54 protein-coding genes and 2 pseudogenes are annotated in these 56754 nt (G+C 62.9%); 30 read left to right on the top strand and 26 right to left on the bottom strand.

The genetic code is table 11. The features are described from left to right. Positions 1-226 precede the first annotated feature (226 nt). Positions 227-850, top strand: a complete 624-nt coding sequence (gene hxlA / locus D6T63_RS16820; protein WP_120150236.1) for a 3-hexulose-6-phosphate synthase — start codon at positions 227-229, stop codon at positions 848-850. A gap of 385 nt (positions 851-1235) precedes the next feature. On the opposite strand, the gene D6T63_RS20270 is transcribed toward hxlA, so the two are convergent. The 8 genes and pseudogenes from D6T63_RS20270 to D6T63_RS16860 form a co-directional block, all read right to left on the bottom strand. After that, a complete protein-coding gene (locus tag D6T63_RS20270) occupies positions 1236-1376 on the bottom strand; it encodes a zinc-binding dehydrogenase (protein ID WP_120150238.1) in 141 nt (46 codons plus the stop codon). A gap of 149 nt (positions 1377-1525) precedes the next feature. Continuing rightward, positions 1526-1897 (bottom strand): annotated as a pseudogene (locus tag D6T63_RS20275) (zinc-binding dehydrogenase); the annotation flags it as partial. A 179-nt stretch (positions 1898-2076) separates the two neighbouring features. Further along, a complete protein-coding gene (locus tag D6T63_RS16835; protein ID WP_120150239.1) occupies positions 2077-3084 on the bottom strand; it encodes a LacI family DNA-binding transcriptional regulator in 1008 nt (335 codons plus the stop codon). Between the two features lie 132 nt (positions 3085-3216). Next, on the bottom strand, positions 3217-5805 hold the full coding sequence (locus D6T63_RS16840) for a glycoside hydrolase family 78 protein (protein ID WP_120150241.1): 2589 nt from the start codon (positions 5803-5805) through the stop codon (positions 3217-3219). Between the two features lie 76 nt (positions 5806-5881). Continuing rightward, entirely contained in the window at positions 5882-6790 is a 909-nt protein-coding gene (locus tag D6T63_RS16845) for a carbohydrate ABC transporter permease (RefSeq protein WP_220725962.1), read from the bottom strand. Between the two features lie 4 nt (positions 6791-6794). Beyond that, a complete protein-coding gene (locus tag D6T63_RS16850; protein WP_120150243.1) occupies positions 6795-7679 on the bottom strand; it encodes a carbohydrate ABC transporter permease in 885 nt (294 codons plus the stop codon). A gap of 105 nt (positions 7680-7784) precedes the next feature. After that, on the bottom strand, positions 7785-9089 hold the full coding sequence (locus D6T63_RS16855; protein ID WP_235830827.1) for an ABC transporter substrate-binding protein: 1305 nt from the start codon (positions 9087-9089) through the stop codon (positions 7785-7787). Between the two features lie 229 nt (positions 9090-9318). Then, positions 9319-11487 carry a beta-glucosidase gene (locus tag D6T63_RS16860; protein ID WP_220725963.1) on the bottom strand — a complete coding sequence of 723 codons (2169 nt, stop codon included), beginning with the start codon at positions 11485-11487 and terminating at the stop codon, positions 9319-9321. A 475-nt stretch (positions 11488-11962) separates the two neighbouring features. Here D6T63_RS16860 and D6T63_RS16865 point away from each other — a divergent pair, with 475 nt between their 5' ends. Next, positions 11963-12145, top strand: a complete 183-nt coding sequence (locus tag D6T63_RS16865) for a hypothetical protein (RefSeq protein WP_182977077.1) — start codon at positions 11963-11965, stop codon at positions 12143-12145. Positions 12146-12314: 169 nt separating this feature from the next. Here the strand turns inward: D6T63_RS16865 and D6T63_RS19875 are convergent, their stop codons facing one another. Further along, positions 12315-12470, bottom strand: a complete 156-nt coding sequence (locus tag D6T63_RS19875) for a PDDEXK nuclease domain-containing protein (protein ID WP_235830828.1) — start codon at positions 12468-12470, stop codon at positions 12315-12317. A 487-nt stretch (positions 12471-12957) separates the two neighbouring features. Between D6T63_RS19875 and D6T63_RS16875 the strand changes: the two genes are divergently transcribed. After that, positions 12958-13260, top strand: coding sequence for a DUF4193 domain-containing protein (locus tag D6T63_RS16875; RefSeq protein WP_120150248.1), 303 nt, complete (start codon positions 12958-12960; stop codon positions 13258-13260). A 215-nt stretch (positions 13261-13475) separates the two neighbouring features. Here the strand turns inward: D6T63_RS16875 and D6T63_RS16880 are convergent, their stop codons facing one another. From D6T63_RS16880 to D6T63_RS16895, 4 genes are all read right to left on the bottom strand, one after another. After that, positions 13476-15149, bottom strand: coding sequence for an amidohydrolase (locus tag D6T63_RS16880; protein ID WP_120150250.1), 1674 nt, complete (start codon positions 15147-15149; stop codon positions 13476-13478). Positions 15150-15166: 17 nt separating this feature from the next. Then, positions 15167-16408 carry an MFS transporter gene (locus tag D6T63_RS16885; RefSeq protein WP_182977078.1) on the bottom strand — a complete coding sequence of 414 codons (1242 nt, stop codon included), beginning with the start codon at positions 16406-16408 and terminating at the stop codon, positions 15167-15169. A gap of 105 nt (positions 16409-16513) precedes the next feature. Further along, on the bottom strand, positions 16514-17131 hold the full coding sequence (locus tag D6T63_RS16890; RefSeq protein ID WP_120150260.1) for a TetR/AcrR family transcriptional regulator: 618 nt from the start codon (positions 17129-17131) through the stop codon (positions 16514-16516). Between the two features lie 75 nt (positions 17132-17206). Beyond that, positions 17207-17572, bottom strand: a complete 366-nt coding sequence (locus D6T63_RS16895) for a TetR/AcrR family transcriptional regulator C-terminal domain-containing protein (RefSeq protein WP_120150262.1) — start codon at positions 17570-17572, stop codon at positions 17207-17209. 214 nt (positions 17573-17786) lie between these two features. On the opposite strand from D6T63_RS16895, the gene D6T63_RS16900 reads away from it, so the two are divergent. The 4 genes from D6T63_RS16900 (at position 17787) to D6T63_RS16915 (ending at position 23973) form a co-directional block, all read left to right on the top strand. Beyond that, positions 17787-19181, top strand: a complete 1395-nt coding sequence (locus tag D6T63_RS16900) for a flavin monoamine oxidase family protein (protein WP_120150345.1) — start codon at positions 17787-17789, stop codon at positions 19179-19181. A 114-nt stretch (positions 19182-19295) separates the two neighbouring features. Then, complete coding sequence (locus tag D6T63_RS16905; RefSeq protein WP_120150264.1) at positions 19296-20846, top strand: APC family permease; 1551 nt, start codon at positions 19296-19298, stop codon at positions 20844-20846. A 263-nt stretch (positions 20847-21109) separates the two neighbouring features. Then, positions 21110-22219, top strand: a complete 1110-nt coding sequence (locus tag D6T63_RS16910) for an agmatine deiminase family protein (RefSeq protein ID WP_235830830.1) — start codon at positions 21110-21112, stop codon at positions 22217-22219. Continuing rightward, a complete protein-coding gene (locus tag D6T63_RS16915) occupies positions 22219-23973 on the top strand; it encodes an amidase (protein ID WP_182977079.1) in 1755 nt (584 codons plus the stop codon). Before D6T63_RS16910 ends, D6T63_RS16915 begins: the two co-directional genes overlap by 1 nt. Before the next feature lie 82 nt (positions 23974-24055). Here the strand turns inward: D6T63_RS16915 and D6T63_RS20055 are convergent, their stop codons facing one another. After that, the gene (locus D6T63_RS20055; protein WP_268878032.1) at positions 24056-24178 is read right to left on the bottom strand and encodes a hypothetical protein; all 123 of its coding nucleotides are present in this window, start codon (positions 24176-24178) and stop codon (positions 24056-24058) included. A gap of 249 nt (positions 24179-24427) precedes the next feature. Between D6T63_RS20055 and D6T63_RS16925 the strand changes: the two genes are divergently transcribed. After that, positions 24428-24841, top strand: coding sequence for a VOC family protein (locus tag D6T63_RS16925; RefSeq protein WP_120150269.1), 414 nt, complete (start codon positions 24428-24430; stop codon positions 24839-24841). A gap of 164 nt (positions 24842-25005) precedes the next feature. After that, a complete protein-coding gene (locus tag D6T63_RS16930) occupies positions 25006-25695 on the top strand; it encodes a Type 1 glutamine amidotransferase-like domain-containing protein (protein WP_120150271.1) in 690 nt (229 codons plus the stop codon). 92 nt (positions 25696-25787) lie between these two features. Here D6T63_RS16930 and D6T63_RS16935 read toward each other — a convergent pair whose 3' ends face one another. The 3 genes from D6T63_RS16935 to D6T63_RS20135 form a co-directional block, all read right to left on the bottom strand. After that, entirely contained in the window at positions 25788-26207 is a 420-nt protein-coding gene (locus tag D6T63_RS16935) for a toxin-antitoxin system YwqK family antitoxin (protein WP_120150273.1), read from the bottom strand. A gap of 448 nt (positions 26208-26655) precedes the next feature. Further along, on the bottom strand, positions 26656-27216 hold the full coding sequence (locus tag D6T63_RS16940; protein ID WP_120150274.1) for a dihydrofolate reductase family protein: 561 nt from the start codon (positions 27214-27216) through the stop codon (positions 26656-26658). Between the two features lie 116 nt (positions 27217-27332). After that, on the bottom strand, positions 27333-27551 hold the full coding sequence (locus D6T63_RS20135) for a DUF1349 domain-containing protein (protein ID WP_328588686.1): 219 nt from the start codon (positions 27549-27551) through the stop codon (positions 27333-27335). A gap of 390 nt (positions 27552-27941) precedes the next feature. On the opposite strand from D6T63_RS20135, the gene D6T63_RS19575 reads away from it, so the two are divergent. Then, a complete protein-coding gene (locus D6T63_RS19575) occupies positions 27942-28142 on the top strand; it encodes a hypothetical protein (protein WP_220725964.1) in 201 nt (66 codons plus the stop codon). Between the two features lie 48 nt (positions 28143-28190). Continuing rightward, complete coding sequence (locus D6T63_RS16955; protein WP_120150279.1) at positions 28191-29099, top strand: DNA/RNA non-specific endonuclease; 909 nt, start codon at positions 28191-28193, stop codon at positions 29097-29099. 157 nt (positions 29100-29256) lie between these two features. On the opposite strand, the gene D6T63_RS16960 is transcribed toward D6T63_RS16955, so the two are convergent. The 3 genes from D6T63_RS16960 to D6T63_RS16970 all read right to left on the bottom strand — a co-directional run bounded on the left by D6T63_RS16960 (position 29257) and on the right by D6T63_RS16970 (position 31453). Beyond that, positions 29257-29544: a winged helix-turn-helix transcriptional regulator gene (locus D6T63_RS16960; RefSeq protein WP_120150281.1), complete on the bottom strand. Its 288-nt coding sequence runs from the start codon at positions 29542-29544 to the stop codon at positions 29257-29259. After that, positions 29541-29945, bottom strand: coding sequence for a VOC family protein (locus tag D6T63_RS16965; protein ID WP_120150283.1), 405 nt, complete (start codon positions 29943-29945; stop codon positions 29541-29543). The genes D6T63_RS16960 and D6T63_RS16965 overlap by 4 nt, the downstream gene beginning before the upstream one ends. Positions 29946-30490: 545 nt before the next feature. Continuing rightward, the gene (locus D6T63_RS16970; RefSeq protein WP_220725965.1) at positions 30491-31453 is read right to left on the bottom strand and encodes a 1-phosphofructokinase family hexose kinase; all 963 of its coding nucleotides are present in this window, start codon (positions 31451-31453) and stop codon (positions 30491-30493) included. 191 nt (positions 31454-31644) lie between these two features. On the opposite strand from D6T63_RS16970, the gene D6T63_RS16975 reads away from it, so the two are divergent. The 6 genes from D6T63_RS16975 (at position 31645) to D6T63_RS17000 (ending at position 40731) form a co-directional block, all read left to right on the top strand. After that, positions 31645-34365, top strand: a complete 2721-nt coding sequence (locus D6T63_RS16975) for a cation-translocating P-type ATPase (RefSeq protein WP_120150285.1) — start codon at positions 31645-31647, stop codon at positions 34363-34365. A gap of 451 nt (positions 34366-34816) precedes the next feature. Then, complete coding sequence (locus D6T63_RS16980) at positions 34817-35872, top strand: zinc-dependent alcohol dehydrogenase family protein (RefSeq protein WP_120150286.1); 1056 nt, start codon at positions 34817-34819, stop codon at positions 35870-35872. A 506-nt stretch (positions 35873-36378) separates the two neighbouring features. Continuing rightward, on the top strand, positions 36379-37320 hold the full coding sequence (locus tag D6T63_RS16985) for an ABC transporter ATP-binding protein (RefSeq protein ID WP_120150288.1): 942 nt from the start codon (positions 36379-36381) through the stop codon (positions 37318-37320). A gap of 6 nt (positions 37321-37326) precedes the next feature. Then, positions 37327-38574, top strand: coding sequence for an ABC transporter permease (locus tag D6T63_RS16990; protein ID WP_120150290.1), 1248 nt, complete (start codon positions 37327-37329; stop codon positions 38572-38574). 349 nt (positions 38575-38923) lie between these two features. Further along, positions 38924-40438, top strand: coding sequence for an alpha/beta fold hydrolase (locus tag D6T63_RS16995; protein ID WP_182977080.1), 1515 nt, complete (start codon positions 38924-38926; stop codon positions 40436-40438). A 77-nt stretch (positions 40439-40515) separates the two neighbouring features. Next, positions 40516-40731 (top strand): hypothetical protein, encoded by a 216-nt coding sequence (locus tag D6T63_RS17000; protein ID WP_120150294.1) that lies wholly within the window; start codon positions 40516-40518, stop codon positions 40729-40731. Positions 40732-40894: 163 nt separating this feature from the next. Here the strand turns inward: D6T63_RS17000 and D6T63_RS17005 are convergent, their stop codons facing one another. The 4 genes from D6T63_RS17005 to D6T63_RS17025 form a co-directional block, all read right to left on the bottom strand. Continuing rightward, complete coding sequence (locus D6T63_RS17005; RefSeq protein WP_182977081.1) at positions 40895-41893, bottom strand: bactofilin family protein; 999 nt, start codon at positions 41891-41893, stop codon at positions 40895-40897. Positions 41894-42444: 551 nt separating this feature from the next. Next, a complete protein-coding gene (locus D6T63_RS17015; protein ID WP_182977082.1) occupies positions 42445-43581 on the bottom strand; it encodes a lycopene cyclase family protein in 1137 nt (378 codons plus the stop codon). A 460-nt stretch (positions 43582-44041) separates the two neighbouring features. Then, positions 44042-44836 (bottom strand): GAF domain-containing protein, encoded by a 795-nt coding sequence (locus tag D6T63_RS17020; protein ID WP_147394418.1) that lies wholly within the window; start codon positions 44834-44836, stop codon positions 44042-44044. Between the two features lie 207 nt (positions 44837-45043). Next, on the bottom strand, positions 45044-45442 hold the full coding sequence (locus tag D6T63_RS17025) for a DUF7793 family protein (protein ID WP_182977083.1): 399 nt from the start codon (positions 45440-45442) through the stop codon (positions 45044-45046). Between the two features lie 242 nt (positions 45443-45684). Between D6T63_RS17025 and D6T63_RS17030 the strand changes: the two genes are divergently transcribed. The 5 genes and pseudogenes from D6T63_RS17030 to D6T63_RS19885 form a co-directional block, all read left to right on the top strand. Beyond that, the gene (locus D6T63_RS17030; protein WP_182977084.1) at positions 45685-46284 is read left to right on the top strand and encodes a TetR/AcrR family transcriptional regulator; all 600 of its coding nucleotides are present in this window, start codon (positions 45685-45687) and stop codon (positions 46282-46284) included. Positions 46285-46525: 241 nt separating this feature from the next. Further along, positions 46526-46753, top strand: a complete 228-nt coding sequence (locus D6T63_RS17035; RefSeq protein ID WP_268878033.1) for an ANTAR domain-containing protein — start codon at positions 46526-46528, stop codon at positions 46751-46753. A 36-nt stretch (positions 46754-46789) separates the two neighbouring features. Continuing rightward, on the top strand, positions 46790-47146 hold the full coding sequence (locus D6T63_RS17040; protein WP_120150308.1) for a hypothetical protein: 357 nt from the start codon (positions 46790-46792) through the stop codon (positions 47144-47146). A gap of 590 nt (positions 47147-47736) precedes the next feature. Next, positions 47737-48108: a VOC family protein gene (locus tag D6T63_RS17045; protein ID WP_120150310.1), complete on the top strand. Its 372-nt coding sequence runs from the start codon at positions 47737-47739 to the stop codon at positions 48106-48108. A gap of 132 nt (positions 48109-48240) precedes the next feature. Further along, positions 48241-48426 (top strand): annotated as a pseudogene (locus D6T63_RS19885) (VOC family protein); the annotation flags it as partial. A 139-nt stretch (positions 48427-48565) separates the two neighbouring features. Here D6T63_RS19885 and D6T63_RS17055 read toward each other — a convergent pair. Continuing rightward, a complete protein-coding gene (locus tag D6T63_RS17055) occupies positions 48566-49135 on the bottom strand; it encodes a recombinase family protein (RefSeq protein ID WP_120150351.1) in 570 nt (189 codons plus the stop codon). A 299-nt stretch (positions 49136-49434) separates the two neighbouring features. Next, on the bottom strand, positions 49435-50289 hold the full coding sequence (locus tag D6T63_RS17060) for a hypothetical protein (protein ID WP_147394419.1): 855 nt from the start codon (positions 50287-50289) through the stop codon (positions 49435-49437). Positions 50290-50645: 356 nt separating this feature from the next. Here D6T63_RS17060 and D6T63_RS17065 point away from each other — a divergent pair, with 356 nt between their 5' ends. The 8 genes from D6T63_RS17065 to D6T63_RS17100 all read left to right on the top strand — a co-directional run bounded on the left by D6T63_RS17065 (position 50646) and on the right by D6T63_RS17100 (position 56618). Beyond that, entirely contained in the window at positions 50646-51077 is a 432-nt protein-coding gene (locus D6T63_RS17065; protein ID WP_120150314.1) for an SRPBCC domain-containing protein, read from the top strand. A gap of 262 nt (positions 51078-51339) precedes the next feature. Beyond that, positions 51340-51513: a hypothetical protein gene (locus D6T63_RS19385; protein ID WP_182977085.1), complete on the top strand. Its 174-nt coding sequence runs from the start codon at positions 51340-51342 to the stop codon at positions 51511-51513. Positions 51514-51655: 142 nt separating this feature from the next. Beyond that, on the top strand, positions 51656-52225 hold the full coding sequence (locus D6T63_RS17070; RefSeq protein WP_120150316.1) for a mycothiol transferase: 570 nt from the start codon (positions 51656-51658) through the stop codon (positions 52223-52225). A gap of 373 nt (positions 52226-52598) precedes the next feature. Then, positions 52599-52778, top strand: a complete 180-nt coding sequence (locus D6T63_RS17080; RefSeq protein ID WP_120150318.1) for a hypothetical protein — start codon at positions 52599-52601, stop codon at positions 52776-52778. A 347-nt stretch (positions 52779-53125) separates the two neighbouring features. Then, positions 53126-54385 carry a LamG domain-containing protein gene (locus D6T63_RS17085; protein WP_182977086.1) on the top strand — a complete coding sequence of 420 codons (1260 nt, stop codon included), beginning with the start codon at positions 53126-53128 and terminating at the stop codon, positions 54383-54385. 218 nt (positions 54386-54603) lie between these two features. After that, complete coding sequence (locus D6T63_RS17090) at positions 54604-55065, top strand: MerR family transcriptional regulator (RefSeq protein WP_120150322.1); 462 nt, start codon at positions 54604-54606, stop codon at positions 55063-55065. A gap of 70 nt (positions 55066-55135) precedes the next feature. Further along, positions 55136-55549: a (R)-mandelonitrile lyase gene (locus tag D6T63_RS17095; protein WP_120150324.1), complete on the top strand. Its 414-nt coding sequence runs from the start codon at positions 55136-55138 to the stop codon at positions 55547-55549. Between the two features lie 22 nt (positions 55550-55571). After that, entirely contained in the window at positions 55572-56618 is a 1047-nt protein-coding gene (locus D6T63_RS17100) for an NAD(P)-dependent alcohol dehydrogenase (RefSeq protein ID WP_120150326.1), read from the top strand. The last annotated feature ends 136 nt before the right edge of the window (positions 56619-56754 follow it).

Consider the following 56754-nt stretch of genomic DNA (forward strand, 5'->3'; position numbering starts at 1 on the left):
TTTCCGGGCCGTCCCGAGCTCCGGTTTTCCATGAACTGTTGACTAAGACGCTTGTTCCTGTAACAGTTGGCATCGCTGTGACCCGCATCACAACCACGCGATCCTCTGCTGACAAGAGGCAGCGTTCTGCCCTCGGTCTCCGCACCGGGTGCATTTCGAACTGTCTCAGAGGACCTCGGACTACTTTCATCCCCACCGCAGTTTCCAGCAGAAAGAGAACAACACCATGAAGCTCCAAGTAGCCATCGATCTGCTCACCACCGAAGACGCCCTCGAACTGGCAGGCAAAGTCGCCGAGTACGTCGACATCATCGAACTCGGCACCCCCCTGATCAAGGCCGCCGGACTCTCCGTCGTCACTGCCATCAAGGAAGCCCACCCGGACAAGATCGTCTTCGCTGACATGAAGACCATGGACGCCGGAGAGCTCGAAGCAGACATCGCGTTCAAGGCCGGTGCTGACCTGATGACCGTCCTCGGAACCGCCGATGACTCCACCATCGCTGGTGCCGTCAAGGCCGCCAAGGCCCACAACAAGGGCGTCGTCGTCGACCTCATCGGCGTAGCGGACAAGGTCACGCGCGCCAAGGAAGTTCGCGCCCTGGGCGCGACGTTCGTCGAGATGCACGCTGGTCTGGACGAGCAGGCCAAACCCGGCTTCGACCTCAAGGGACTCCTCAGCGCCGGCGCCGAGGCCCGTGTTCCGTTCTCCGTAGCGGGCGGCGTGAAGGTTGCCACCATCAAAGACGTCCAAAAGGCCGGCGCCGAGGTAGCTGTTGCCGGAGGCGCGATCTACAGCGCCGCCGACCCAGCCCTGGCAGCCAAGGAACTCCGCGACGCCATCGCCTAACCCTTCGAATGATGGTGGCGTCCCGCACCCCAGAATCCACGGGACGCCACCCAGGGGCTCAGACCACAGATTTCAGATCCTCCAGAACGGCGCAGAGCAACGTAAGCGGGGCGGCGAGGTTTCGCGGCACACCCACTTGCTATTGGAATGTGCGGCGGTCAGATCATGCGTTGGGTGTGCAGCGGCGCAGATGGTGGGCAGGAAAGTGACTGAGGTACTTAGAGCTGAACGGCGTGTGCGCGACAACAGGGAACGTGTCCTGCAAGCGGCATTATCGCTGGCCGAGGTGTCGCGGCAGCCCTGCAGGTAGGCGGGGGAGAGGCTGCTTTCCCGGGCGAGTGGTCCTGTTCAGAGGTCGATGACAGCAGGGGCATCGAGCGCGGCTTCAGGGAGAACCTAGGGAGATGACGACGCTGCTCTTCTTGTGTCCCGATTCGACGTGGGCGTGCGCGGAGACTGCTTCGTCCAGGAGGTAGGTCCTGTCGATGACTGGGACGTAGTGTCCGGATGCTGCCAGGTCCCCCATGAACTGCACGTCCGCTGCGATGGCGGGAGCTTCCGAAGTCCGGTGAACACGATCCTCGCCCGGGTCCTACCGAACAGTGGGGTCAGAAGTGTCCAGAGGAGGACAGGGAGGGTGGGAACGGTGGTGAGGTAGATCCCGCCTGGCTTCAGGACCTTCCGGCATCGGGTGTAGGAGCTCTTTCCGACGGCGTCGAAGACCACATCGTAGGACTCGGCGGTCTCCGTGAAGTCCTCGGCTTTGTAATCGATGGTTTCGTCGGCCCCTAGGGACTTCACCAGATCAAGGTTTGCGGTGCTGCAGACGGCGGTGACATCTGCTCCGAAGTGTTTGGCGAATTGGACAGCAGCGGTGCCTACGGCGCCGGAGGCACCGTTGATCAGGATGCTCTGCCCGGCCTTCAGACCTGCGGCGTCTCTCAGGAACGGCAGGGCAGTGAGGGCGCCGTCGAGGATTGCCACGTACACCGGTCGGATACTCAAAGCAGACCTCGAGCGCCCGGCTAAAGCCAATGGTGAAGGCACTCCTCCGCCCAATTTTGACCGCCGATAACCTATCTTCTGTCAATCGCGTCCATGTCTGGTTGGTTAGTCGACTGGTTCTCAGTGTTCGCCATCGTCGGCCTGCAGCTACTGAACCTGCTCTCCTACAGACCACACGTGGGGCTCGAAGTCGAATCGCATGTAACCCACAGGTGGGTGTTTTATGTCCGCAAGGGGCTCGGCATTGTCGTGCTCCGCCGCACGATCAGGGTTGGTTGTAGTGTGACGCGCTGGTGTTCGTGGGTGCGCGGGTTGTCTATTTCGTCGACGAGGAGGCGGAGTGCTTCCCTCCCCATGTCGTGGCCGGGCTGGCTGACCGTCGACATGGGGATTGCTGCCTCGGAGGCGAACTGGTTGTTGTCGTATCCGATGACGGCGACGTCCGTCGGTACGGAGATTCCGGCGTCTGTGAGTTCGTGGATGAGGCCGGCTGCCAGCTGATCCGCTGGTGCCAGGATGCCGTCGGGAAGCGCGCCGGACGTGATCAGGTCTTGGGCGATGGACCGGCCGCTCGAACTCTTGAGGTTTCGACTGTGCACCACGTCGAGGCTGACACTGCCTCCGCGCTCTCGGACAGCGCGTCGAGCGCCCTCGCGTCTGGCGTTGACCGCGTGCAGATCCTGAGGCCCGCCCGCGAACAAGAGGCGGGTGCGCCCGATGTCCATGAGGTGTGTGGCGGCGAGGTAGCCGCCGTGCTCCTCGTCGACGACCACGCTGCAGCAGTCGGTCCGGTCACCGGCGTAGTTGACGAGCACGATGTTGCGGCCGTGCCGGCGCACACGGTCGACGCCATCGAGTCCCGCGTCGAGGGGCGCGAGGATGATGCCTGCGACGCGTGCTTCGTTGAAGATGTCGAGGTAGGACTCCTGCTTCGTGAAGGTGACATCGCTGTTGGCCAGCAGGAGTGATCGCCCGGCTGAGCTGGCTGCATCTTCGGCACCGCGGGCGATGTCGACGAAGAGCGAGTTGCCGACGTCGGTGAGGATCATGCCAATGGTGTTGCTCCGTCCGGCAGCCAGCGATCGTGCGGCGTCGTTCCGGACGAATCCGAGCTGATCGATCGCGGCGGTCACCCGGGCCATCGTTTTGGCCGATACGATCTCCGGTTTGTTGAGCACGTGAGACACGGTGCCCAGTGAGACTCCAGCAACCCGGGCGACGTCGTTCATGCTGGGAGAGACGGCTGGTTCGTCACTCGTTGGGTGGACGGCGGTCACGGTACCTCGATCGGGGTTCGACGTTGAACGCTTCCCCGGTGGGGGCGGCTGATTCGGGAGGGCATCCCTCATGCTAAGGGACCGTCAGGAGTTGACGGCCACGTTGGAGAAGGCGTGTGTGCCGGACTGGACAGTAACTGGGCTCTGCCCCGGGAGATCGACGACAGCCGTGCAGCCGGTGGGCACGGTGACTTCAGCTGACAGTGCTCCAGCATCGACTGTCCAGGAGATCGACGCCAGTCCGTACGGTGTTTCGTGGCTGGCCTGAGCGGAGGTGATTCCGCCGCCTGGACGGGGCCGGAAGAGGATCGAGCGGTAGCCGGGCTCCGCCGGAGCCAGACCGGCGACCACCCGGTGCATCCAGTCGGCGACCGCTCCGAGCGCATAGTGGTTGAACGACGTCATCTCCCCGGGGTTGATCGACCCGTCGGGCAGCATACTGTCCCACCGTTCCCAGATGGTGGTGGCACCCTGACCTACGGCGTAGAGCCACGAGGGGCACTGCCTCTCCATCAGGAGGGCGTACGCGGTGTCGATCTCACCGACGCTCGTAAGAGCGTCGGTGACCAGGGGTGTTCCTGCAAATCCTGTGGCAATCCGGTTCCCCGCCTGCCTCACGAGTTCAGCCAGTCGCTCACCGCTCCGCTGTTCCTGCTCTTCCGTGGATGCCAGACCGAAGGCGAGCACCAGTGCATAGGCGGTCTGGGCGTCGCTGACGACCCGGCCGGAGGGAGAGATGTACTCGCGGGCGAAGGCATCCCGGACCTTACGCGCCAACTCCCGATAGTGGAGTTCATCGGTCGTGTTCCCCAGGACGCTGGCCATCTGGGCAAGGTGCTGTGTGGACCACGCGAAGTATGCGGTCGAGACGAGGTAGCGATCCGTCGTGGCATCGGCGGGATCGTGGGGAGGGGCCGCGGGATCGAGCCAGTCACCGAGTTGCATGCCCGTGTTCCACAAGTAGGACTCGCCGGAACGTTCGGCCATGAGGTCCACCCACGCCTTGGCGCTGGAGTACTGGGTTGCGAGGACGCCCGTATCCCCGAAGCGCTGATACAGGGTCCATGGGGTCAGCACGGCGACGTCACCCCACACGGCTCCCGGCTGGATGGGTGTCCATTCCTCGCCCCCCGGTATCACGGGGACGTACCAGGGCACCGTGCCATCCTCAAGTTGCTCGACGGCGACGTCCTTGAGCCAGGAGCCGAGCATCCCGGAGCAGTCGTAGAGGAAGGTCGCGGTCGGGGCGAAGACCTGCAGGTCACCTGTCCAGCCGAGCCGTTCGTCGCGCTGAGGACAGTCGGTGGGGATGTCGACGAAGTTCCCGCGCATGCTCCAGCGCACGTTTTCGTGCAGCCTATTGACGTCTGCGTCGGAGCATTCGAACCACCCGGTCCGCTCCATGTCCGTGTGGTAGACGCGGGCCGTGACGGCTGCTGCCGGGTCATCGCCTGACCAGCCCGTGAGCTCGGCGTAACGGAACCCGTGGATGGTGAATCGGGGCTCCCACTCGACGTCGCTGTCGTCGCCGGCGATGTAGGTGTCGGTGGAGGCCGCCCCGCGCAGCGGACGTGTGCAGAGTTCGCCGTCTTCCAGGACTTCTGCGTGGCGCAGCCGGATTTCCTGGCCTCGCTCGAGCCCGGACAGGCTCACCCTGAGTCGGCCGACCAGGTTCTGCCCGAAGTCGAGGATCGTCGTGCCCGACGGAGATGTCGTGATGGCAACAGGTGCGAGTTCTTCCGTGCAGCGGACGGGCGGGCCCTCGGGCGCAACCAACGTCGAAGGATCACGTCGGACAACCCGAACCGGGGACCAAGCGGTGTCGTCAAACCCGGGGGAGGACCATCCGCGAGCTTCTTCGCGGGCGTCGTACGCCTCACCCTCGTACAGCCCGGTGGTCAGGATCGGCCCGAAGGAGGCACGCCATGATTCGTCGGAGGCAATGACGGTGATGCTTCCGTCGTCGTGGGTGATGTGTAGTTGAGCCAGGAGGGCGATGTCTGTCCCGTAGAGGTTCTGGTGACCTCCGTGGAAGCCGAGGCGGCCGCGGTACCAGCCATCAGCGAGCCAGCTGCCGATGGCGTTCGGGCCGGCGACGAGATTTTCGGTCACGTCGTACGTCGCGTAGCGCAGTCGTTCGCCGTAGACGGTCCAGCCCGGCGCAAGGGCCTCCTTGCCGATGCGACGTCCGTTGATCTCCACCTCGTAGAGGCCGTGGGCTGTGACGTAGAGGCGCGCGGAGTGGACGGGTCGGGGGAGTGTGAAGTCGCGTCGCATCAGCGGGGGGCGGCGGAGGGTATCGGCGTCTTCAGCCCAGGCGGGAGAAATGGCGTGGGCTGTCCAGCCGGAGGCCTCGAGGATTCCGGTTTCCGCGGTTGTGGCCGGGCTCCATTCGCTGGGTATCTCCGTGCCGGCTCCCCAGACCCGGACCCGTACGGAGACGGCAGTCTGTGAGGTGAGGTCTCTTCCCGGCCAGGGGACGAGCACCGAGTCGGGGGAGAAGACCACGCGTGAAAATCCTGCACCGGATGCGTCCGTCACCTCGATCTCGTACCGTTCCTGTGTCCACTCGGGGTCTGCCGTGGTCTTCCAGCTCAACCGGGGTCGCGGCTCTCCGATGCCCAGCGGCTCGCGGTGGTGCTCGAACGAGAGAGGGCTGACGGTTACTGGCATGGAGAGGATCCTTCTCGGTGTTGGAACGCCGCCGGGTAGGCGGAGGAGATGCGAGTCGTGCAATGGAGGCGAAGTGTCAGCCTTTGACGGAACCGGCTGCGAGACCCTTCATGATGCGCTGGTTGAGGAAGAGGTAGATGGCCAGGGTCCCGAAGACGTTGAGGCAGATGGCGGCGAAGAGTGGGCCGTACTGGACGGTTCCGAACTGTCCAGTGAAGTTCAGGAGTCCCACCTGGATGGTGCTCAGGTCACTGTTGTTGGCGAAGGTCAGTGCGATCAGGAGGTCGTTCCAAATGAAGAAGAACTGGACGAGGGCCACAGTGAAGACTGCGTTACGGACCATGGGGAAGCCGATGGAGATGAAGGACCTGATGATGCTGGCGCCGTCGAGGGTGGAGGCTTCGAAGACTTCGCGGGGTACGGCTCGGAAGTAGGTGGCCATCATGAACACCGTCAGGGGTAGGCCGGTAGCAGTGTAGGTGATGATGAGCGGCCAAAGCGTCCCGGTCAGACCGGTGTTGAAGTAGGCGGAGAACAGGGGAAGCAGGATCATCTGGCCCGGCACCATGATGCCGGTCAGGAAGATCAGAAGAACGCCGTTGCGCCCCTTCCAGACCATGACCTCGAGGGCGAAGCCGGCCGCGACGCCGAAGACGATGATCAGGGCCAGCGACGGAAGTGTGGCCATCAGTGAATTGGCGACGAACACCGCGAGGTTGCCGGTGGTCCAGGCCTCGACGTAATTGTCGAAGTTGAACGATCCGGGCAGCGACCACACAGGGTCGTTGAGGAATTCCTGCTGTGTCTTGAATGAGCCGAGGACCAGCCAGAGCAGGGGGTAGAGCACGACGACGAGCAGGAGGGCGATCAGCAGGTGGACGGGAAGTTTCGCCCAGCGCTTCGCGGCGCGGGATCGTGTGCGGCGCGGCTCCTGGCGCTGCATCGCCTCGAGGGGCACTTTCTGGTCGGGGGCCTGTGTGCTCATGGCGTCAGTCCTTGGTGAGGTCGCGGCGCGAGGACCGGAAGATGAAGATGGTCACGATCAGGCACAGCAGCGTGAGCAGCAGCGCGATCGAGCTGCCGTAGCCGTAGTCGCCGAAGGCGAAGGAGGTGCGGAACATGTAGAGCGTCAGCGGCGTGGTGGAGGACCCGGGTCCGCCGTTGGTCAGCGCCACGATGGAGTCGAAGACCTTGAGGGTTCCGTTGATGCTGAAGATGATTGAGGACAACAGGACGGGCATGGAGAGGGGCAGGACGATGTTCTTGATGAGTCGCCATCCGGTGGCGCCGTCGAGCCGGGCCGATTCGAGCATGTCCTCGGGGATGTCCACGAGGCCGGCGTACAGCAGGACGGCGTAAAAGCCCATGGACCGCCAGATGTCCATGAGGACGATGACCCAGAACGAGCTCGAGGAGCTACCGAACCAGTCCACCGACTCGACTCCCACACCATTGAGAAGGCTGTTGACGAGCCCGTTCTGCGGGGCGATCTCGAACATCTTCTGGAAGAGGAGGGCAACGGCCACCGTGGGGAGCACGACAGGGAAGAACACCAGCGTGCGGATGATGTTCGAGGACTTCTTCAGGATGAAGACGTACATGAGCGCCAGGGCGTAGCCCATCAGGATCTGACCGATCGTGATCACGATGGCGTACCGGACGGTGAAGGACAGCGCGGTGCGGACTTCGGGGTCCGTGAACAGGCGGGTGAAGTTATCGGTCCCCGCGAAGGTGAAGCCGGAGATCGCGTTGCCGCTGAAGAAGGTGTAACCCATGGACCAGATGATGGGCACGAGCATCACCAGGGTGTACACCAGCAGTGCTGGGCCGAGGAGGATGATGAGGGCTTTCTTGTCGCCCAGTACTGACTGCATGGTGGTCCTTTTGTTTACGGCTGGCGTGTGGGCCAGTCGGTGGCCCAGACGGTTTGAGCGCCGGGGAAGGAAGGCGTCGCCTTCCTTCCCCGGCGCGCTCGTACCCTACTTGAGGGCGGACTGCACCGTATCCATGAACTGCTCGGGGCTCATGCTGCCGGTGACCAGGGGTGCGGCGTTGGTCTGGCTGGCCGTGGTCGCCTGGGTGCCGAAGAGAGCCTCGAACCACAGGACGCTTTCGCTGGTGTCGGCGATGGTGTCCTGGACGGTCTGGGTCAGGGGATCGACGTCGACTTCCTCGTTGACCTTGAAACCGGAGATGGCGCCCTTCTCCGCGAGGCCGACGCTGCCGTAGTTCTCGGTGATGCAGCTCAGCCATTCACCGGTCTGGTCGTTGTAGGCCTTCTCGGAGATCGCCATGGGCAGGCCGACGTTCGCTGCGTACTGGTTGTCGATGCCGGCGCCGCCGTCGACCTTGGGGAACGGCATGAAGCCGATGTTCTCGGCGCCGATCTGGTTGGCGGCCTCGTCGTTGAAGTTCGCGAGCACCCAGCTGCCCATGTAGAGCATGCCGGCCTCACCGGTGAGGAACTGGTTGACGGCGGTGTCGTAGTCGATAGACCCGATGCCCTCACCGAAGTAACCCTTGGAGCCGAGGTCGGCGACCGCAGCGGCTGCCTCGACGTACTCGGGGTCAGTGAGCTTCGCCTCACCGTCGGCAACCTTCTGCAGCGCGTCCTTGCCGAGGTCGCTGAAGAGGTATCCGCTGATGAGGCGTGTCAAGGGCCAGCCCTGCTCGCCGGAGGCGGAGAGAGGAGTGACGCCCGAGGAATTGAGGGTCTCGGCGGCCGCGGTGAAGTCGTCCCAGGTCGCAGGGACCTCGATGTTGTTGTCGGCGAAGAGCTGCTTGTTGTACCAGATGCCCTCGACGTTGTACTCGTAGGGCAGGACATTGAAACCGCCGTACAGCGCCTTCACGGTATCGATGGCTGCGGGCTCCACCTGGTCGATGACGCCCAGATCGTTCAACGTAGCCTCGAGGTCCAGGACGTTGCCGGAGTCGGCGAGTTCCTTCGTCAGGGCGGGAGCGGAACCTGCGGCGAACTGGGCCGGCAGGGCGCCCTGGCCTGCCTGCAGCTGGAGTTGCTGGTCGAGGCTGGTCTGCGGGACGGTGTCCACCTTCAGCGGCATCGCATCAGCTGCGGTCTTGCACTGATCCCCAGCCAGGGTCTCCAGGACAGCAGGGATGGTGGTGTTCTCGACGACGCTGAGAGTCGTGAATTCGCCGGCCTCGCTCTCGCCCCCGCCGTCGTTCGAACTGCCGGCTCCGCAGCCGGTCAGCAGCAGCGATACGGTGCTGAGTCCTACGCCCAGGAACAGCATCCGGTTCTTATTACGCGTGGTGGCCACGTTTCCTCCTTGAAAGTGTGCGCCCCGTCTTTGAAGCGTTTCAATTATTGAGGTTAGGGGGTCGTCGGGCCCTGTGTCAACAGTCACATCGGGTGCTGGTCGCTCCTCACTTGCCCTACCCCCGGTTCGGACTGCTAGGCCTCGCCAATGGTGTCGCACACGACAAAGGACCCGCCCCCTCTTGGTGGGGCGGGCCCTTCGTTTTTGACGCTCTGTCGGTAGTGCTGGGCTAGCGCACGGTCGCAGAGGAGCGGAGCGGCAGTGCCTGCGACGAAGAACCGACCTCGAGGGTGAACTCACCTGTCGGCGTCGTCCAGGTGTCGCGTTCTGCGTCCCAGATCGACAGCGGGTGATCAGGTCCGTTGGCGTCGATGACCAAATGAACCTGCGTTGTCTGATTCGGCTTGAGAGTGACCTTCTCGAATCCGACCAGGCGTTTGCCGGGTTCGCCGGCGGCACCGGGCAGGGTCAGGTAGACCTGGCCCACTTCGGCCCCTGCTGTCTTGCCGGCGTTTTTGATCTGGAACTTCACGTCCAGAGAAGTGGTGCCGGTTTCCTTGTCCACCACGGGCTTCACACGGAGGTTCCGGTATTCGAAGTCGGTGTAGGACAGACCGTGACCGAAGCCGAACAGGGGCTTGATGCCCTGGGACTCATACCACTTGTAGCCCATGGCAAGGCCTTCGGTGTAGTCGACCTGGCGGATCTCCTGCGAACCTGTCGGAGCGGTCGTTGAGCCGTTGGAGAAGACACCGGGGTACTGCTCAGGGGAATTGGTCGGGGTGTCAGCGAGGGAAGCGGGGAAGGTCATCGGGAGCTTGCCCGAGGGGTTCACGTCCCCCCACAGGAGGTTCACCAGGGCCGGTCCTTGCTGTTCACCGGCGTACCAGCTCTCGAGTACAGCCTCGGTCTTTCCGAGCCAAGGCATCTCTACAGCGCTTCCGGTCTGCAGGATCGCTACCGTGTTCGGGCTCGCGGAGGCAACGGCCTCGATCAGGGCGTCACCGTTTCCGGCGAGACGGAGGTTCGGCAGGTCGTTGAATTCACCGGACTTGTAGTACCCGACGACGAGGGTGACGTCGGCCTTCGCTGCGACCGCGGCCGCTCGCTGCGGGTCTGAGCCGTTGTCGAAGACGACGGTGGATCCTTCTGCTGCGGCACGCTCTCGGACTGCGTCCTCGATCGTCACGATGCTTTCGCAGGTCAGCGTATTCGGGGAGCCGAACGGCCAGACCATGCTGCAGGTCGACAGGGCGCTGATGCCATTGGTGGGCGTCGAAGAACCAGTCGGGCCAATGATTGCAATGGTCTTGGGCGTCGAGGACAGCGGGAGGACACCGTCGTTCTTCAGAAGGACAGTGCCTTCCTCGACAGCCTGCCGCGCGAGGTCCTTGTGAGCGGCGGTCGAGACCGAGCCTTCGGCCGGGGCGGGGAGGGGAGTGTCGAACAGTCCACCGCGGATGTAGGAGCGCACGACGTTGAAGGCCGCTCCGTCGATGGTCTGCTCGGTGATCTCGCCGGCAGCCAGCGCTTGGGTGAGACGTTCAGGTGTGTAGTAGATCGGTCGGTTGAGTTCCTGGTCCAGTCCCGCATTCAGGGAAGGCCCGGTCGAATGCACTGCGCCGAAATCGGACATGACGTATCCGTCGAAGCCGAGTTTGTCCCGCAGGGTGTCCTTCAGCAGCGGGTTCTCGCAGGCATAGACCCCGTTGATCTGGTTGTAGGAGCACATGATGCTCTCGGGCTCGCCCTCGGCGATGGTGATCTCGAATGGAAGATCGTAGGCCTGATGCAACGTCCGCTCGTCGATGTTAGAACTGCTCGCGTTTCTGGAGACTTCCTGCTCGTTGGCGACGTAGTGCTTGACGTTGGAGAGGACCGGCTTGTCGGGATTGCGTTCCTCGATACCGCGGATCGCTGCTCCGGCAAGAGTGCCGCTCAACAACGAGTCCTCACCGAAATACTCTGCGGTGCGCCCGGAGAGCGGAGTGCGGCCGCTCGCGATGCCCGGGCCGAGCACGACGTTCTTGCCCTTGTCGAAGGCCTCGGCTGCCTGCGCGGCGCTCTTGTCGAAGACAAGACCCCGGTTCCAGGTCGCCCCAAGGGCGATGGGCGCCGGGAACGCCGTCACGCCCTCTGTGAATCTCACGCCATCGGGTCCATCGGTGTACACAACCTTCGGCGTGCACGGCAGCTGGGCCTCGTACTGCACGGTGCCGAACGCCGTCTTGGTCGGATCATTTGCCGGTTGCTCGACAAGCCAGCGGTACTTCTGCCCGAGCGAACTCGCATCCAGCAAGATCCGGGCACGCTCGTCATGGGACTTCGAGGTATCCATCCACGGGCACTCCGCCGGATAGGACGCCGGTGCGGCGCCTTTGGCTTCCGCTGCCGGCACCTGACCTCCAAATGAGGCCACCAGAAAGCCGCCTACTGCTAGCGCAGCCAGAGCCCGCCGTGCTGACGTACGAGATCGATGTTTCACATGTCCTCCTTGACATAGCGCTTTTGAAGCGCTTCAATTTTAGTTCGTACCTTGCCGCGTTGGTGTTTCGATAAGGGGCATGAGCTATCCGATATGTGATCGTGGTCTCATGTAGGCACCAACGTAGGGTGGGTTTGACTGTCCCGTCAAGATCACCTTCTGCACATCTGGGAACCGAGCTCGCAGGACAGGGGGTACGTGTGGAGTCGCGTGAAGATCTCGATGCCGGATCCACAGTCGGTGCTCTGACTTATAAGCTTCGTTCCTTCACGAACTTTCTCGTCATCACACCTAGCACGTCGATATTGAGCTCACCTACGGCAGAAGGACAGACAAAAGGGCACTGTCGGAATACACTCGAGCCGACGGACGATCCTTCAACACCTACATGGATGAACTGCAGTGGCCGCAGACTGAACTGGTCCAGCATCTGAAGAAACGCTCAGCGTTCATCAGCATCACGCTTGAGGACATCACCAGAATTACCGACCGTTTCGAGATCCTTTACAGCATCAACGCGGACCCAGAGGCAGTGCCGCCGCCTGCTGACAGATCCATTGTTGGAAGGTAGAACATAGCCCCTTCTGTGAGCTCTCCGGACGAACCTCAAATCGCCGATAATCTACATTATGTCAGGTAGGGGTTCGGAGAGGGGCTAGGAGTCCCTCCTATTGGTTCTTCCAGATGCGATCTAGTCGAAGGCCGCCGTGAGTTCATCGGCCGGCGGCAGGGCGCGTTGCTCAGCCGTGGGAAGGTTCTACGGAGAAGTTCAGTTTGCCGGCGTACTCGGGCTGGAACGTGCCGGTCTTGAGTTCGATGACGAAATAGCGCAGCTGCTCCACATGGAAGAACAACAAGTCGATGTAGAGGTCATCGCCCTCAACTTCAAAGTGCACCTGTCGCCCGACGAACTCGAATCCTGGAGACGTGTTCCCGGAGTGTTGTACTGCAGGTTCCGTGACGAGAAGCCGGTCCAATCACGGAACTCACTTCGAAGGTCGGATGCCAGCAGGGCGACGACCTTACTCCCCCATCCGTCCTCCTCCTGACGCGCAAGCACGTCTCGACCAATACCTCAGTACAGCTCGATCAGCTGCCTAGTGACTGTTCGCTGGGCGCTGTGGCGGGCACTACGTACGCGATCTTTCAGCACCAACACCACCGGCCGCCGAGTCATGAGGCGCCATCGGAACCTTCACCAACAGCACGGTGGCTGTATGCGCGAGATCAATGAGTCGTGTTCTTCATGCCGGTTCGAACAACGTCCCTGCCCACCCTGTCCGAATAGTCCAGGAATCGGCTGCCGGCGCAACGGAACTGAACCACCTCGTGGACGCATGTAACCTATTGCGACACCCCCTCAATGATTGGACTGAGACACTCATGGCAACCGACTACGACGAGCCCCGCGTTCGCCCGGAAGACCAGCCCGCCAACGAGTCGCTCGAGGCGATCCAAGCCCAGCGCAGCAGCACCACGCAAACCTCCGTCATCGACGTCGAGGACAGCGACACCGCCGAGGGCTTCGACCTGCCCGGCGCGATCCTTGAAGAAGAACTCCTGGTCCAGGTCGTCCCCGTCCAGGAAGACGAGTTCACCTGCATGTCATGCTTCCTCGTCCACCACCGAACTCAGCTTGCCCGTGAGAAAAACGGCGACAAGTACTGCGCCGAGTGCGAGGGATGACAGTCGACGAGCCGGTACGTCCCTGATGGACGCGCGGAACCACCCGACCGTCCGCCGCGGCACGCGCTACTTCCGCAGCAAGTAGAACTATCGGGCTCCCCGTAAAGGGAACTGCCTCCTCGGCGCAGTCGCCTGCTTCGCCGGCGCCGGACCCTCCCCCTGGCTCAGGGAATAGATGGTCAGGTTGACATAAGGCTCTTGCACACTCCCCCAAATCAGGAATTAACGGTGCGAGCGTCCGTGGTGTTGATCTCTTCATATCCGTTGTGTGCGTCGAACCGGACCTGTCCGTCAGTCACCACCAGAACCGGGCTGTTATGGAGCAGAGCCTCAGGATGATCCTCGAAGGGGTTGCTTTCGAGTACTGCAAAGTCAGCGAAGAATCCGGGTGCGAGGCTTCCCTCCTCGCCTTCGGCTCTGCATGAGTATGCTGCGTCTTTCGTGGCGTGCTGCAACGCAGCCTGCAGGCTGAGCGCGTATTTGGGTACGTTCGCCGGGAGGTTCGGGTCCAGTGCCGATTTTCTTGTGGTCGCGATGAACATGTTGGGCAGTGGTGCATGCGGTGCAGTGGGCGCATCGGTGCTCAGCGCGAGAGTGGCTCCGGCGTCGACAAATTCGGTCCAGGGGTAGGCCCGCTCAGTACGTTCGTCTCCCAGCACCGCCCTCCAGTTCTCCTGAATGGCGGGGTCTGCGTGGACAGGCTGCATGGAAGCGACGACGTTCAAAGCGGCAAGGCGGCGAACGTTGTCCTGCGTCACGGTCTCGAGGTGCTCGATGCGGTGGCGGCGCTCAAGGTGACCGTTCTGTTCGTACGCGGCCTCGAGGGCATCCAGTGCAATGTCCGATGCTTCGTCGCCGATCGCGTGAATGGCTATTTGCAGTCCCGCAGCATCCGCAGCGGCAACCACTGGAATGAGGGCGTCCCGATCCCAGATGGGTTCTCCCAGGGTCCCGTCGACGTAGGGCTCCTTCATCGCAGCGGTACAGCTGTCGATCACACCATCCAGGACGAGTTTGATACCGACCATCCTCACCGAGGTCCCGCGGGTGGATTCCGCGAGCTCGGCGGCTTTGGCGACTTGTCGAAGGTTCTCTTCAAGCGTCGAGCGGCGGTGGATGAACCAGTGTCCTTTGATGCGCAGTGGAAGGTGTCCGCCATGCCGTTCCTCAGCCCGTTGAAAAGCATCGAGGTCGTCCTGGCCGACAGCCATGTCCACGACGCTCGTCACACCGCTGGCGACATAGTGGCTCATGGCACTTTCCAGCCACGAGTCCCTATCAGCATCTGTAGCCTGACGGGCAAGCGCTGGCCAGACGATCTGTTGAGCTGCCGTTTCGAGGATCATGCCTGTTGCGGCCCCCGTCGCCGGGTCTCGAGCGATGGTTCCGCCGATCGGATCCTCGGTGTCTTCGGTGATTCCCAGTTCCGCGAGCGCGGCTGTATTGACCCAGACCGAGTGAAGATCGTTCGCGTCGAGATAGACGGGGATATCACTGACTGCAGCATCAAGAAGATCCCTGTGCGGCCCCTCGGCGCCAGTCGCACTGTAGAGCCAGCCGGAGCCGAGGATTCGCTGTGCGCCCGGATCTGCTTCGCGCGCCGCCCGGAGTGCGGCCTGGATCTCTTCCGGCGTCCTGGCCTCACGCAGTTGGACCTTCTGTAGTGACTGTCCGAGCATCAGCAGATGCGTGTGGGAGTCGATGAAGCCGGGGAGAACGAAGCGGCCGCCAAGGTCGATTGTCCGATCCGACGAGGCTGGGTGGTCCGACGTCGTCGATGCGAGGCTGACCGCTGTGATCACCTGTCCGCTGACAGCGATGGAGCCCTCGACCGGCCCTTCATGAGTGAAGAGGATGGCGTTGGTGTAGGTGGTACTGGTGGGGGTCATTGAGTCGATACCGGCTTTCAAACGATGGCAGCGTGGGGGAATTCGGCGCCCGGGGTCGTGTCCTGTGCCTGATCGGCTTCCTGCTGGTGGGAGAACCTCGAGATGAACAGCAGCGGGACCAGCACGATGAGCGTGATCGCGCCCAGGATGATGCCGAGGTTGGCGAAGCCGACCATCTCGGATACCGCGGTCCCGAACAGGGGGGCGAAGGATGAGCCCACGAGGTAGACACCGAGGATCGGTGCAGACCATTTACCTGTGGCATCAAGAGCTGCGGCGATCGCGACAATGTAAAGGAATGCCACCATGTAGACGGTGTTCCACACGATGATGACCACCAGATAGAGGCCCGGGTCCGTGACGAACCCCGACGTAATCTTCAGAATCGCCCCAACAAGCAGCGCGGTCACAAGTGGCACAGTCCGGCCGAGCTTCTTACCGAACAGGCTGACGGCGGCGGAGGCGACAAGCCCGCCGGCGGTGGACAGACTCAGGACCAGGGCCATCCCGGCTTCATCGAGGCTCGCCTGCTGCTCCCCCATGACCGCGGCGACGGCCCACAGCGAGTCCTCCCCCAACGCCCACAGGGCAAAGCATGCCAGGACACCGAACCCGGCGATCCTCGTGGAGCGCGAGGTCCGGGCGCGTGACCTCTCGATGTTCGGTGCACCGCCGGTTTCCCCCTTGGGGCGGTCGGGCATCCAACCTGTCGTGAACAGGGCTGCCAGTGCCAGGGCGGCGAGGATGCCGAAAGCGCTGCCCATGCCGATGCCGATCAGCGGAATGATGAACAGGACGACGGCGACAATGGCGCGGTTGGTGAATCCGCTGATGCCCGAGGCGCGGTCAGGGTCCCGCAGTGCTGCCAGGGCTGCGCCCCCGGCTGCTACCGCCCCTCCACTTCCCAGGCCGGCGATGATGATGCCGATCGCGGCGATCGTTGGATCCGCGATGACTGCAGCCGCTCCGAAACCTGAGGCAGTGAGTGCCAGTCCGATGCGCGCAACCTTGTACCGACCGCTTCCCGTTGTCCACCGGGCCGTAGCCAGACATGTCATCGCAGAGAGCAGTAGGCAGGCCGTCATCAGCGTGCCGGCACCGGTTGCGCTGTAGCCGAGATCGGTGAGGGCAAGGATCATCACTGGAACAAGGTTCGCGGTCATGAACCCGACGACGGTGATACCGAAAGTGGAGACTGCCCGTGTTGCCGTCAGGGGCACACGAACCAGGGAATCATGGGAAGGAGCGGGCAGAGTCAAGGTGCGATCCGTTCACTGAAGGAGTGATCGCCGTCACCACATATGAACGGCGTTCATTTAGTATGAGGACCGATCTACTGTGCTGCAAGGGTTTTTGAAAGCCTTTCAGTAAATTCTATGTTTCGTCCTCATGGCGATGCCGGCAAGGAGCGCATCAACTCCGAAGTCGAAGGCGCGGTTCACGCGCTCTCCCGTTGGTCCCGCTTCCTGAAGGGCGCGTCGAAGAGTCGGATGGTGTTCGGTGGAAACATCCCACACCTCGTCAGGCGCCGTGCTTTCCAGGGCCGACCCCAGGGCGAAGTAGTCGATGAGGGAGATCGCGGACATCAGATCCTGCTGTGGCAGTCCGGACCGTTCAAGCGCGGCGGCCAGATCCTCGTACATCTGCAGCACCGCTTCTGCCCGCACTGTCTGCGACATCAGCAGCGGCACGAGGTTGGGATGCTGGGCGAAGCAGTCGTGGTAGGAACGGATGAGCCGACGTACGGTCTGCTCCCAGCTCTCATCGTCGTCCTGCATCACTCTTCTGTCTGCGAAGATCCTCGCGCGCAGGAGTTCGATGATGTGCTCGCGGCTTTCGATCCGGTTGTAGAGCGATGACTGACTTACCCCGAGCTCAGCAGCGATTCTGGGGAAGCTGAAGTTGCCGGTGCGGTCCACCTGGGCGAGGGCCGATTCGACAATGAGTTCGACGGACAGCAAGGCAGAGCGGGGTCGGGGCATGAACCCATCTTTCCTGATCTGATCCACCAGGAGTCGTGCGCCGTCGTTGAGCCCGCACCTTGGGCAGGGCGTCCGTCATTCACGCACCCCGATCTGATCCCGTAACCCGCTGATCATTGCGGTCAGCCCTCCCTCGAAGGCAGTGTCAGCTCGGCTTTCATCCGGGCCGGGGGGTCTGCTGCTGACAACCGCGGCAGTGAAGGTCGGGAACTCCCCGGCAAGGCTGCCGGAGTCGAAGATGTTCTCCGGCGCAGACACATCCAGCGCCGAGCCGTAAATGAAGGATTCGATGGCCACGATGCCGGGAACGACTCGCTCCGGGGGCCAGCCGCCATTGATGAGGCCGACGGCAACCTGCTCGTACATCCTTAAGGTATCCGGCGCTCCGCCGACCGGCATGACCGCGATGATCGGGATCAGCGGTGCGTGCAGGGCGAAGATGTCACGGTAGGTCGAGGTTCGACCGCGTGATGAGGTCCCGGGTCAGAACCTTCCTTGGCGGTCTCCCCGCCCGGCGGGGCGTGCCCTGTGATGACACGGCAGTGCGCTCGGACGAACCCATCTGGGGTTGTGCAAAATCAGCCACGTCCTCTACAGTGATCCAAAATAAATGAACGTCATTCATTTTGTGGCGTCGATCATCCTGGAAGGCACCATGCGCACCATTGACAGCGATGTCGTCATCGTCGGAGCAGGACCCTGCGGTTTGATGACCGCCAGAGAGCTTCGCCGGGCAGGACACTCCGTGACCGTCCTGGAAGCCCGTGACAGGGTCGGCGGCCGCACCCACACCGACATCATCGACGGCGCCATGCTCGAGGTCGGCGGGCAATGGGTGTCCCCGGACCAGACCGCTTTGATCGCGCTGCTGGACGAGCTCGGACTCGGAACATACTCGCGATACCGGGACGGGGAATCGCTGTACATCGGCTCCACGGGCGAAGCCACCCGCTACACCGGAGACATGTTCCCGGCGCTTCCGGAGACACAATCGGAGATCGAGCGCCTGATCGGAATCCTCGATGACCTTGCCGGCCGGATGAACCCCGCAGCCCCCTGGGAGCACCCCCAGGCCCGCGAGCTGGACACCATCTCCTTCCACCACTGGCTCCGGCAACAGTCCACCGACGAGGAGGCCTGCAACAACATCGGCCTCTTCATTGCCGGAGGAATGCTGACCAAACCCGCCCATGCCTTCTCCGCCCTGCAAGCCGTCCTCATGGCAGCCTCGGCAGGATCGTTCTCACACCTCGTCGACGAGGACTTCATCCTCGACAAGCGCGTGATCGGCGGTATGCAGTCCGTCTCCCAACGCATGGCCGCAGACCTCGGCGACTCCGTCGTCCTGAACAGTCCCGTCCGCACGCTGCGCCACTCCTTGAACGACGACGGCGCCACCAGGGTCGAAGCGATCACCGACGACGTCACCGTCAACGCCCGCTACGCCGTCGTCGCCGTTCCGCCGAACCTCTACTCGCGCATCAGCTACGAGCCGGCCCTTCCCCGCCGGCAACACCAGATGCACCAGCACCAGTCCCTGGGTCTGGTCATCAAGGTCCATGCCGTCTACGCCACCCCGTTCTGGCGCGACCACGGGCTCAACGGCACGGGCTTCAGTGCCGGCTCCATCGTGCAGGAGGTGTACGACAACACCAACCACGACGACCCACGCGGAACACTCGTCGGTTTCATATCCGACGAGAAAGCCGACGCCATGTTCGACCTCGAACCGGCGACCCGACGCCAGCGCATCCTCGAATCCATTGCGGAGTTCTTCGGCCCCGCAGCGCTCGACCCTGAGGTGTACTACGAGTCCGACTGGGCCTCCGAGGAATGGACCCGAGGCGCTTATGCCGCCAGCTACGACCTCGGCGGACTGCACCGCTACGCCCGCCACCAGCTGACCCCCGTCGGTCCGATCTACTGGGCCAGCTCCGACCTCGCCGCAGAGGGCTACCAGCACGTCGACGGCGCCATTCGCATGGGCCAGCTCACTGCTGGACGGATCGCCGAAGCACTCTCCTCCCAAACAGTCGGCACACACGCCTGACTGAACGATCCTGCTGATGGCGGAGCACAACCGTGCCCGTCATCGAGATACCAGGTCATCACACTCCATGCACGGGTCAACGACGACCCCTTGCCCAGTCAGAAAAGGCGCACCATGAACAGATCAGTCAGCGGAGCGACCAGCACCGTACGCACACTCCAGGACACGCCATCCCTGTCACCGAAGGGGCTGGCACGGGGACAGCTCGGTCTGCTCGCCATCGTCGTCATCGGTATCAGCACGATCGCCCCCGCCTACGTCCTCACCAGTACCCTGGGCCTCACAGTGGCAGAGATCGGCGTCTACCTCCCCGCGATCTTCATCGTCGGGTTCATCCCCATGTTCCTGGTCGCGCTCGCCTACAAAGAGCTCAACGCCGATTCCCCGGACAGCGGCACCACCTTCACCTGGGTTACCAAGGCTTTCGGACCGTTCATCGGCTGGATGGGGGGCTGGGGCTTGCTCGCAGCCAACATCATCGTGCTCTCCAACCTCGCCGGCGTCGCCGTCGATTTCTTCTACCTGTTCCTGGCACAACTCACCGGCAACGACTCCCTCGCCGACCTGACGACGAACAAGGCCATCAACATCGTCACGTGCCTGACCTTCATGGCCCTCGCCGTCTGGGTGTCCTGCCGTGGCATCCGCACCACCAAGTCCGTGCAGTACGTCCTCGTCGGATTCCAGCTCCTCGTCCTGGCCTGGTACACCATCCAGGCCTTCAGCCGCATCGCGGCCGGTAACGCCTCCGGCCTGGCCTTCAGCTGGGAATGGTTCAACCCGTTCGGCATCGAGAGCTTCTCGGCCTTCGCCGCCGGACTGTCCCTGTCGATCTTCGCGTTCTGGGGGTGGGACGTCTGCCTGACCGTGAGCGAGGAAGCAAAGAACGGCCGCCGCACCTCAGGTCTCGCAGCGACGATAGCCGCGGCAGTCATCCTCGCGATCTACCTGATCGGCTCCATCGCCACGATCATGTTCGCCGGCACCGGGGACACAGGCATCGGCCTGAACAACCCGGACAACTCGGAGAACATCTTCACTTCCCTCGCAACACCCGTCATGGGTCCGTTCGCGATCCTCCTGTCGCTGGCCGTTCTCTCGAGCTGCGGCGCGTCCCTGCAGTCGACCTTCGTCTCCCCCGCGCGCACCCTGCTCGCCATGGGCTACTACAAGGCCCTACCAGCCAGGTTCGGATCCGTGAACCCGAACACCAACTCCCCCGTCTACGCCACAATTTTCGCCGGCGTCCTGTCAGGCGGCTTCTACGTCCTGATGCGCATCATCAGCGAGAACGTCCTCAATGACACGATCCAGGCCCTCGGACTGATGATCTGCTTCTACTACGGACTGACCGCGCTGGCCTGCGTCTGGTACTTCAGAGCATCCCTGTTCAGCAGCGTCCGCAATATCCTCTTCCGGTTCGTGGCACCCCTCCTCGGCGGCCTGGGCCTGATCGTCGTCTTCCTGCAGACCGCCATCGACAGTTGGGACCCCGCCTTCGGCAGCGGCTCGGAACTCTTCGGCGTAGGCCTCGTCTTCGTCATCGGGATCGGGATCCTCGTAGCCGGCGCCGTCATCATGCTGATCATCCGAGCCCGCAACCCCGAGTTCTTCAAGGGACAGACGCTTACCGAAGAGTCCTCCGCACTCGTCATCCCCGAGTGACCGCGCTCCGAAGTCACGATCGATAACCGCTGACCGATAACCGCTGACCGCTCGTGCCCGTATGAAAGGGGAACGCCCCGATGACCTCGACCCGCCACCAGACACTTCCACCACTCACTCCCGCCACGACCAGGGATCACAATGCTCACGTAGATCCTTCATGCACACCCCGGTGCGAATACTGCTCAGGACCGGAAACGGACTAAGGGCCTGCAAGGAACCCTCCCAGCCTCGAGCGCACACCACGACGAAAAGAAGATCCCATGAACCCTTCAGAAACCGCTGTGCCCGGCACAGCGACGGACACTGCAACAGACCGGTCTGGGGCACTGGGCGGGACGATTATGCCCGCCGAGTGGGCACCTCACGAACGCACCTGGATGGCCTTCCCGCCCTCCAATGACACCTTCGGGCTCCCTGGAAGTGACACGCTCGCCCGCGCCCGCACAGCCTGGGTCCGCGTCGCCAACACCATCGCACGCTACGAACCCGTCACGGTCATAGCCGACCCGGCAGACCTCGATACCGCCCGAACCATGCTCGGACCGGGCATCACGGTTCACCCCGTGCTGCTCGATGACGCCTGGCTCCGCGACTCAGGACCCTCCTTCATACACAGTGAGGACGGGTCGGTCGAGGCTGTCGACTGGATCTTCAACGGATGGGGCGCCCAGTCCTGGGCCGCGTGGGGCAAGGACGAACAGGTCGGCCGGAAAGTCACCGACCTGGCCGGCGTCTCGGCGACCAGCAGCCCGCTCGCCAACGAAGGCGGCGGCTTCCACATCGACGGCTGCGGTTCCGTCCTGCTCACCGAGACAGTGCAGCTCGACCCCGGACGAAATCCCACCGCCACCAAAGCATCCGTGGAAGCCGAAATACACGCTCGACTCGGAACACATCACGCGATCTGGCTTCCGCGGGGCCTCAGTCGTGACTACGAGGAATTCGGGACGCGCGGACACGTCGACATCGTCGCGAGCTTCACAGCACTCGGCACTGTTCTCCTGCACCGCCAGGACAACCCTGACCACCCCGACTACACCGTCACCCGGCTCCTGCGCTCGACCCTCGAGGCAGCTGTCGACGCGGAGGGACAACCACTGACGATCGTCGACGTGCCGGCCCCCACCGTCATCAGGGAAGAGGGCGAATTCGTCGACTGGTCCTACATCAACCACTACGTCGCCAACGGCGTCGTCGCCCTCTGTGCCTTCGACGACCCCAATGATGCCGTGGCCCAACGGATCCTGCAGGAGGCCTACCCCGACCGCATGGTTGAACTGGTCGACGCCCGCGACATCTTCGCCTTCGGTGGGGGTATTCACTGCATCACCCAGCAGCAGCCCGCTCCACGCGCGAGTACGGTGTCCTGATGTTCGACGTCGTCGAAGCGACCATCGCCGATCTCCGGAACGCGCTCAACACCGGCAGGACGACGAGCGAGGAACTCGTCACCGCCTACCTCCGCCGGATCGAGGCATACGACCTCGGTGGCATCGGGCTGAACTCCCTTGTCGTCATGAACCCCGAGGCCCTGAACGACGCACGTGCTTCCGATAAGCGCAGGACACGCAACGAAACCCTCGGCCCGCTCGACGGTATTCCCTACACCGCGAAGGACAGCTACAAGGTCACAGGACTCACCGTCGCCGCCGGCTCCCCCGCGTTCAAGGACCTGGTGGCACAGCAGGACGCCTTCACCATCGAACGGCTCCGCGCCGGCGGTGCCGTACTCATCGGACTGACGAACATGCCACCCATGGCCAACGGCGGCATGCAACGCGGCGTCTACGGACGCGCCGAAAGCCCCTACAACGCCGACTACCTCACTGCAGCGTTCGCCTCCGGATCCTCCAACGGATCCGGAACTGCCACCGCCGCAAGCTTCGCCGCTTTCGGACTGGCCGAAGAGACCTGGTCATCCGGGCGCGCCCCCGCGTCGAACAACGGGCTGTGCGCCTACACCCCGTCCCGTGGCGTCATCTCCGTGCGCGGCAACTGGCCCCTGGTGCCGACCATGGACGTCGTCGTCCCCCACACCCGCACCATGGCGGACATGCTCGAAGTCCTCGACGTCATCGTCGCCGACGACCCCCAAACGCGTGGCGACTTCTGGCGTGCGCAGCCCTGGATTCCCGTACCTCCCACATCCGAGCTACGCCCCGATAGCTACACCGAGCTCAGCTCGGGAACACCGGACCAGGCACGGCAGGTCCTCGCCGGCAAACGACTCGGCGTCCCTCGCATGTACATCAACGCCGACCCCGAAGCCGGCACCGGGCCCTCCCCCGGCATCGGAGGACCGACGGGCCGACGTATCGAGACACGGGACTCGATCATCCACCTGTGGAAGCAGGCGCGGGCCGACCTCGAGCAAGCTGGCGCCGTAGTCGTCGAGGTCGACTTCCCCGTCGTGTCCAACTACGAAGGCGACCGGCCCGGCGCTTCAACGATCAGCACGAGAGGGCTGGTCAGCCCCGATTACCTGCACAGCGAGACCGTCGACCTCTCGGCATGGGCCTGGCACGACTTCCTGCAGGCCAACGGTGACCCGCACCTCTCAACACTGGCCGATGTCGACGGAAGCCAGATATTCCCCGTGCCCGACGACATTCTTCACGACCGCTACACAGGCTTCGACGACGATATAGCTGAGTACCCCGACTTCATTCGCCGTAACGCAACGGTTGTCCTGACCGACATCCCTCACCTCGAGGAAGGGCTGCACGGTCTCGAGCAGACGAGGCGCACCGACCTCGAACAATGGATGCACCGGCTTGGCCTCGACGCCGTCGTCTTCCCGGCAGCTGCCGACATCGGACCCTCGGACAGCGACTCAAATCCCGCGTCTGCAGACATCGCCTGGCGTAACGGCGTATGGGTCTCCAACGGGAACCTCGTACCCCGACACCTCGGCATACCAACCGTCACCGTGCCCATGGGCATCGCTGCGGACCTGCAGATGCCGGTAGGACTCTCCTTCGCCGGTCCGGCCTACAGCGATACCGAACTGCTGCGCATCAGCGCAGCCTTCGAAGCTACGAGCGAGCCGCGACGTACCGCCCCTCCCCGCACCCCGCGCTTGGCCACCCGACCAGTCAGCGAGAAGCAGGACACCATCAGATAGTTGATTTTCGTCAGCCTATGTTGACGAACGCTGCATGTACGACCCGCTGGCCATGCCTCATCACTTCGAGCATGATGGCGGATCACACTGGCGGTTCCACTCTCGGCTTCCGGCCCTTTGGTGGAGTCACCTGATCGCGCTTGAGGGTTGGATAGATGGTGGTCCTGCTGACTCCGAGGACGTGGCCGATCTGTTCAACGGTCATGTCCTGCTGCTCCTCCATGCGCCGTGGGGCAGTGACCTCGTGAGGACCGAGCCGTGGGCGCCCTCCCGTGCGACCTCGAGCACGGGCTGCTGGAGGCAACGATGGTGTTCGAGAGCCTTGCATAGAGCGCTCTAGCTCATCCCTTAGCGGCAGACCCGCTGAGGGATCATTTCTCGACGACCCCAGCTAGCCTCCTGGCGGTGCGGCAGACGCTAGCCAGGGAATCTTGATCATCGTTAGTCTCGGCCCATGAATGGATACCCTCAGATACTTCACACGGTTCTCGACACTACTGATGTGCGAGGACTGGCGGAGTTCTACCGCCAACTGCTCGGACTCCAGTACCGGCCAGGAGACGAGCCCGCGAGTGAGGGCATGCCCGACGACGTCGATTGGCTCGTTCTCACTGATGCACAGAGCAACCGCAGACTCGCTTTTCAGCGGGTCGATCACCTGAAACGGACCACATGGCCCTTGCCTGATGTGTCGATGCAAATGCACCTCGATCTGACCGTTCCCGACCGGGAGACACTCGAGCATCACCATTCCAGGGCGCTGGCATTAGGGGCAGAGCTCCGATCCGATCGTACGGACGACCTGAACGAGCCGTTGTACGTCTACGCCGATCCGGCCGGTCACCCGTTCTGCATCTTCGTCGCCTGAAGCGCGCATGACGTCCGCTATCCGTTGAAGGATCCCCTCATGAAGTTTCATTTCATGGGAGCTGACACGCGGGACGAGAGATGAAAATGGCACTGTCGCTGCGTCTGCCACGTGGACCAAGTAGGCGAGGGGAACAACGCGCTCGGACAGGAAAGGATTCGACAATGAGGCTGCTGCTGACATCTGGAGGCGTCACCAACGCGACGATCCGCGGGATGTTGGTGGAAATGCTCGGAAAGCCCGTTGAGGAGTGCGATGCCCTTTTCATCCCGACCGCACAATGGGGACAGCCCATGTGTTCCCCGCAGACGGTATGGACCTCGACAGCCGGCCGGGGGCCGAACCAGCAAGGTCTCGTCGACCTGGGCTGGAAGTCGATCGGCGTTCTGGAGCTGACGGTACTGCCAAGCATTGCGCCGAATCGCTGGCTGCCCTGGGTGCGAGAGGCCGACGTTCTACTCGTAGATGGTGGGGAGGCGATCTACCTGGCGCATTGGATGCGACAGTCGGGCCTGGCAGATCTCCTGCCATCGCTCACGGACATCGTCTGGGTCGGCGTGAGCGCCGGCAGCATGGTGATGACCCCGCGAATAGGCCGGCAATTCCTGGAATGGAACCCTCATGGGAGCGACGACGCGATGGGCGTGGTGGATTTTTCCATCTTCCCTCACTTGGACTATCCGGGCTGGTCCTCCAACACCTCCGAGAGCGCGCGTCGGTGGGCTACGGATATTGGTGGACCCGCCTATGCGATCGACGATCAGACGGCGATTACCGTCGTAGACGGCACCGTGAAAATCGTCTCCGAAGGGAACTGGCACCTGTTCAATCACGAGACCGAGCGAAAGCCTTGAGGACTGCGCTGCAGTTCTGACGCCCTTCCACAGGCCCGGGCTGCCTCAGGTCGGAGGCCATGTGCCCGCAGGACGATGGTCTGCCGAGCTTCCTAAGTTGCTGGACCGCGGTGCATCGTCGTGCGCTTTACTGTTCCGTCCGGGTTGTAGTAGGTCCACTGGCCGGTCTTGCTGCCATGGTCGAAGTCACCCTCGTCCATGGTCGCTCCTGCTGCGTTCCACCGCTGCCAGAACCCGTGCTTTTCTCCGTCGATGAAGCCACCTCGTTGCAACAGCCCACCAGTCGCGCGATACCAGGTCGCTGGTCCGGTGAGGCTTCCAGCGGCGTAGTTGCTCACTGACCGCAGTCGCTCGTCTCCGGAGTAATGCATCCATTCGCCGGTTCGCTTGCCTTCGACGTAGGTGCCGACGACTGTACCGCCGTGAGGATCTTCCTCCGCCCAGCGACCGGCGCGGCGCCCCAAGGCATCCTTTTCATTCGGTGCCTCTTCGTTTGGCGCTTCGTTGCTCACATCATGCTCCCAAGCTGAATGAGATCACTACACGCGGTATCGAAGGTTCCCTGGCGTACTGATATCACTCGGTACTCAGTGGTTCCCATTGACCGAGGGTAAGGCCCCTCTCTGCCTGGACCAAGCCGTCCCGGTGTTGGAGCGGCTTACGCACGGGGTGTGGCCTTGGGCGGATTGCTTGGCTGATCCGGCGCAATGACCAAATCACCGTGATGTGGCACATCGATGTTGCAATCGTCGGCGCCGACCCAAACCCTTCCTTGCCTGAAGCGACAACACGAATCTGCACAACTTCCTGTGGGGGCTGGGGTACCCAGCTACTACGGCGGCTCCACCCAGATGCACCTGGGAGCGGGACCGCACCTCGACGAAGTGCGCCAACTCCCGCTCCGCGCCGCGCTCCTCGACGGCAGGACTGTTGAGGTGACAGGACAATCACCTCTCCTCGTTACTGAGTGGGCCGGTATCGCAGGGCTACTGCCCCCGACTGGAACTCGTGGCGGTTCACCAGCTCGAGCTGGACGCGTTCGCGCAGACCGGCCAGCAACGTCGGCCCGTGTCCAGCAAGAACCGGCTGCACAAGAAACTCGTACTCGTCGATCAGCCCCAGATCTACCAACGCCAGAGGGAGCGTCACGCCACCCACCCACAGGTTCTCACCTGGCGCCTGCTTGAGCCGCTCTACCTCTGGCCCCAAGTCGCCTCGCACCAGCTCGGCATTCCAATCAACCCCGCTCAGCGTGCTCGACACGACGTGCTTCCTCGCCCCATCGATGGCCTCGGCGAACGGAATCTCCCACTCACCCATCCACTCAGGCCACGTACCCGTGGCCGGCCGCCGCCACGCCGCCTCCATCATCTCGTAGGTCACCCGACCGAATAACAGAGCGTCAGCTCGCTCCATCTCAGCGGTCCAGTAACGCATCGACTCCACATCAGGAGGGAGCCCTGCCTCATGATGACAGCAGCCATCCAGCGTGACGTTGATCGAGTACCGAAGCTGCATCATCTCGTTGCCCTCCCTGGAAGCGCGCAGCGCGTTTCACCGGACAGTACTCAAACCACAGACAGCGATCAATCCTCACCCTGAGGAATAGCCTTTGCGGGCAGATGCCCACCGGATCTCTATGGGTTAGGTCTCGGGTGCAGGCTAGCGCCGGGCGGGGTGATCCGCCAAGAGGTGAAGTGGACTGCGAAGTCAGCGCTGGTGGATGCACAGCAGAAGGACCCTGCTGTGACTGTTGCATCCGCGACGAGGAGGGCGACGCGGACGAGCCGCCAGGGTTCGTCGTCGACGTGGGCGCGCTCGGCGGATACGGGCGCAGCGCCTGCCAACCCCCACACCAAACCCAGTACCGGTGTCGATGCCGGAACGCACGCCGGCCCTGGCGCCGGCTTTGAACTTCACCCGGTCCGGCAGGTGTGTGAGGTAGGGACGTTGCTGATGCGTGTGGCTGAGGGCCACGCGCCGGCGTTCGAGGATCTGTACGAGCGCACCGCGCACCGCGTGTACGGGCTTGTGCGCAAGGTCATCACCCATGGCGATGCTCGGCGGCCTCTACGTCCTGCTGGCCGCGGTCGCACTGACCATCATCATCTTCACCACCGCAGCACTAAGCCACCTCAGCCAGCACTTTCTCCCGGCAACGCACTAGCCACGACGCCACGGGACCTGCTCATCAGTGGCGGAGAGATCAGTTGTACCAACAACCATTGGCCGGCCCAATAGTGCAAATGAAAGCCGAGGGCCAGAGCGATCAGGCTGAAGGCGATCTCAAGCAGAAACGGGCGCAGATACTGGGGTCTGCCTGCAAGATTGGCGGGGACCGAAGGCCCAGGCTCGTGGCCAGCTTAGCCACAGCCTGGGCCGCCATGTCGGTCCTGTTGCTGGCCAACGGCCCAGTGATTATCGCAGCCGGCCTGATCACGCTCTAGGCCGAAACCGTTCATTCCTTTGTCGCCTGCCGCTGGTAGCTTCGCCGAATGGACGTCACACTGCCTGCACCTCAGACCGCGCACACTGCCACGGCTGCCAGCTTCGCTAACCGTAAGGGCTTCGGCGAGGACTTCCTCGGCGTCATGGTGCCCATCCCAACTCTTGACGGCATCGAGACGATCCTGCTCCCGTACATGCATTTCTCGGTATTGCTGCGCCCGGACAAGCGTTTGGCGGCCGTCACGGCCCTTGGTATTGATGGCGCGAAGCTCATGGACCTTGATCGGTCCGGGATCCAGTGGCGGCTGGATCCGCGGATCAGTGAGGACCTGCAGACCGGGGAACGGGTCTACGCCCGCAATGACATCGACCGCGGGCACCTGGTCCGCCGCGCCTCCGCCGTCTGGGGTGACACCCGGGCCGAAGCAGCCACCGCGAACGAGGACACTTTCCACTACACGAACGCCGCCCCACAGGCGGCCAAGTTCAACCAAGGCCTCGAGCTCTGGCTGGGACTGGAGTCCTACCTGCTGGAGAACGCCGCCGACAACGGCCGGCGCCTGATCGTGTTCACCGGCCCGATTTTCAGCGACATGGATCCCGTGTACCGGGGCGTGGAAATCCCGCTGCGCTACTTCAAGATCGCCGTGTTCCTGCAAGAGGGATCACTTGCAGCCACCGGGTACGTCGTCGACCAAACCCCGCAACTCGCCGACCTCGACGACGTCCCAAAGCCAGGCACTGTCGGCGACGACGCACCCCCGCTGGGCCCGTTCCGCACCTTTCAGGTACCGATCCGCGACCTCGCCGCACTGACCGGGTTGGACCTGGCACAGCTGATCGCCGTCGACCGGATGCCGATCGCAGCAGCACTGCCAAGCGCACGGATCACCTCGACCTGGCGTGAGCTCTCCAGCCCCGAGTGCCTCGATCTGGACTTCGACCTCCCGTGCTGATCGTGAGCCCGGAGCGCATCCCGCACTCGGAAAGGCCTCGGAACAACGCTCGTTCCTCAAGCGCCGGCTGGGGCGGCGCGTGCTTGGATCGACAGTGCACTGAGCCCGCCCATGCCGAGGGGGACTTCAAGGCGTTGGAGGAGTCCGCCGTATTGCACTACACCTCTGCCTTCTTGGCGCCCCAACGTCCGAGTGCGACGATTGCCTCGCGCAGGGCAAGCCCGCGATCGGTCAGCGCGTAAGCCCGGGTGTTGTGTCGGAGGGGCAGGCGGGACAGTACGCCGGCCGCTTCGAGTTCGCGCAGCCGGGTAGCGAGGATGTTCGTCGGCACTCCGAGGTCGCGCTGTAGATCGCCGTAACGCTGCGGCCCGTCGAGCAACCGCTCCACGATGAGCAGGGCCCACCGTGCGCCGACGACGTCGAGGGCAGCGGCGAGGTCGCTCACGCGGTCGGATCGGCGTCCGGCTTCATCCAGAACGGCGAGTAGTGGTAGCCGTCGGGGTCGTCGAACTGGCGCTGGTACATGAAGGGGTAGTCGTCGGTGTCACCGATCCGCCCGCCGGCGGCGCCAGCTCGGTCAACGAGCTCATCGACCGCCTCGCGGCTGCCGAGGTCGAACGAGACCGTGACCTTCGAGGGCGTATGGAGTCCACCGACCACCTCCTCGACGCCGCCGACGCTCGCGTACATCTCCCGGCTGCCGAGCATGACGTACTGCTCGGGCGCGATCGCGAAGCACGACACGTTGTGATCCGACATCTCGGTGTTGAGGGTCCAGCCGAGGGCTGTATAGAAGGCGGTTGCCCGCTCGACGCTTTCGACCGGGCAAGTGATGAAGAGGCTCATGCGTCAACACTTGCAAAATGCAAGTGATCTGTCAAGGCCTAACTGCACGCTCCGGCTCGGCGTGTTCATCGAGAGCTCTTGTTTCCGGCTAGATCGGTGTGAACGGTGGTTTCGGTCATCCCGTCGCACGTCCGACCCGCCCGAGGTTGGCCCCGTAGGGAGCGCACGGCAGGGGCGATATCTCGTCGATGAGCTCATTGACGGCTTGGGCGATAAGGTCGCACTCGAGTGGGGGTAGGAGGATCAGCCCGTTGAGGTACGCGTCGATCTTGGATCTTCGTAACCACAAGCAACAGAACGAACCACCAACCCGACGCTCAGGCGCTGCGTAACGTCGCCCTGAGGCCCAACAAACTTCTCCAGGGCCGGGCCAGCTCCAGCCAGAACACGACCAAGCTCGTCCCCCACGTGGACCCCCCGACGGACGACGCGGCTGGCCGTCATTGCGTGACATCCAGACCTCACAGGCTTATTTTGCGGAAGCCGTGCGCGGACCCACATACCGCTCATCGGACCGTCCGGGCTGATGTTGCTCGCCATCGTCTTCAGAGCACTGTGGCCGAAAGTTCGGCTTCCAAACGTTCGACGTCGCCCCGGTGGCATAGTTCGGTTGCCGGGGTCATCGCGGTCGCGCTGCCGGCGGCGACTGCGGCCCGGAATGCACCTTTGATCGGGTGGCCCTGTGCGAGCCGTAGTACGAAGGCGCCAAGGAAACTGTCTCCGGCTCCGACGGTACTGAGTACCTGCACCGATGGCACCGACAGACGCATGATGCCTGACTTCGCGGCGAGGATCGCTCCCGCTTCGCCAAGGGTGAGGGCTACGTATTCAGTGGACCCGTCCGCAATCAGTGAAGAGGCCGCTTCCATCAGGCTCTGCTCACTATCGAGCGACGCGTTGAAATGCGCACCGAGTTCACGACGACTGGGTTTGACCAGGAAGACGCCCTCCGCCAGCGCTTGGGCGAGGGCAGGCCCGGAGGCATCCACAATGCAGTGTGCGCCACCCTCGCGCGCCAGGCGGGTCACCCGCGCATAGAAATCATCCGGAACCCCTGGAGGCAGACTGCCACTGGCAACGACATAGCCGCCCGTCGGAATCGCTCCGGCGACAGCAGACAGGCATGCGCGCCATTCCCTCTCACTGAACTCCGGGCCTTCGAGTACAAAGCGAAATTGCTCACCCGTCGTCGTCTCATCGACGGTGAAGTTCTGGCGGGTACTCCCAGAGATCGGTACCACCAATGTAGGGACCTGCTCAGCTTCAATGAGTTGGCGATAGGCCTCCCCGGTAGGACCTCCTGCTGTGTGCACTGCCAGAGTCTGCCCCCCGAGCCGCTGAACGACCCTCGACACGTTCACGCCTCCCCCACCTGGGTCGAGGCGGCTCGTGCCGCACCGCACCTTATGGAGGCTGACAACCTTCTCGGTCGAGGTGCTCACGTCCAGAGCCGGGTTTACCGTCAGGGTAAGAATCGGGCTCATGCTCGTCAGCTGGGGGGCTTTCATACGCCCCAGCATAGGAGAACCGATCGGCGCTGATCAGGGCATGGGTGGGGTCACTGCCCGCTTCACCGCCTGATGAATGCACGTGAGAATCTTCCTTTTCATTACGCGGCGGGAAGCGGGCGGTCGGTGGACCGATAGCCTGAGGTCAGGGCAATCATTCCGGTGTTGCTAAGTGCAAAGGAGGATGTCCGATGATTTCCGGCGTCACCCAGAAGGCATGGCATACCAGGTCAGCTGCTGAATCCGCAGCTGTTTTGGGCGTGGATCCCTCAGCGGGACTCACGACCGCCGAGGTGAACGCGCGGCGTGCCCGACACGGTTCGAATGTGCTCGAGGACGAGGCAGCAGTACCCGTCTGGAGAAGAATCCTGCGCTTGCTCGCCGACAGGATGATTCTGGTGCTCGTCGTCGCCGCAGTCGTGAGCGCCATCGTGTCCCGGGAATGGGAAACCCCCATTGTCATCCTCGCCGTGATCGTGCTCAATACGGTCCTGAACTATGTCCAGGAAAGCCGCGCGGAAAACAGTCTGGCGGCGCTGCGGACCATGTCGGTGGATACCTCGCGGGTGCGCAGGGACGGCCGCGCAGAGGAGGTGTCCAATGAGGAACTGGTGCCCGGGGATATCGTGCTGCTTGAAGCAGGCGAAACCATTCCCGCCGACGGACGGCTCCTTGAGTCCGCGCGGCTGCAGGTTGCGGAAGCGGCACTGACCGGCGAATCCCAGCCGACGGAAAAGGCCGCCGCCATCCTCGAGGATCCCGCACTGCCCCTCGCAGACCGCACGAACATGCTTTTCATGAACACGGACGTCACCCGTGGGCGGGCCGTTATGGTGGTCACCGGCACCGGCATGGACACCCAAATCGGCGGCATTGCCACCCTGCTCAAAGGCGCCGGTCAGGGAAAGACTCCCTTGCAACGAAGAATCGACCAGCTCGCCCAACTGTTGACCGTCGTCGCACTATCCGTCGTCACCGTCGTTTTTGTCCTCGGAATTCTCCGCGGACAATCCTGGTCAGATCTCCTCATCACCGCTGTATCCCTCGCTGTGGCTACGATCCCGGAAGGACTCACCGCGGTAGTCGCCTTCACCCTCGCCATGGGGGCCTCCCGCATGGCGTCGCGCGGAGCGATCATCAAGCAACTCTCCGCCGTGGAGACGTTGGGCAGCACCACCCACATCGCCACTGACAAGACCGGCACCCTTACCCTCAATGAGATGACGGCAAGGCGCCTGCATACAATGGGGCGCTCCTTCCGTGTCACGGGCGAGGGGTACTCCTCGGACGGAAGGATCCTCACCGGCGACGCCGAGCCGCTGCCGCCCATGTCCGATGCTCTTGTGGCAATGGCGCTCTGCAATGATGCGGGAATCCAAGCCGGCAAACTCGTGGGTGATCCCACGGAAGGCGCCCTGGTGGCGCTGGCCGCGAAGGGCGGGATCGACGTCGAAGCCGTCCGCGGTAACCACCCCCGGGTGGCAGAAGTGCCGTTCGATTCGGACTACAAGTTCATGGCCACCTTCCATGAACAGAATTTCACTGAAGGAGACCATACCGCCGCCAGGTTCCGGTGCTTCGTCAAGGGAGCACCAGGTGCCCTCCTGGAGCGGGCCGATTCCGTCCTCACCACGGAAGGCATTGTCCCGCTGACGGACATGGACCGGCAGAAAGTCGAAAAAGATGTTCAGGCGATGGCGGCCGAGGGCCTACGCACACTGATGATCGCTGGCCGTCGGCTGGACGGCCAGCTGCCAATCGACGACGACGAACTGCGTGCCGCCGCGAAACACCTGACCGTGTACGCCGTCGTCGGTATCGTTGATCCGCCCCGGGCGGAGGCTGCAGGCGCCATCGCCACTGCCCGCGCCGCCGGAATCGCTGTGCACATGATCACCGGAGATCACCTGACCACGGCCTCCTCCATCGCAGAACAATTGGGCATACCCGGCGAAGCCGCCTCCGGCACGGAGCTCGATGGCCTGAACGACGACGAACTGAACCGGCGAGCCGCCGGATTCGGAGTGCTTGCCCGTGTGGCGCCCGAGCACAAAATCCGCATGATCAAAGCCCTGCAGCAGGACGGAAACGTTGTAGCCATGACCGGCGACGGCGTGAACGACGCACCGGCGCTGAAGCAGGCGGATATCGGCATCGCCATGGGCATTACCGGCACAGACGTCTCCAAGAGCGCAGCGAAGATGATCCTGACCGACGACAACTTCGCCACCATCATCTCCGCCATCGAGGAAGGCCGCGGAATCTATGCGAACATCATCAAGTTCGTGAAGTTCCAGCTGACCACCGCGTGGGGATTCGTGCTGATCTTCATCACCGCCGGAGTCCTCGGCCTGGCCGGCGGAGCACCGTTCACCGCTTTGCAGATCCTGTGGGTCAACATCATCATGGATGGTCCGCCCGCCCTTGCCCTAGGCGTGGATCCGGCCGAACCGGACATCATGAAACAGAAACCCCGCCCAGCCGACGAGCCGTTGTTGACCCGCGACCGGCTGCTGCGGATCCTGGGACTCGGCCTCGTCATGGCGGCAGGCACCATCGCCGTTCTCGCCCTGGCACCGACCCTGTTCCCGGAAGCTTCCAGCAATCCACTGCTCGGAACCACCCTTGCGTTCACCACGTTCGTCTTCCTCCAGGTATTCAACCTGCTCAACGTACGCTCGGAATCCGGTTCCGTGTTCTCGCTGCAGACGTTCACCAACCGCAGCATCTGGGTGTCCCTGCTGGCCGTCGTGACACTGCAGGTCCTGGTAGTCAATCTCGACATGCTGCAGGGATTCTTCGAAACCACCGCCCTCAGCCCCGCACAATGGGGCCTGACCGTGCTCGTCGGGTCATCCGTACTCTGGGTCGAGGAAATCCGCAAAGCGATCGTACGGTTCCGGCATCACTAGCCGGACGTCACCGGACTCGTTCACCAGCGCTACTCGGACCCGATAGAGACCCGACCGGTCCTCATAAGCACCGCCATCGAAGGGCCGTGAAAGCCCACCCGGTCCCCCTGTCCTTCGAACGACGGCGGGACTCGACTACGAGCTGTTCCTGTTCACGCGGTCTCCCGAGAGTTGCGTGGAAAAAGCCCTACTGGTGCCCATCCTCGCAGCCACGTAGATCCAACACATTCACGCCCTGCAGCGGGGTCGTTGCGGTGGGAAAGCAACAGGACCTGTGCGATGAAGAAGGGCGACGGAATAGAGCCACTAATTCCTGCCGCCCCTGAACTGCGGCTGCGCACTGGAACAGCCCAAGTTACTGGGGTATACGCTGAGCGCTACTCCTGGAAACAGGAACGCCGCCGAACGCAGCTCTCAAGCGAAAGCGCCTCGGCCAGTCGAAGGAATATCGATGAAAGCGCTTGTTTACCACGGTCCTGGACAGAAGGCATGGGAAGACGTCGCGAATCCCACCATTCAGAAGCCGACCGACGTCATCGTAAGAATCGAAACCACCACCATCTGCGGTACCGACCTGCACATCCTCAAAGGTGACGTCCCGGCAGTCGAAGACGGGCGCATCCTCGGGCACGAGGGCGTCGGAACAATCACTGAGATCGGATCCGCCGTCACCAGCCTCACCATCGGCGACCGCGTGATCATCTCGTGTATCTCCGCGTGCGGACATTGCGAGTACTGCAAACAGGGAATCTTCTCCCATTGCCTCGGCGAAGAGGGCACCTCCGGAATCGGCTGGATCCTGGGGCACCTCATCGACGGGACGCAGGCCGAATTCGTCCGAGTCCCCTACGCAGAAACGTCCGTCTACAAAATTCCGGACAGCGTCAGCCCTCAGGAAGGGACATTGCTCTCCGACATCCTGCCAACCGGCCATGAGATCGGCATCCGATACGGCGCAGTCAAGCCCGGTGATGTCGTCGCCGTCATCGGTGCCCGTCCCGTCGGGCTCGCCGCTATCACCACCGCACAGCTATACGGCCCCGCACGAATCATCGCGATCGACATCGACCGGAACCGGGTGGAACAGGCAAAATTGTTCGGTGCCACCGACAGCATCGTATCGACGGATGACAACTGGAAAGACCAGGTAATGGCTCTCACCGACGGTCTCGGCGTTGACGTCGCCATCGAAGCAGTGGGGATACCGGAGACGTTCGCCATGGTTCTGGATATCGTCAGGCCCGCCGGTCACGTTGCCAACGCGGGGGTACACGGCAAAAGCGTGAACCTGCCGCTGGACAAGCTCTGGATCTCGAACATCACCATCACCACAGGCCTGGTGAACACCAACACCACCGGCACACTTCTCAAGCTCGTTGCGCAAGGAACACTGCCCGTCGACCAGTTCGTCAGTCACTCCTTCAACCTCCAGGACATCGAAAAGGCCTACGACACGTTCTCGCGGGCCGCAGAAACCAACGCGCTCAAGGTGATGCTCAACGCTTGAGCATCATCCGATCCGTGCGAACACAAAGCACGGCGAATCCGTAGCGCTCGATACCTGGGTAGATGGCCCGAGACTGCTGCCGGAACATACATCCAAAAAGGCCATCGGCCTAAGAACGCCAAAACCGTCGAAGTCCCTCACCTCGCGGCCACTGGTCGAGGCGCGGTCGCCGGCGTCGGCGTCGGCGTCGGCGTCGGAGCGGCCTAAGCCAGTACCGCAGTTCGCGCTCGGTACTGGGGTTCCCAATCGCCATCCATGTTCCGCTCATGGTTTTCGCCGCAGTGACGTCATCGGCAACCCAAGACGGGAGCTGGGGACCAGTCAGACCAGCTAGCATCGGGACTTTTGACCCTAGGTCGGTGGGCGGCGGGCGACGAGGCTTGGGCTCATGGTCACTCTTCGCACGCTCGGCAGTATCGCCTCAAGGCGGGCTGGCAGTAACTGGTTCCGCAGGTCTGCAGGGGTGCAGGGTGGATGAGGCGTTAGTTCGTGTCGAGCATTTTCGGATGGATTTCGGGCAGGCGACGGTCGTGGAGGATCTCTCGTTCGAGGTCCGAGCCGGGGAGACGTTCGGGTTCTTGGGCAGCAACGGATCCGGAAAGACCACGACCATCCGTGCGCTGCTGGGAATCTATCAGCCGACCTCGGGGAACCTCCACATCAAAGGCCGGCCCTTCCGGCCTGAGGAAGGCGGCCGGCTCGGCTACCTGCCCGAGGAGCGGGGCCTGTATAAGAAGGAAAAGGTTATTGACACGATGACCTACTTCGGGCGGCTGAAGGGCCTTAGTCGGGATCAGGCCCGCACCTGGTCGATGGGTTACCTGGAGCGGGTTGCCCTAGCCGACAAGGCATCATCCCGGTTGGACAAGCTCTCCGGCGGCCAGCAGCAGAAAGTCCAGTTGGGGGTGACAATCATGAATTCCCCCGAACTGCTGATCCTGGATGAGCCCACGAAGGGTTTTGATCCAGTGAACCGGCACCTGCTCATGGACATCATCGAGGAACAGAGACTTCAGGGGGCGACCGTGGTCATGGTCACCCACCAGATGGAGGAAGTCGAGCGGCTCTGTGACCGGGTGATCCTGCTCAAGAACGGGCGCGCCGAGGCATACGGCACCATCGACGCAGTGCAGAACCAGTACTGGGGCCGGAGTGTCCGCCTGACATATACGGGCACCATCCCGGCCTCGAATCTGTATGAGCCGATACGGGTGGGCCACAACGACGCCGAACTGTCCCTGGCCGATGACCAGGACGAAGCCGACGTCCTGCGCCAGCTCGTCCAGGCCGGAGTCAGGGTCCGCAGTTTCACCACCGCGAAAACCTCCCTGGAGGATATCTTCCTGCAGGTCTACGGGGACCAGAACGAGCATCCCGGCACTGGTTCCAGGCAGGCGTCAAGCCATCGCGCCGGCGAGCCCACTACCCTGCAACCGGCGGGAGCGTAACCCCAAATGGCCCGCCACAACCTCTCCACCGTCGTCTCGTTCGAGTTCTTCCGCACCATCACCAAGTCCCGGTTCTGGATCGGAACCCTGTCCGTGCCGGTCGTCATGGGCATCGTCATAGCCCTGATCTACCTGTCCAATTCCTCCACCAGCGCCGCCACCGATGCCCGGGGCGACGCGCAGTTCAGCATCTCCTACACGGACGCCTCCGGGTTTATCACCCCCGAGCAGGCCGCCGCATTCGGCGCCGAACCAGCACCCGCCCAAGAGCAGGCGATTGCCGCAGTGAGGAACGAGTCCCTGGACGCGTACTTCGTCTTTCCCGTTAACCCGGTCACCCAACCGATCCGGGTGTATGGGGTGGATGAGGGAATTTTCGAGAACGGGAAGTACTCCGCCGTCGCCCAAGCGATGCTCGACACCGCGGTCCAGGCCCGCATCGAGGACCCGGCCGTGGTGGCCCTGACCCAGGCCGAGCCCGTGGTGGAGGTCATCACCTACGCCGACGGTGCCGAAGCCGAAGCCGGTGGTATCAACGCGATCATCCCGCCGATGTTCTACATCGTGATCTTCTACGCCCTGATCGTCCTCCTCGCCGGGCAGATGCTCGCCTCCACCCTCGAGGAGAAGGAGAACAGGGTCACCGAGATGATCCTGACCACCCTGAACCCCACCACCCTCATCAGCGGCAAAGTCATTTCCCTGTTTCTGCTCGGAGCCCTGCAGATCATCCTGTTCTCCGCACCGATGATCATCGGGTACCTGTTCTTCCGCCAACAGATCCACATTCCCGACGTCGATCTCTCGACCCTGATCTTCGACCCGCAGACCATAACCGTCGGATTCCTCCTCATGGTCGGAGGTTTCAGTCTTTTCACCACCACTCTCGTGGCCCTGGGGACGATCATGCCCACCGCCAAGGAAGCCCGGAACTTCATGGGCATCATGATCGCCCTGCTCTTCGTGCCCGCCTACGCGGTGCCCCTGATCGTCTCCAACCCCCAGGCCCTCATCGTGCAGCTCTTCACCTACTTCCCCTACTCGGCACCGGTGACCGCGATGCTGCGCAACGGATTCGGGTCCCTGGACCTCCTTGAAGCCGGAATCGTCATCTCGATCCTGTTCATCGGATCCGCGATCATGCTCCGCCTGGCCGTGAAACTCTTCCAATACGGCTCCATTTCCTACACCTCCAGAATCAGCCTCACGAAAGCCCTCTCCCCCAAACGCCGTCCGGCACCAGCGCACACCTGATCTGGAACACACGCCACTTGGCGCCTCAACCACCGCGTATTTGCCCGGTCGCGGCACCTGCAGCCGGGTGCCCGTCATGCGAGGGTTCCCTCCCCGCCGGACTCGGGTCTTTCGGCCCTGACTTCCGGGTTCGTCGCTGGCTACCGTGGAGAGCAAGGCTTTCCAGAGCCGCACGAACCACCCAACTGTGTAACAGCGAACCAGCACCGAGGCAGGCGCCCCACAACCGCATCATCCGTTCAGGATGAATCTTGGGACTCACCTGTCGCGTGCATCCAAGCCTCTCAGGAACGATGAAGACGGGCGTGGTGGGGCGGTCGCCTCGCCACCGTCCAGGACGCGAGTCGACATGCAATTGGTTCAAGAACACACCATCCCCTCTCCCCTATCGAAGAATTTTCCCCTTCGCCTGCTGGTTGGCGTGCTGGTGGTCCTGCTCGCGGGACTCATGGCGGGGTGGCTCCTGCCGCGCGGGCCGGTGACAACTGCGGCCGCGGTCCTTACCCTGGCAGTGGCCCTGATGGCGGGACTGGGGGCGGGCTGGCTCGCCCGGACCGCGTGGATCCTGCTGATCGCCCCGGTCACGTTCATGGGTGTCTTCGAGCTGGCGCGCATCCGCGTCGACGGTCCGACGGTGGACGGCATCGACCTCAGCGGGACCTACGGCATCATCGCGCTGGTCGGCGGCCGGGGAATCGACGCGCTCCTGATGCTCCTGCCGTTGATCGTCGGCTGTGGCTGGGGTCTCGTTCTGGCGCGGCGGTACGGCCGTCCCGTGCGGTCCGGCGTCCGCGGGCGCCCTTTGGTCCGCTTCGGTGTGCTGGCCATCGCGACGGCCGCTGTGATCGTGCTCGCCGCGGGTCTCATCCGCCCTGCGTCCACCCCGGCGATCATCGGAGCTGATGGGCCAGTGGCGGGGAGCATCGCCGAGATCGTCGACGTACCGGTCGGCGGCCATGACCAGGCTATTCTGCTCCGCGGTGCCTCTACCGAAGCCCCCGTCCTGCTGTATCTGGAGGGAGGACCCGGAGGCACCGGTATCGGTCGGATCCGCAACTCCGGCCAGGACCTGGAGCAGGACTTCGTCGTCGCCACCTGGGACCAGAGAGGCACGGGAAAGTCCAATGACGCGCTGGAGCCGACGTCCACCCTGACCGTCGAGCAGATGGTGAAGGACACGCTCGAAGTCACCGAGTACCTCCGGAGCCGATTCGGTGAGCAGAAGATTTATCTGGTCGGCAGCTCCTGGGGAACAATACTGGGGACCCTGGCGGTCCAACGCTCCCCCGGGTTGTTCCACGCCTATGTCGGCACCGGCCAGATGGTCGATCCGTTCGAAACCGACCAGTTGATGTATGCCGAAAGCCTGAAAGACGCGCAGGCCCGTGGCGACGACGACACGGTGACGGCATTGCAGGACCTCGGCGAGCCACCCTACGAGAACACCCTGGACTACCCCGTGGCCATCGCCTCGAACCCGAAGCTGATGAACTTCCAGCACGGGTCCGATTTCAGTGCGTCATCGGGATACCCCTTCAGTTTCTTCGTCGGCGAATACACTCTCCTGGAGCAACTGCGCGGAATGGCTGCGATCGCGGAGACCTTCGACGTCCTGTACCCGCAACTGAGCCGCACGGACTTCCGCACCGACGTCACCACGCTCGACGTCCCCGTCTACATCGTCGAGGGCCGATACGAAGCAGCCGGACGGGAAACACTGGCGCGGGAGTGGTACGACCTCCTTGCCGCCCCCACCAAGGACTACATCCGGTTCCCCGACTCGGGGCACACACCACCGTTCGACGAACCCGGACAATTCGCCAAACTCATGTCCGACATCCTCACGGCAACGAAGGCCCCGTGACCGGACTTCCACGGGAGCGACCCTTCCCGCACACGGATGATTTTGGTGCGGAAGTGCCGTTGTGCGCGGCATCGAGGATGCCGCAGCCGCTTCTCCTGACGTGCTCCGGGTTCCGCCGCGAGTGCGCGATGCAGCGTCAGTTGGCCCGGGACCTGGAACACCACGTGGAGTACGCCCGCCCCCAAGACAGGGCGAACGAGGCGATGAAGAAGGTGATCAGCGAACGGACCGGCATCCCGATCGGTCTCGACGCTGCGGTGCTGTGCTGGTACTCCCGGTTGTGCTGGCCATGACTACACCCTCTTCTGCATCCGGCCACCTCCCGAAGCTGGCGGGGCCGTCCTACACGTCGAGCTTCGTTTGGGCTTGGGGCCTTCAGCCGCGGCAATGGGATGTCTGGAACATCTGAAGTACGCAGGACGGTGTCGCACCCGGTGCGACGGGCTGCCGGTCCGATCAGGCCTGTGTTTCGGCGAGGTCCTTGACCGTGGTCGACGTCACCGCGGGCGGGGGTGGTGTGGTGACTCCTTCGCTCCGGGTGCGGTGCCATGGCCGCTGGCTGTGAATCGCCAGAAGCTGTGCTCCAAGGCCGATCAACACCATGGCGGCCCATACCGCGACGTTCAGCCACGGAATGTGCAGCGCGACAATGAGGATGGCACCACCGACGAGAGCCTTCACGACGGGAGGTTGGTTGCCCCGGAACAGGAGCCGCCCGATGTAGTACGCGCCGTAGACGAATGTTGCGAGTGTGAGGGTGAGCCACACCAATAGGCCCGCAAGCGCGAGGGGTGCCCCGATGATCGTCACCAGGATGACCAGCAACGCAATGGGGACGGTGATGGAGGCCACGAGCCCGACGAGTAGCGCTTTCCAGGGCGCCGGAACGAGGTGATCGGTCACCCGGTGCAACAAGCGCGGAAGGAGCAGTCCCGTAAGGGCCGTAATGACGCTCAACGCGACCAGCGCATAAAGCAACCCGAGGAACCAGCTGCCGAACAGGGCCCAGGGCGAGACTTCGACGGTGGGTGATTGCGACGACTCGACTCGCTCCACAGTGCCACTGACTGCGCCTTCGGCGATGCGCGCGTCGATGTCGCTGTTGTAGGTGACGTTGCCCCCGACTGATCCGTCGATGGTGAGGTTTTCGGTACTGACCAGCACATCCCGCCCCACCGGCCCGGCGATTGTTATCTCTTGTGCGGCACCCACTACATCGTCACCGAACGAGCCTGTATCGCTGACATTGACGGTCGCCGCGAAGATGGTTCCGCTGCGCGAGATGTCACCGTTGATCGTCACGTTGTCCCCGGCAAGACGGACGTTGCCGTCAACGTTCCCGGTGATGGTGATGCTCTGGGCTGCCGCGATCACGTCACCCGTAATGTCGCCGGTGATGGTAACGCTCTGGCCGGCCGCATACACGTCCCCATCAACATCGTTCGTGATGTTCACGGCCGAGGCACTGTAAAGCTGTGGGCCTTCACCGTCATTTACCACGAAAGGCGCGGTCGGCGCGGAAAGCGAGCTCGACGTCGAGGAAGCGGCGGCTGAGCCCGGCCCCATAGTGAGAACTAGAATCCCCGTCGCGAGAATCGTGGCGACGGCCCTCCTGGTATGTGACAGAAGTTCCATTTCAATGCCTCTCTCGCGCCTGGGCAGCCCGTACTCGAATTCGCCCTATCGGATGCCGCAGGCGGTTGTGTCCGGTGAGTTGCAAGTCTCGTGGGCTGCACACGCCGCCACGGCGATTAGGATCAGTTTTCCAGCGAGATTTCCTCTGCGGCAGGGTCGAAGGTCCCGACACTGCCATCACCTGATTCACTGCACAGGAGGCGTAGCACATGGGCCATGAATGCCTGGTCGTGCGTCGGGCGGCGGAAGCACACAGCACCAGGAACGAGAACGGCGGTGCTCACCGCGATACCGAAGGTTGGGGATTTCACTACTCACGTCGGGGTGATCCTCCTGACCTCTGTAGCAATCTCTTGTTCTGGTTACCCGATTCAGATCCACAGGCGTGGCTGCAGGAGCATCGTGACCGGCATGGACCCAAGCAGCCGCTGCTCCTCTGCGAAAGTGGTGCGCTCATCAAGGAAATCAAGGACGAGATCAGCGTCTCCAGAGGTGAACGCGGCCTTCATGAACTGCACCGCCTGTTCGGGATCGTGCTTCCACATCCTGAGGACAGGCTTGTCGTACCAACGGAAACGTGGGGACGGCCGGGGAACATCAGCTGATCCCGTGGTCGCAAGGGAGGAGGCGATGTGTTGGGTTTGACGCAGGATCCGGGTGAAGCCGTATCCCGTGGTGGCCTTGACAGCTCCGGAGGGCGTTCCTATACGCACATGGCGGCCGCGGGAAGGACTCGAGCGAATACCCAAGGGGATGCACCCCCGCTCCACGGACAAGGTGGAAAACTCGCTCACGCCCCAGACCTCGCGGAGGTAGGCCGACGTCGCCTGTTCGAACGAGAATTCCGGGCCCGGTCTCCTACCTGGCATGATCCGGGTGACCTCGATGAAGGCTTCTCGGTCTGATACCGGCAGAACACAGTGGAAATGCACGGGGTTGTGGTTCCCGGATCGGAAGTCGATAAACGTGGCAATGGATGGGTCGAAGGACTCGTGCGGAGTCCTTATTCGTCGGACCTCCCCCGACATGAGCAGTGGTGCCTTGATCCCGGGCGGGGGCACGGTGCTGTCGAAGCAGTAGGACGCCGTGAGTAGCCGACCATCGGAGAGGGCCACCTCCACAGAGCCTCTATGGGCTCGTACTCGTGAAATCTGAGCGTCAAGACGCGTGACGTGAGGGTTGGCGTCGATGACGTCGTCGAGGCATCGGAAGACGGTCCGAGAGGAGGTGAGGCACAGGCGGTGGCGCGTGAGCGGCAGAACCCGCTGAGCAGATCCTGCATCGACTGCGAGGCTCATGAACGTGGCTACGGGTACCAGGGGCAACGGGAGTGCCTTGTCGTGCCAGTAGATCAGGGAACGGTGCGCGTAGTGATCTCCGGCGTCGTCGACGATGAGGATCCGGGTCCCGGTCAGCGCTGGTTCCCGGCTCAGGAAACAAGCGAGGCTACGCCCGGCAAGTCCACCCCCGGCGATAATGACGTCGTACTCCTGCGCTCGGTGGGTCATCAGTAGGAGGTTCCTTCCAGATGTGGGCATCTCTGCGGCCGCTTCCAGAGACCATCAGCGAGTCCTGGGGCCGATTGTCCTGACCGGACGAGCGACGGTAGCTTGAGCATGCCGTGCACCAACAGGGTACAAAGTACCGACCCGGCCGGCGGATCCTTGCGAGGGGTGCCGTTGGGCCCATTTCTCACAGGCTGCCGATCGGTGACAAAGCGGCCAAGAGCATCGGGACCCGCGGAACCGGTACCGACGGCGCGGTCGCCAGCTACACCGCCAGGATCCCCTTGCCGCTAAAACACCTTCGGCACGGTCATCGAAGACATACTTGCACCATGCCGAGTCGCCCGAGAACGAGCCCAGCGACTCGCTCGTGCGCCAGAGGATTGCCTCTCGCCCTAGTTTCACAAACAACCAGATCCTGAACGGCGACACGCAATGAGATTTGAACCAGTCGCGGTTGAACCTACATCTGCATCTGTACCTGCGCGGCCAGATACCGGAGTGCTTGCGCGTCATTTTCAGTGAAGGTCCGTGATCGGTCATCCATGAGGCAGAGGGCGCCGATGCGCCAGCCGCCCGCGGTGCAGACAGGGTGCCCGGCGTAGAAGCGGACCCCGGGTCTGCCAGCGACGAGGGGATGATCTCGCCACTCCGGGTCGGTGCTGGCATCAGCAATGACAAGGGTACGGTCCTGCTCGATGGTCCTCGCGCACAGGGAGAGGTTCCGGGGAAGGTCCTGACCCAGAGACCCGACGACGGATTTGATGACCTGCAAATCCTCCGTGATCAGGGTGATCGACGCCGAACTAACCCCGAAATGATCCCGGGCCTGCCGGGTGATCCGGTCGAAGCGTTCCTCCGCCCCGGACTCGAGCAACCGTGATTCGTACAACGCGTGCAGGCGCCGGAACTCGACATCATTCAGATGAGGATCGCACCCAAACGGATCCGTGGCGTGAGCGGCACTAAAGGCAACGGTTCCGGAGCTGGTGCTGTGGTCCCCAACGGGTGAGGCACTGAAGTCGTACCGGTCAGGGGAGAGGGTCAGGGGGCGAAGGTAATCGCTGTGCCCGGAAAGGGACGCCGAGTACTGGTCACTGTAATGTGCACCATCGGCAGTGGATCCGGTGCTGTCGAGCAGCTCATTCACCGCCTGAGCCAGCAAGTCTCGCTGCGGCGCCGGGAGCATCATGATGCCGGAAAAGTACCCTTCGACCTCCAACTCATCAGCATCCCCAGCAAGAGCCAAGAACGTCATGAAGATATCCTCAAGGCCCAGGCCGGCTGCCCGTACAGTCTGGATCGCGCTCCACTGCTGCACATACTCATCCAGCACTTCTCGTCCTCCGCCGACTTCGTCCGTACGTTCCTGGGTGTCCCTTTGTCTCCCGGGGACGCCCCTCTGCTTCCGGGTGCCGGTCAGAAGTAGGATCTCCTGTTCTTGGTGCGTTCGGCAGCAGCGTCTTCATGCTCGCAGTGCCAGGTGCGCTATTGGTTGTTGGTGCAACCAGGCAAGGGCCTCGTCCCGGTCCTCGAAATACTCGATGAGGTAGGAGGGTCTATGAACTGCCTGGAAGTGCGTGATGAGCACCTTCTCCACAGGGGAACGGCCAACTGCTGCGACTATCGGTACGTCCCTCAGCCCGGCGAGCAGGTTAAGAGCCTGCCGGGTCAGGGTGACCATGCTGTTGAGATCGACCAGCATCAGGGAGCAATCACGAGCGCTCAGTGGTTGCATGGAGTCCACAAGCGCCCAGACGTCCTCGACGGTTACGTGGGAGGATTCCGCCCATCGCAGCGTCAGCACACCCTCCTCGGCGCGCTCGAGCTGAAACTTCCCAGCGATGATCGGTGATGCCGCCATTGACCGCTCCTCACTTACCAGTTCGGAATCGAGCTCTTGCATCCCGTTCGGGAAGGCGCCGGTGCCGGCGCCGCATCTCTGCATCACCGGCGCCGCGCGGATCGGGTGTTATGCCTCTCCAACCCCGACTGTTTGGGGGGAACAGCGGGATGCCCCAGCATATCGGAAGGACAGACCAGTCTGTCTACTTGGCCGTCTACTCTATTATTGAGGAACCGGCCAAGTATCGAAGGACGCTCCTGATGACAGCGGTAACACAAGCATCGACGACTGCCAGGGAGCGGATCCTGGCGACGTCCTACGACCTCTTCCTGCAGCAGGGTGTCCGGGCCGTCGGCGTGAACGAGATCATCGCTACGGCCGGCGTCGCCAAAGCAACCTTCTATCACCACTTCCCGTCCAAGGACGATCTCGTCATGGCGTTCTTCGAACGCCGCCAGCAGCTCTTCACCGTCGGCTACCTCGCCGCTGAGTGCGAGCGCCGCTCCGACACTCCCCGGGGACAATTGCTGGCGATCTTCGACATCTTCGACGAGTGGTTCCACGCGCCGGACTTCGCAGGCTGCCCCTACATCCGCGCCCTGTTGGAGACCGGACCGGGCCATGCCATCGGAGCTGCCGCTCTCCTCTACCTGGACGACATCCGCTCTAGCGTGGAAAAAGCCGCCGCGGCGATGGGACTGACGAACCCGGAGGACTTCTCCTACTGTTGGCTGGTACTCATGCAGGGCGCCGTCGTTTCCGGTGTCGGCATCGACCCGGGCAGCAGTTCAAGAATCAAAAGACTGGGCGAGCACCTCATTGGCCTTCACACACCTGCTGATGACCGAACGATTAGCTGAACCGCGCTGAACCCGGGTGTAGCTGCCGAACATCAGCCCAGTGTGTTGCTAGGAGCCCTCGAGTCGATTCCGCACCGGAATACCTCCTGCGGCGCGCGGCGCGTGTTGGCCTAGTGTTCTCGGCTCTGGGCAGCAGAGGTCCAGCACAACCACCCCGACAACCGGTCTTTCCCAGTCCTTCCCGGGCCTTGCCTCATGACCGTGACATGTGTAATGCGAGCAGCCGTGTATCCAAGGGCCGTTGGACCGTACGGCGGTCGGCGTCATCATGACCCAGAACCAGTTCAGCCAGGAACAAGCTTTCGCGATCCTCGCCCAGGCTGCCAGCACCCGCACCATCAAACTCCGGGACCCCGCCGCCAGCATCATCGAATCGGTAGGCCAGACCCTGCGCCAAGGGATCACCGGAAGCTGCGAAGGACTACCACCCAAACCCTTACCTGACCTCACTTATCTCCCTGCACCATAGAATCAGTACTCAAAAACAGGTAAAGGAGTTTATGTCGTGCCTTACCGCAGCAAGAAGCTCCTCGAGCAGTGGGTCCGCGAGTTCATCGCGACCAGCGACGACTCACCCAGTGGTATTGAAGTCCTCCGTCACGACGGCGGAGCAGGAGCTGACACCGGGCTGGTGGTGATGCGAATGACCGATTTGCCCTCGGACGTCTACCTTTACCCGGCCGGACCCGGTGACCCGAACTGGGAAGTTAACTTCGGGCCGCGTGAACGGGACCTCACCATGAGCGCAGCCAAACTCCGGAACCTCGCGAAGGAACTCACCCAGGCGGCGGCGTTGTGCGAGTTCCTCGAAGCCAAATCAGCACATCACACCCCGGGGTCAGGACACATAACGGCTCCGTAAGCGTGGGCGTAGGACTAGGCGTAGGCAACGCTTCGTACGATCCCGTCCTACCGGTGGGCTTTCACCTCCTGGAGAAGGAGGCAAGTGAAACGGATTACCTGCCGGGATGCAACCTCTTACTGGTGGTTGCACCCGGTTGGCAGCAGCAATTAGCCTTTTTCCCATCGGATTGTCGAGGGGCGACCGGGCCCTGGGAGGAGGAGCGCATCACCACCGACCAATACCGAGAACAGATTGTCCCAATCCCTGGAAGCCCCTCACGAGGGGCTTTCCTTTTGCGTCGGACACCGCAAGCCTTCGCTGGTAACAAAGCACGGTGACAACTGGTGCCTTGTTGCTCGGCGAAGAAGTAGGCCGTGAAGAGTTCGACCCCCGTAGTAACCCACCACCGACCCCTTACCCTGCACTTCCGAAGGTCCAGTAGCGCGTGGACAACCCGCTGCCAATCACCCTTCGCCGGGCGGTTCGCGACAACCACTGTGGATGGAATGCATCGGCCCGCGTACACCGTGCACCGGGCAGCCCCACTTAAGGTGACCGATCTGCCTGTGGGGCTGGCAGCGGTTGAATTGCAGTGGAACACTGGGCGCATGATTGATGCAGCGAAGGCATTCAGCGGTTTCTCCGTGCGGCAGATCCCGGAAGCGAAGGCGTTCTACGAGGGCGTACTGGGGCTGCCTGTCACGGAAGAGCACGGAATGCTATGGATTGATGTGGGCACCGATCACCGCGTCCTCCTCTATGCCAAGGGCGCCACACACGAACCGGCATCGTTCACGGTCTTGAACTTCCCGGTGGCCGATGTTGACACCGCGGTCGATGAACTCAAAGCGAAGGGCGTGGAGTTCCTCCACTACGACGGAATGACAGACAGTAAGGGCGTGAACCGGCACGGTGGGCCGCTCATTGCCTGGTTCACCGACCCATCAGGCAATGTCCTAAGCGTCCTGGCCACGCCCTGACACCAAGGACACGTATCAGCGGGGACTTGTACCCGCTGAACCGTGTCGACAGCCGGTCGGTGAACTGATTCAACGCGCCTGGCGGACGGACGCATTCGCTGCGCATCCCTTTCGATGGCGCGGCTAGATGTAGAAGGCCTCAAGCTCTCGCTGCTGGGAACCGCTGAACCCGCGGTCCCCCATGAGTGGTTCGACAAGCTCTCAGCCGGCGGAGCGGTGATTGATCCTCTCGCTCCCAAACCATGGGGCGCTTCCGACGGTCAGGTCATCGATCGTCACGGTCTTCACTGGCTCATCGGATACGAAACTCACGCGTGAGAGACGTACACGCTCCGCCGCACAACGTCCTAGGAGCAATTCCGTAGGGACTCTGCGATGCAGAGCACCGGGATGAGACACCGCGGATGCATGTCGAGGTCTGGAGCCGACCACACCGGTGCTCGGCGCCCGGTTCGCGTCACGGCACGTCGCTTCCGATATTCAGGGAGCGGTACACCGTCGCCCGACTGGCACCATTGATCTTCCCAATATCTGCTGGTGCGAGTCCTTGTGCTTTCAGGTCCCGAGCACGTCTGACCTTCGCATGATCGGCGGTGACTTCCCGCCGGCCGGCTTTTCGCCCGTGTTCCTTGGCCGCTGCCATACAGGCGCTAGTGCGTTCGGCGAGCTGGTCACGCTCGAGCTGGGCGAAAGCAGACATGACGGTGAGCATGGCCCGACCCATTGGTCCGGTAATGCTGATCCCCTCGGTGACACTGCGAGCGTGCACTCCCCTGGTCTCCAGGCCATTTATGAGGGCCAGCAGGTTCCGGGTGTTGCGTCTCAGCCGATCCAGTTTCCACACCAAGACCTCATCCCCACTCCGGAGGTGATTGAGGAGCTTGTCGAGCTCGGGCCGACTGGCCGTCGTTCCGCTCACCCCATGGTCGGTGAAGATCCGATCACAGCCCGCAGCAGTAAGTGCTGCGTGCTGCAGATTTGCGTTCTGCTCCACGGTGCTGACCCTGGCGTACCCGATACTTCCCATCTCCGCGTTCCCCACACTCTTCAAAGGCCTGTTTTTCCTATCCTGGCCACCGAATTCTCCGCTGATGCTGAACGTCACTGGTCCACCCCTCGACCACCTCGTGCGTCCAATCAAGGGATTCCTTGGTAGGGAAGGGTCTTTGCAAGTGCTCGCCTGCAATGCTCCCGACCTTGATGCTCCTATGGGCGTCAACTTGAGCCTGGCTGTTTGATTGGAACTGGCGGGGCGGTTTGAGTCAGGGCTCAGAAGCGGTTGTCTTTAGAGTCGGGGTCATTAGCTGGCGGTATGCCTGGTGAGGGTCAGTTCAACTCGGGTAGTCGGGCTTTGAGCCAGCTGAGGACCCATCGCTCGAGCCGCTCGGCGTCCCAGTCGCGGGCGGTCACCAGCACCACCTCGCGGTCCTCCCTGAGCACGGATTCGATGCCTGGCTGTGCGGCAAGGTCTTTGATCATCCGGTCTATTTTCTGTGAGTGTTCGTGGGCTATTTCTTCATGTAGGCCGATGTCGAAGACTCCGTCCTCCTCGCCGACTTCTGCGAGTGGTTCTTCCACCACTGAGACCCTTTCGACCTCATCGCGAAGATGGGTGATGAGTCCGGTTGCGTAGGAGGTGAACTCGTCGTCGCGTAGCGGGTCCATGTGGCGCCGCAGTCGGCTGGCCGTGACGGCGACCATGCGTGGTAGGTAAAGCTGGCCATCATAGTCGGTGGTCGAGCTAACGAGCACTGGATGGTGGTAGTTGACGTAGGCCTTAATTCGGTGTTGGCCAATCTGCCACACGGCTTCCGGGGCGGCTGCTGTGACGACGCCTCCGAGGTAGGAGATGAACCCGTCCAGTAGTGTCACGACCTCGTCCGGTGTGCTCCTGCGGAGGTCCGAGGAGTACCGGGCCCACGAAGGCCACCAGGTAGGGGCCGGCGCATCCGGGTCGAAGGGGGTGGAGTAGTCCTCCACTGTCGTGATGCGGGTGGCGATCCACAGCCACAGCGGGGTGAGTGACTCGGCTTTGCCGTCGAGTATGGTGGCCGGATCCCGGTCGTGGGCGGTGAGTTCGTCCCGCAGCCGCTGCAGGGCAACGGGGCGTTCGGTCAGGTACTCGGCCAGGGCGGTAGCAGCTTGGCGTTTTGTCATCTTGCGGAAGTAGGTCATCGCCATGAGGCGCACTCTACTCGGGCCTGTTCGGCCTTGATGTGATCCGGCAGTAACCGGTACCGACTCCAGCCGGGCTTTTTATGTTCAGGCCTGCACGCCGCGCACAACCAGGTATAGCGGTGGTTATGCCAACAGGCCGCTGCGCTCCAACGAGCAGGTCAAATCGGAGTAAGGATCGCTACCCCTGAGACATTCGGTTTCAGGCATTTGGCTATCTCATCAAAGGATCCTTCGCTGAGAAGAAACGCACGACGTTTGGCAGGGGGTAAGGGGTTAAGCCTGGGGGCGGTTTTTGGGCGGCGTAGCCTCATAGTGAGTGGTGCGATCGCCAGTCGACCACCAGAGGAGAGGGAAGACAGATGCGTGCAGGATACGTCGCCACGTCGACGATCTCGATCGAGGCACCGACAAGCCGCGTGTGGACGGTACTGACCGATCGTGATGCGATCAAGGAATTCATGTTCGGCACGGACGTCGCTACCGAGTGGGAAATCGGCGGCCCGATCTCCTGGCACGGCGTGTGGAAAGGCGCAGCGTATGAGGACCGGGGCATTGTTCTTGAGTGTGACCCCGGACGGCGGCTGGTAGTAACCCATTTCAGTCCGCTGAGCGGCCGGAAGGATGAGCCTGAGAACTACCACACGCTCGCATGGACTCTGGAAAGCGCAACCGGCACGACGCAGCTGACCCTTTCGCAGGACAACAATGCAAGCGTCGAGGAAGCCCAACACGCGGAGGGCATGTGGGACGCCCTCGTGATGAGCGTGAAAACAATCGCCGAACGAGAATGAATGATGATCACGGGCCGAGATCCCGACCTGAGTGAGAGATTGACGTACGGGCCCGGGGCGTGATCACTGGGTGGACTGACAGCAGCCGACAGCATCACGCACCCTGAAGGCTTCGTTGGTCAACAAGCTCTTCAAGCCGGCGCTGGGGGTGCAGCAGTACAGTACGCGGTAGATGCTGCGCGAGCGAGGTCTACCGCGGTTGAGCCGACAGTCTCCTACCAGCAGGGGTGACACCCCTGCGTTGGATAGCTGAAGGTCTACCGTGAACACCACACCCTCCAATCCATCGCCCGATTCCTCGGCTCCTCGCGAACTCCAGGCGATCTTCGGCCGCAGCAACGGGTACCTCCTCCCCGAGCAGACCGCCCACGACGCTATCGACGGGCTCGCAGAAATCGCCCGGACATCATCACCACCGTTGAGGGCGCCGGCGTAAGCATCATCGACACGGACGGCACCCGCACCACCGCGGTCGAGAGGCTGCTGCAAGAATCAACGTGATCATAGAAGTAGTGAGGATCAGCTGCCGGACAAATTGCGATCTCCCTACACAGGCGCCGAGGAAAGGATGCCAGATTATGGGCGACCGACCCGCACGGTGGACCGAGGCCACCGTCTATCCCGACATGTGGGCTGACCCTGACCGCGACCCCCGCAACAGCGAGGGGGTGAGCCCGGACGGGGAACTACCCACGCTGAAGCAGTACCTCACCGATTACCGTCTGACGATCCTCATGAAGTGCGAGGGCCTGACGCCGGATCAGTTGGCGCGCCGCTCGGTACCGCCATCTACGATGTCGTTACTCGGCTTGATACGACATCTGGCCGAGGTGGAACGAGACTGGCGAAACTGGCTCAGTACGGATGCCCCGCTTCCAACGCTTTACGGCAGACGTGACGCGGACTTCGACGGCGCGGCGGCGGATGAAGCGGTGGTCGATGAGGCGCGCACTGATCTCGCTCGTGAACAGGAACTGACTGACGCCGCTCTAGCCCTCCATTCAGACCTAGGGCAACGCGTCGGGCGAGACGGTATCGCGATTCGCGAGCTCATGGTGCACAGGGTGCACAGGGTCGAAGAGTACGCCCGCCACTGCGGGAACGCCGACCTACTACGAGAATGCATCGACGGCAGAGTCGGGCAGTAAGAAAACCAACTGCGGTTCTTCACGAGTCCGAGCCCTTCGCCGGGTAGTGCTCGGCGTATCCGGCCGGTGTCGCGAAGTGGTCAGCAGGGTCCCTGCCGGCTGAAGTCGACGTCTCAGGCACCGCCCTTCAGGCTGACCGACCATAATAGGCTTCAATGCCCCTACCTCGTCACCCAGTCCCTTGACCTCACCGGCGGCGGCAGAGCCGGCTGGGTGATCAGGTGGAAGCCGGCCCTGAACGCGCTCGTTTTTCCTCTTCACAGGCGGTTCGGAAGAACCACTCACTGATGATAATTGCCACACCTACACACCGTTTATCGGACCGTCCCGCCGAGAATCGACACCACGGGCGATGCAGAGGAAATCCGAAGTCATGAAAGATTGGAAGATGAAGACATTAGTACCAGCACTTGTTGTCGTGCTCGGCTTTGCGCTCATGATCGCGCAGATCCGTGCAGAGAGTGAACCAGGCGCGATCCCGCTTTCGCTGATCGTGATTGGTGCCAGTTGGCTCTTCATCTCGCGGGCTCGAAAGCGGCGGCACCGCGCGTAGCTGCAGTCGGCGCTGTCCGACCACCTGAACCGTCCGTTGCGATGGAGGACAGAGAACCTGTGGTTGGCTTTCTTTGGCTTTGCCTCAGGCGTATCCTCGGAGCCAGCGACCAGTCCTTCACGATGGCACTGGTAGTGGTCTCCCTCCCGAGATCCCAATCTTCACGATGACAAGAGACCATCATGGGCAGCAGGGAAATCACCGCCGACCCGGGGATCAGCCCGGCCTCGCGAGCGTCTGGTAGCCGCCGATCGCAAACCATCGCGGTAATCCTCACCGGCATCCTGACAGCAACGCTCAGCGCTTGCACCCCTGATGAGGATCTAGGTGCTGCGAATGTCTGGTCCTTGACAGGTCCCGACGCCTCGGCCGGTGATGTAGCACTGTCTGCCGAGGACGGAGCCCGATGGACGGACGAGGGCTTGCAGCTCAGCGGCACAAACTATGCCAGCACCTCCACACCGGGACCCATTGCGACGGATTCTAGTTTCACCGTCAGCGCCTGGGCCCGTCCAACGGGGCAGCCAGCGGAATACACCAGTGTCCTCACTCAGGCAGGGGACGTAGCCGGAGCGTTCTTTCTGGGTGTCGCCGAAGGGTTCTGGTCGTTCTCGGTCAAGCCCGAAGACGGCAATGGTGGCGACTTCGTGACCAACAGGGATCGAGCAACACAGGTGGAGGTGGAACCGGACGCATGGGTTCACCTCGCAGGGGTTTACGACGCCGATGGCGGTCGGGCCCGATTCTTCCTCAACGGTTACCCGGTGAGCGACCAGGGCATCGCCACGGACAGTGTGTACGCGGCGGACGGTCCACTCCTGATCGGTCGCGGCCAGACACGGCGACAACCGTCCAACTTTTTCGGCGGCACCATCACGGACGTGCGTACCTGGCCACGGGCCCTTAGCGAGAAGGAGGTCGCCGCTGCCGCTCAGGCCGCGACCCCCGAGGGCGCGTCCCTGGATGAGCCGGAAAAGTCAGCCCCATTTGTTTGTCCTGAGCCGGGCGGGGGTATCTGCCTGGGCACCCTTGCTGCGGGTACCTACGAGACGACGTCCTTCGAGCCAGCCCTCACTTACACGGTGCCCGAGGGCTGGACCAATCGCGAGGACCTGCCGGGCAATATGCTGCTGAGCAGGATCGACGATCCGGAGGAGGGCACCTGGGGCGGCAGCTACATCGGCGTGTACCAAAATGTCCGTGCACCGGCGCCCTGCGGTGAGCAACCCCAACCCGAAATCGGTACGAGCGACGCAGAACTCGCAACCTGGTACCGCACGGTACCGGGCCTTCAGGTTATGCGGGACGTCCCCGTGACGGTGGGCGGCTTGCCCGGTGTAGTGCTCGACCTGACACTCGATAGTGAGTGGAGGACCCCCTGTCCGCCCGGTGCTCTCAATGCTGTTCCCGTCCTTATCGGCGGCGGGGTCTCTGATCTCCATCACGTCATCGGCGCGCCCCTGGAGATGCGTCTGTTCCTCCTTGACTGGGATGGAGGAAATGTCGCGATCGAGGTGACCGCCCTGCTCGAGCAGCACAGCCTCACCAACTACCTCGAGGAAGCCGGCGCTGACGCAGTCGTGAACTCTTTCGACTTCGCGTCCTGACTCTTCCCTCAGCCCTCCACCCCTTTCTGCCCCACCCCGTCCTACCGGGGACACCTACCCCTGTCACGTCGATTCTCCGCCGATGCGTGCAGTCCGTCCGATCAAGGGATCCTTCGGCGAGACCGGCAGTGCTGGGCGCGGACTGTCGCGTCGTGCAAGTTTCCTCGCTGCCGAGGGCGGCTTGTCTTCAAGTACTTGAAGTTCCTATCGTTGATGGTGTGAGCGCACCGACCGTCCGAAAGACCTACACCATCAAGGAAGCGGCGGCCCTGACGGGATTGCCGGCGAGCACGTTGCGCTATTACGAGTCGATCGGTGTGATCACTCCGATCTCCCGCGGTGCGAGCAGCAAGCACCGGGTCTACACGCCAGAGGATCTGGATCTGCTGACCTGGGTCTCCTGCCTGAGCGCAACGGGAATGTCCGTGAGTGACATGCGCCGCTACATCGGGAACGGAGCGCTTGGGGCGGCTGCTGCCCCGGAGCAGATCGAGCTTTTGAAGGCCCAGCAGGAACAGCTGGCCGTCGAAGCGAAATCCATCGCCCTGCGCAAACGCTACGTCGCACTGAAGATCGACTACTGGCAGGCCATCCAGGACGGGGACGAGTCCAGGGCCGCACAGCTGTCGGACGAAGCACGCTCCCTAGCCGACGACCTCAAGAAAACCAAGAAGCGATAGGCACAATGCGCCCCCGGCGGACCCAACGGTCCGCCCGTCGGGCGCGCCCTCACGAAGGAAGGCATCGACAATGAAGTACACCCCGAACGGCGGCCAGAGTGCGGTGGGACCGGAGGCCTGGTTCTCGGGCACCGTCCACATCGATGGCGTACGCAACCCCGACGAGCAGTCCGCGGTCGGCTGCGCCCACGTGCGGTTCAGCCCGGGCGCCCGCACCGCCTGGCACACCCACCCCAAGGGCCAGACCCTCTATGTCACCGACGGCATCGGCTACGTCGCCCGCCGCGGCGGAGCCGTGCAGGAAATCCGCCCGGGCGACGTGGCCTACATCGAACCTTACGAAGAGCACTGGCACGGTGCCACCACCGACCGCTTCATGGCCCACATGGCCATCCAGGAAGCGGACGGCCAGGGCCAGGTCGTGACGTGGGGCGAGCACGTCACCGACCAGGACTATGGCCGGCCGGCCGCAACCAGCAACTGAACACCCCTAGAAGGAGAAACCCATGACCACCACCATTCACGCCTACGCCTCACCCTCCGCCGACGGGGACCTCGCCCCCACGACCATCGAACGCCGCGACGTCGGTCCCCATGACATCCTGATCGAGATCAAGTACGCCGGAATCTGCCACTCCGACATCCACACCGTGCGCGGGGACTGGGGGCCGCAGCCCTACCCCCTGGTACCCGGACATGAGATCGCGGGCATCGTCGCGGAGGTCGGTTCCGAGGTGACCCGGCACGCCGTCGGCGATCGGGTCGGCGTCGGCTGCATGGTGAACTCCTGCGGGGAGTGCAAGAACTGCAGGGTGGGCGACGAGCAGTACTGCGTCAACGGGATGGTGGGCACCTACGGCGCCACCGACCGCGACGGTACCGTCACGCAGGGCGGCTACTCCACCCACGTCGTCGTCACCGAGGACTTCGTGCTGGGGATCCCCGAGGGCATCGAGCTCGACGTCGCCGCCCCCCTGCTCTGCGCCGGCATCACCACCTACTCACCCCTGCACCGCTGGGGCGCCGGCCCCGGCAAGAAGATCGCCGTGATCGGCCTCGGCGGCCTCGGTCACATGGCCGTCAAGATCGCGCACGCCATGGGCGCCGAAGTCACCGTCCTCTCACAATCCCTCAAGAAGCAGGAAGACGGCCTCCGCCTGGGCGCGGACCACTACTACGCCACCAGCGACGAAACCACGTTCACCGACCTGGCCAGTTCATTCGACCTCATCATCAACACCGTCAGCGCCCGGATCGACATCAGCGCCTTCCTTGGACTCCTGACGGTCGACGGCGCCCTGGTCAACGTCGGCGCGCCCGCCGAGCCACTGCCGGTGAACGCGATGGCGCTCATCGGCGGTCGCCGCTCATTCGCCGGCTCCATGATCGGCGGCATCGCCGAAACACAGGAAATGCTCGACTTCTGCGCCCAGAATGGCATCGGTGCCGAGATCGAGGTCATCCCTGCCGAGAAGATCAACGACGCCTACGAGCGGGTCCTCGCCTCGGATGTCCGATACCGCTTCGTCATCGACGCCTCCACCTTCGCCTAGCCAATACCCGGACCGGAACATGGCGTAACCCCTACCACCGCGCCGAATTTTGACTGGAGCGTGGTGGTAGGGACGCTCCGGCCCGGCTCCCCAGGGTCCGCTGCTTGTCCCGCCCCAGGTGCACAGCAGGAACCAA

The organism is Arthrobacter cheniae (assembly GCF_003602275.1).
In the GTDB taxonomy this organism is placed as follows: domain Bacteria; phylum Actinomycetota; class Actinomycetes; order Actinomycetales; family Micrococcaceae; genus Arthrobacter_D; species Arthrobacter_D cheniae.

Bases quoted from the DNA above. Each gene is read 5' to 3' on its own strand.
- D6T63_RS19575 (WP_220725964.1), top strand. From the start codon at position 27,942: ATGAAAGCCGAGGGCCAGAGCGATCAGGCTGAAGGCGATCTCAAGCAG.
- D6T63_RS16955 (WP_120150279.1), top strand. From the start codon at position 28,191: ATGGACGTCACACTGCCTGCACCTCAGACCGCGCACACTGCCACGGCT.
- D6T63_RS17070 (WP_120150316.1), top strand. From the start codon at position 51,656: ATGGGCGACCGACCCGCACGGTGGACCGAGGCCACCGTCTATCCCGAC.
- D6T63_RS16940 (WP_120150274.1), bottom strand. From the start codon at position 27,216: ATGATGCAGCTTCGGTACTCGATCAACGTCACGCTGGATGGCTGCTGT.
- D6T63_RS16890 (WP_120150260.1), bottom strand. From the start codon at position 17,131: ATGCCCCGACCCCGCTCTGCCTTGCTGTCCGTCGAACTCATTGTCGAA.
- D6T63_RS16915 (WP_182977079.1), top strand. From the start codon at position 22,219: ATGTTCGACGTCGTCGAAGCGACCATCGCCGATCTCCGGAACGCGCTC.
- D6T63_RS17000 (WP_120150294.1), top strand. From the start codon at position 40,516: ATGCCGCAGCCGCTTCTCCTGACGTGCTCCGGGTTCCGCCGCGAGTGC.
- D6T63_RS16970 (WP_220725965.1), bottom strand. From the start codon at position 31,453: ATGAAAGCCCCCCAGCTGACGAGCATGAGCCCGATTCTTACCCTGACG.
- D6T63_RS17065 (WP_120150314.1), top strand. From the start codon at position 50,646: ATGCGTGCAGGATACGTCGCCACGTCGACGATCTCGATCGAGGCACCG.
- D6T63_RS16880 (WP_120150250.1), bottom strand. From the start codon at position 15,149: ATGACCCCCACCAGTACCACCTACACCAACGCCATCCTCTTCACTCAT.
- D6T63_RS16850 (WP_120150243.1), bottom strand. From the start codon at position 7,679: ATGCAGTCAGTACTGGGCGACAAGAAAGCCCTCATCATCCTCCTCGGC.
- D6T63_RS16835 (WP_120150239.1), bottom strand. From the start codon at position 3,084: ATGAACGACGTCGCCCGGGTTGCTGGAGTCTCACTGGGCACCGTGTCT.
- D6T63_RS16995 (WP_182977080.1), top strand. From the start codon at position 38,924: ATGCAATTGGTTCAAGAACACACCATCCCCTCTCCCCTATCGAAGAAT.
- D6T63_RS16975 (WP_120150285.1), top strand. From the start codon at position 31,645: ATGATTTCCGGCGTCACCCAGAAGGCATGGCATACCAGGTCAGCTGCT.
- D6T63_RS17030 (WP_182977084.1), top strand. From the start codon at position 45,685: ATGACAGCGGTAACACAAGCATCGACGACTGCCAGGGAGCGGATCCTG.
- D6T63_RS16900 (WP_120150345.1), top strand. From the start codon at position 17,787: ATGCGCACCATTGACAGCGATGTCGTCATCGTCGGAGCAGGACCCTGC.
- D6T63_RS16990 (WP_120150290.1), top strand. From the start codon at position 37,327: ATGGCCCGCCACAACCTCTCCACCGTCGTCTCGTTCGAGTTCTTCCGC.
- D6T63_RS20270 (WP_120150238.1), bottom strand. From the start codon at position 1,376: ATGGGGGACCTGGCAGCATCCGGACACTACGTCCCAGTCATCGACAGG.
- D6T63_RS16845 (WP_220725962.1), bottom strand. From the start codon at position 6,790: ATGAGCACACAGGCCCCCGACCAGAAAGTGCCCCTCGAGGCGATGCAG.
- D6T63_RS16840 (WP_120150241.1), bottom strand. From the start codon at position 5,805: ATGCCAGTAACCGTCAGCCCTCTCTCGTTCGAGCACCACCGCGAGCCG.
- D6T63_RS16980 (WP_120150286.1), top strand. From the start codon at position 34,817: ATGAAAGCGCTTGTTTACCACGGTCCTGGACAGAAGGCATGGGAAGAC.
- D6T63_RS17020 (WP_147394418.1), bottom strand. From the start codon at position 44,836: ATGACGTTCTTGGCTCTTGCTGGGGATGCTGATGAGTTGGAGGTCGAA.
- D6T63_RS16985 (WP_120150288.1), top strand. From the start codon at position 36,379: ATGGATTTCGGGCAGGCGACGGTCGTGGAGGATCTCTCGTTCGAGGTC.
- D6T63_RS17100 (WP_120150326.1), top strand. From the start codon at position 55,572: ATGACCACCACCATTCACGCCTACGCCTCACCCTCCGCCGACGGGGAC.
- D6T63_RS16930 (WP_120150271.1), top strand. From the start codon at position 25,006: ATGAGGCTGCTGCTGACATCTGGAGGCGTCACCAACGCGACGATCCGC.
- D6T63_RS17045 (WP_120150310.1), top strand. From the start codon at position 47,737: ATGATTGATGCAGCGAAGGCATTCAGCGGTTTCTCCGTGCGGCAGATC.
- D6T63_RS17055 (WP_120150351.1), bottom strand. From the start codon at position 49,135: ATGGGAAGTATCGGGTACGCCAGGGTCAGCACCGTGGAGCAGAACGCA.
- D6T63_RS16910 (WP_235830830.1), top strand. From the start codon at position 21,110: ATGAACCCTTCAGAAACCGCTGTGCCCGGCACAGCGACGGACACTGCA.
- D6T63_RS20055 (WP_268878032.1), bottom strand. From the start codon at position 24,178: ATGACCGTTGAACAGATCGGCCACGTCCTCGGAGTCAGCAGGACCACC.
- D6T63_RS16965 (WP_120150283.1), bottom strand. From the start codon at position 29,945: ATGAGCCTCTTCATCACTTGCCCGGTCGAAAGCGTCGAGCGGGCAACC.
- D6T63_RS17095 (WP_120150324.1), top strand. From the start codon at position 55,136: ATGAAGTACACCCCGAACGGCGGCCAGAGTGCGGTGGGACCGGAGGCC.
- D6T63_RS17025 (WP_182977083.1), bottom strand. From the start codon at position 45,442: ATGGCGGCATCACCGATCATCGCTGGGAAGTTTCAGCTCGAGCGCGCC.
- D6T63_RS17060 (WP_147394419.1), bottom strand. From the start codon at position 50,289: ATGGCGATGACCTACTTCCGCAAGATGACAAAACGCCAAGCTGCTACC.
- D6T63_RS16865 (WP_182977077.1), top strand. From the start codon at position 11,963: ATGGATGAACTGCAGTGGCCGCAGACTGAACTGGTCCAGCATCTGAAG.
- D6T63_RS17080 (WP_120150318.1), top strand. From the start codon at position 52,599: ATGAAAGATTGGAAGATGAAGACATTAGTACCAGCACTTGTTGTCGTG.
- D6T63_RS17015 (WP_182977082.1), bottom strand. From the start codon at position 43,581: ATGACCCACCGAGCGCAGGAGTACGACGTCATTATCGCCGGGGGTGGA.
- D6T63_RS16905 (WP_120150264.1), top strand. From the start codon at position 19,296: ATGAACAGATCAGTCAGCGGAGCGACCAGCACCGTACGCACACTCCAG.
- D6T63_RS16875 (WP_120150248.1), top strand. From the start codon at position 12,958: ATGGCAACCGACTACGACGAGCCCCGCGTTCGCCCGGAAGACCAGCCC.
- D6T63_RS16925 (WP_120150269.1), top strand. From the start codon at position 24,428: ATGAATGGATACCCTCAGATACTTCACACGGTTCTCGACACTACTGAT.
- hxlA (WP_120150236.1), top strand. From the start codon at position 227: ATGAAGCTCCAAGTAGCCATCGATCTGCTCACCACCGAAGACGCCCTC.